We start from the raw sequence: 57,671 nt of genomic DNA, 5'->3' as shown, positions 1-57,671 counted from the left end.
GCCCGGCGCGTGTGTGGCCAGCAGGTCGCGGCGGATCAGCTCGGGGGAGGACTGGCGGGCGACGGCCAGTTCGTCTTCGAAGGCCGGGGCGAAGTGTGTGGGGCGCGGGGTCAGGAAGTCGGGAAGTATGTGGCGCTTTCCGATCAGGGACATCAGCAGTTCGGTGTCGAGCGCGCCGAGTCTGGGGAGTACGGACCTGCGCCACGGCAGATGCAGGGCGGACTGGCCCGGATCACGTAGCACCCGCAGGCTGAGCACGGTCTCCTGCAAGGGTGAGACGGCAAACCGGGTGTCGGCAAGGTCCTCGACACCGAGCACGAAGCTGATCATTAAGCTCTACGCTACATCGTTTGCCCAAGTTCGCGGCTCTGCCGTGGACTTCACCGCATGACACACGAAGCCCAGGGGCAGCACACGGCGACCGTCACGGGCGCGGCACGCGGCATCGATGCCGTGACGACGGTTGATCGACCGGTCCTTCCGCCCGGCATGCGGGCCCAGCTCGATTCGTCCTCGTACATGGGCGTGCCGACCTTCGGCCTGCGGCCCCACCTGACCGAACCGGAACAACTCGACGAGTGGCAGCCCGACGTCGCCGTGATCGGCGCGCCATGGGACGACAACACGACCAACCGCCCTGGCGCTCGTTTCGGGCCCCGCGCGCTGCGCGCCAACGCCTACGACGCGGGCACTTACCACCTCGATCTTCAGATCGAGATCTTCGACCACCTCGCGGTCGTCGACTACGGTGACGCGATCGTCTCACCCGGTATGTGGGACCTGTCGCGCGATGCCATCTACCGTCGGGTCTCCGATGTGGTGAGCCGCGGCATCATCCCCGTGGTGATCGGGGGTGACCACTCGGTGACGTGGCCGAGCGGGATGGCGGTCGGCGCGCATTACGGCCACGGTCGGATCGGGATGATCCATTTTGACGCCCACGCCGACACGGCTGACATTCTGCGCGGCAACCTCGCCAGTCACGGAACACCGATGAGGCGACTGATCGAGTCGGGAGCGATTGCCGGACGAGACTTCATCCAGGTCGGGCTTCGGGGCTACTGGCCACCGGCCGACGTACAGGAGTGGATGCGCGAGCAGGGAATGCGCCATCACACGATGCAGGAGATCTGGGAGCGCGGCATCAAGGATGTGATGGACGATGTCATCGCCGAAGCGATCGACGGCACCGATGGTGTCTACATCTCGATCGACATCGACGTACTGGACCCGGGGTTCGCGCCGGGGACGGGAACACCCGAGCCTGGTGGTTTCGCGCCGGTCGACCTGCTCAGAGCCGTTCGCCGGATCGCTCTGGAGACCAACGTGGTCGCGCTCGACGTCACCGAGGTCTGCCCTCCGTACGACCACGCCGACCTGACGGTCAACAACGCCCATCGGCTGATCTGGGAGACACTTGCCGGCCTGGCCTACAAGCGCGCCCGACGAACCGAGTGACACCGCGCGGCCGATGCTAGGGCGAGCCCTCTGAGGGCGGTGCGCTGCGGTGCGCTGCGGTGCGCTGCGCGTTGGCTGTGCTGCGCTTCGGCTGCGCCTGTGCGCCGTCTCGCGGCATTCGGTTCGGGCGGGTGCGGCTTTCGTCTCGGACCCTCCGGGTCCAAAGCGGCAGCAGCGGGAGGGAAGGGGGCGGCCGACGCGGCGTCCCGGTCCTCGGCCCGGCGGGCGGCTGAGCTCAGGACAGGCTCCGCTGCGCTCCGCCGCAGCTGCTGCCGCGCGGTGGCCAAGCCGGTCAGTCGGCTCTCCACCCACCTGCTCTTAAAAAGATGCTTGCTTTATATCAAGTACTGCATCAAGCGATGATTTAAGAGCAGGTGGGGGGAGGGCCTGAGCGGACCGGCGTCCACCGCTCCGGACGGCCACCCGCCGTTCCGCTGCCCGTCGGCCGGTGACGACCCGTTGGGCTGGACGGTGACGATGCCTCCGGCGCCCCTCCCCTTCCCGCTGTTGGCCGCTGTGCGCCGAAGGCGCGAGACGATACCTGCTCACGGCAACCGGGCCATGTCGTCCAACGGCGAGGCGAGGCGAGCCGACCCGAAACGCGACGCCGTCGCCGTTACGCGCGGTCTGTGGCTGTGCGCCGGGTGAAGTCCATGTGCCAGTTGGTGATCCAGGTCTGCCCGTCGTCGAGGGAAAACGCCTGCTCCCAGTGGGCGCGGTCGGCGGTGATGCCGGACCAGATGAAGCGCGCCCGGACCTTGCGGCCGTCGTGCTCGTCGTCGCCGTGGAAGACGCCGGTGCCGTCCGCGCCGAAGCTGCCGGTGACGGGTGGGAAGAGGGTGCCGGTGCGCTTGCTGGCCCAGTACAGCGACCACTGTGCGGTCGCCGGGTTGAACAGCCGCAGCGTCAGCCCGGAGAAGCCCTTCGTCGGGAACTCGATCTCGTCGAAGCTGGCGGAGCCGTCGAAATGGGCGGAGGCGCGGGTGGTGCCGGGGAACTCCTCCCAGCGGTCGTCGCCCTCGGTGGGGTCCAGGAAGTCCTTGCGCCAGCGGTTGGCGACGTCGTAGGTGCCGGTGAAGAACGCGAAGTCGTTGTTCGTCATGCCGCAGACGCTAGGACCGGTCCCCTGACATCCTTTGTCAGGGGACCGGCGTAGGTTTGCGGCCATGCGTGCCAGCCGACTCCTCTCGCTTCTGCTCCTGCTGCAAAACCGTGGCCGGATGACCGCTGACGAGCTGGCGGCGGAGCTTGAGGTGTCCGTGCGCACGGTGTACCGGGATGTGCAGGCGCTGATCGCGGCGGGCGTGCCGCTCTACGGCGAGGCGGGCCACGCGGGCGGCTATGCCCTGCTGGATGGCTACCGCACGCGGTTGACCGGGCTGACCGCGGACGAGGCGCAGACGCTGTTCCTGGCTGGTCTCCCGGGGCCGGCGGCCGAGCTGGGGCTGGGCTCGGTGCTGGCGGCCGCCGAGCTGAAGTTGGAGGCGGCTTTGCCGGCCCAGTTGCGGGATCAGGGCCGGCGGATCCGTGAGTGCTTCCACCTCGACGCCCCGGGCTGGTACCGGGAGGCGGACGAGGTGCCGCATCTGCCGGCGGTGGCGGCCGCGGTGTGGCAGCGCCGTGCCATCTGGGTGCGCTATCGCCGCTGGTATGCCCCGCAGGTGGTGGAGCGGCGTCTGGAGCCGTGCGGGATCGTGCTCAAGGCCGGACGCTGGTACACCGTCGCTCGTGCCGATGAGGAACTGCGCACCTACCGGATCGGGCAGATCCTCGCCCTGGAGCAACTGGACGAGGCGTTCGATCCGCCGGCCGGTTTCGAGCTGGCTCGTCACTGGCAGGCCCATTCGGCGGGGCTGCAGGAGCGGCTGTGGCAGGGCGAAGCGGAGATACGCATTTCACCGGTCGGCATCGCCCGGCTGCAGGACTTCGCGGCGCAGGCGGTGATCGACGGTGCGAACCGAGGAGAGCCGGAGGCCGACGGCTGGCGCCGAAGCGTCATCCCCGTCGAGAGCCTCGCACACGCGGAGTCGGAGCTGTTGCGGCTGGGCCCGGAGGTGGAAGTGCTCGCGCCGACCGAGCTTCGGGAGCACATCGCGGCATCGGCACGAGCCATGGCGGCGCTCTACGGCTGAAGTCACGATCTCGGGCTTCCACTTCCAGCCACGCCGGCCGCGACCGCTCACGCTCGGTCTCGCCGACTCAAGCGGTCATCCGCCAGGTCGGTGCGAACTTGTCAGCGGAGGTCGACCATGTAGAAGACCTTGTCGTAGCGGCGTTCGCCGACGGCGACGAAGTCGGGCAGCCGGCCGTATTCGCTGAAGCCCAGTGACCGGTAGAGGTCCAGGGCGTTGGCGTTGTCGCCACGGGCGTCCAGGGTGAGGACCTCGATACCGGCCTGGCGGGCGTCGGCGATCAAGGCGGCGGTCAGCGCCCGGCCGATGCCACGCCCATGGGCGGTGGCAGCCACCGCGATCTTCTCCAGGTCGGCGTGCGGCCTGTGGGTCGGCCGGGCGTAGCGGAGCCAGTACCCCAACCCGACCAGCCGACGGTCGAGATAAGCGGCGCGCAGGGCGCCATCCCCGGCCCGCACCGCGGCGACGACCTGGCCGAGGAGTTCCGCCACCTCTGGGCGTGAGGGCGGTTCGACCCAGCCGAGCGCGGCACCTCCGCGGACCAGGTCCGCCAGGATCCGGTGGGCCGACTCCGCGAAGCGGGCTGCCAGCTCCGGATCGGACATCAGCTCCATCGCGCTCAGGATGACCGGGTCAGCGGCCCCGTCGCTGGTCATGGCCGTATTCATGGCCGAGAGACTATCCAGCCGCCCATGGCCCGGCCGAGACTGCCCTTCCCGGGGGAACTGCTGGAACCATCGTCCAGCGACAGCAGATGACGACAGGCACAGAAGGGCATCGCATGACCAGCCGCGACCTCGACACTGAAAGCGAAGTCTGGGACCCCTTGGGCACCTTGCACCAGGCGTTATGGATCTGCGGGGGCCAGTGGGCCGGAAAATCGACCGTCTCCAGAATCCTGGCGGCACGGTATGGCGTCACCGTCTATCACTACGACTACCACGACGCCCGCGCTCACAACGATCGCCGCATCGCACGTCGCATCAGCCTCGGCGAGCCCGTCGCCGATCCTGACCTGGACGAGGTGTGGGTCAACACCACCCCCGAAGCGATGGCCGCCCAGACCCTGGCCGATTTCCCGGTCCGCTTCGAATGGACGCTTGACGACCTGCGTGCGTTGGTTTCCGGGAGGCCGATCATCGCCGAGGGCTGGGGGCTCCGCCCCGAGCTCGTAGCCCCCATCATCGACTCACCGCGTCGGATGATCGTCATGGTGCCCACACCCGAGTTCCGCCAACATCAAGTTCGCGTGCTGCCCCGGGCCGCCGCGCTCGATCACCCCGTCAGCGACCCGGCCAGAGCGCAGGCCAATCGCCTCGTCCGTGACCGTCTCATCGCCGAGGAGGCTGTGCGCGCCGCCCGTGGGCTGGGTATCCGCGTGCTCGAAGTCGATGGCTCCCGCGACGCCATGGCCATCGCCGATGACGTCGCGGACCACTTCAGCCCCTACCTCGGGCCACGGCAGGACCAAGAAGACTAGTCACCCATGCGGTCACGGATGCGCGCGGCCATGGCGGAGGCTCCCTCGGGCTCCATGGCCAGCACGCCGTTCTCGGTCATCAGCGCCGCGAACTGCTGTTGTTCGTAGGGGGTGTCCGGCGGCAACCCGGCGATATGCCAGTGCAGATGTGCGTTTCCTTGCTGGCTGCCCAGGGAGTAGAGGTACGTTCGCTCGGCGCCCACGCAGTCCTCCACCGCGAGGGTGACCTCCCGCACCACCAGCATGAGCCGCGTGTAGGACTCCGGGTCGAGATCACGAACGACGTGCTCGATGTGTCGCTTCGGGGCGACCAGTACTTTGCCGGGGAGGGTGGGCCACCGGTCGAGGAGGGCGATGTGGTCGTCGTCCTCGTAGACGGTGTGATGTGCGAAGTCGGGGTGTCCGGATACGAAGGCGCAGACGAAGCATGGCCCGCGCTGCGCTCTGGCCGTGTACGCCTTCAGGTCCATCGGCTGCCGTTCCGGTGGCATGGGCGGGCTCTTTCCTTGGAGGTCCGGTCAGAGTTGGACCGGGGACGTGGCCAGGTCGAGTTCGACCCAGACTTCCTTGCCCACGGTTCGCTCCCGTACACCCCAGCGGGTCGCCAGCGCGCGCACGATCAGGAGCCCGCGCCCGAACTTGTCGTCGGGGGTAGGGCGGCGCGGCTGGGGGAGGCGTTCGCCCTTGGCGTCGCAGACGGCGATGCGCAGGAGTGTTTTGGTGAGGGTGAGTTGAACGTGGAAGTTGCGCCCCGGGACGCCGCCGTGGAGGACGGCGTTGGCGCCCAGTTCGGAGACGATGAGCGCAGCGTCGTCCGCGAGGGCGGGGTGGCCCCAGTGAGCAACCATCTTGGCGGTGTAGCGGCGCGCGAAGGTCACGCTTTTGGGGAACGGCGAGTAGTCGACGCGATCGTGATGGACGACGGGGTCGTGGGAGTTGTTGGGGTCGGGGCTCCGTGGGTCTTGCGGCGCGAATGCCATCACGCACCTCCAGCAGGCGGCGGGAATTGGCCCGAGCGCGCGAGGGCATGGCGGGTCGCGGCCCGCCGACTCGCCTCGCTGCGCGAGCGGTTCATCACGGACCGTAGCGCCTCCCGGGAGATCGTTTCAATCAAGCCCGGGAAATTCGTAACCGATCTTGCGTGCGGACTGTGCTGGAGTCCACACTGTGCGTGAATCAGGGAGGTCGCCACATGACAGAGGCCGTGCAGGAGAATCGCGTCTCAACCGTCTTGGGACGCAAGCTCGGTGGGGAGCTCCTGCGGCTGCGGACCATGGCAGGTCTGACGCAGGGGCAAGCCGCGAAGGCCATCACCGCGTCCACCGGGAAGATCGCCAAGATGGAGAGCGGCTGGGTTCCCATGCGCGAGCCGGATATCCGGGCGCTGTGCGAGTTGTACGGCGTGTCCGAGCCGGAGGCGGTCGGCGCGCTCCTGGAGTTGGCCCGTATCGACCGCGAGCGCCGTAAGGCCAAGGGGTGGTGGAACAACGTCCCGCTCTCCAAGAACATGAGGGAGTACGTGCCTCTGGAGAACGCCGCCACCTCGATCAAGACATGGCAGGTGTCCTTCATCCCGGGCCTGCTCCAGACCGTGGCCTACGCCCGGTCGTTGCGGCGCGTGACGGTCCCGGACGAGCACCCCGATCAGGCCGAGGAGTTCGTGGCCTCCAGAGCCGCGCGTCAGCAGAGGTTGTCCGGGGAAGATCCGCTCTCCCTCTGGGCGGTCATCCCGGAGGCCGCGCTGCGCATCGCCGGTGCAGAACCCGATGTGTCCCGGGAGCAGCTGACTAGCCTTCTCGACTGGGGCGAGCGGCCCAACGTCACCATCCAGGTTCTCCCGTTCAGCGCCGGGCTCGCCCCAGGGCTCGCGGGCTCCTTCAACGTCATCTCGTTTGCCGAGCCGGGCTCGATGGATGTGGTCTATGCGGAGGTGGCGTTGTCCACGGCATGGGTCGAGGGTGGCGACAGCGCCGCGCAACACGTAACACTGTTCGAGGAGACCGCCCGGCGCGCTCTCCCCGAGGCTGAGTCTCGAGCCTTCATCTCGACTCTCGTTAAGGAACTATGAGCCGTGACAACCTTCACCTTCCGCAAGTCGAGCTACAGCAACGGAACAGAAGAGTGCGTCGAGGTGGCCACCAACCACCCCGACACCGTCGCGATACGCGACTCCAAGCGACCCGAGGGCCCGATACTGCGCGTGGGACCCGCCGCGTGGGCCGCCTTCCAGGAGGCCGTCGTTCAGACCTCCTCGCGCATCAGCCGCAGGTAGACGAGCGAGAACAGCGCACCCACCAGCAGCAACAGCAGCGCCACCGCCGTGCCGTAGCCGATCAGCGACTTGTTGAACGCCTGGTCGTACATAAAGACCGGCAGCGTCTGGCTGCGGTTGCCGGGGCCGCCTCGGGTCATGGCCCAGATGAGGCCGAAGACGGACAGCGTCTGGAGCGTGTTGAGCATCAGGTTCGTGCCGATGGAGCGGCGGATCATCGGCAGGGTGATGTGCCAGAAGCGGCGCGGCCCACTCGCGCCGTCGACCTCCGCGGCCTCGGTGATCTCCTTGGGGATCTCGGAGAGCGCGGCGGAGTACACGAGCATCGAGAAGGCCGTGCCGCGCCAGACGTTGGCGAAGGAGACGGCGAGGATGGGGAGGGTGTAGAGCCAGTTCTGGGACGGCAGGTGGAGCCAGTCCAGGATGGCGTTGAGCGTGCCCTCGCGGCGGAAGAAGGCGTACAGCAGAAAGCCCGCGACGATTTCGGGCACCACCCACGCCGCGATGACGATCGAGCCGGTGATGGTCCGTACCGGCTTGGAGGCGCGCTGCATGGCCATCGCTAGGGCAAGCCCCAGTGTGTTCTGGCCGATGAAGGAGGACAGCAGGGTGAAGACGAGGGTGAGGATGACCGCGTTGCGGAAGTTGTCGTCCTCGAAGGCGCGTTGGAAGTTGTCGAGGCCGACGAAGTCCGTGGTGGCGGCGCCGGTCAGCTGCATGTTGGTGAAGGCGATGTAGACGCAGTAGCCGATCGGCCCGCCGAGGAAGAGCAGCAGGAGCACCGTCGCCGGGGCGAGGGGGAGCCAGCGCAGGGGGCGGCGTCTCGGGCGGGCCGGGGCCGCCGGAGCCGCCGCCACCTTGGTTGCGGTTGCCATCAGTCCTTGGCCACCGTGGCGCCGTCGGCGATCGTCTTGAGTTGGTCGCCGTACGACTTGGCCGCCTTGGCGGGGGAGGTGTCACTCGTGGTCACCGACTCCATGGCCTCGCCGATCGCGGAGGAGACCTGGGGGTAGACGGGGAGCGCCGGCCGGTAGTGGGTGTACTTCACCAGGTTGGTGAAGAAGGTGATGCCCGGCATGGCCGACAGATAGCGCGGGTCCTTCGCCACATCCTTGCGGACCGCGATCTGCGCGTCGACGACGCACCATTCCACCGCGTTCTTCTTGGTCTGCATCTGCTCGATGAACTTCCAGGCCAGGTCGGGGTTCTTGGACTTGGCGGTGATCGCCCAGGTCCAGCCGCCGGACATGCTGACCTTGCCGGGCGCCTGGCCGTTCTGGGTGGGCATGGCGGCCTGGCCGAGGGTCTTGGACCATTCGGGCCATGGCTTGCCGCCGGTCTTGAGCCAGTTCTGGCCGAGCCAGGAGCCGTCGAGGTCGATGGCGAGTTTGCCCTCGGGCAGCCATTCGCTGAAGACGGTGGTGCCGACGTTGGGGTCGAGGGCGTCGGAGACGTCGGGGCCCAGCTTCTCGCCGTAGACGGTCTTGATGAAGCCGAGGGCGTCCTCGAACCCCTTGCCGCCGGTGACCCACTTCTTCGCCTTCGGGTCGTACAGCGGGTTCTCGCCCGTGCCGTACACCAGCATCTCGAAGCCCTGCATCACGGCGGCCTCGCCGGGGGCCTTGCCGGTGTAGACGTTGAGCGGGGTGACGTCGGGGACCTTCTTCTTGATCGTGCGGGCCGCGGCGAGGATGTCGTCCCAGCTCTTCGGCTGCCAGTCGGCCGGCAGCCCGGCCTGGGCGAAGATCTCCTTGTTGAACCACAGGCCGCGGGTGTCGGTGCCGTCCGGGATACCGTACGTCTTGCCGTCCTCGGCCTTGGCCGCCGCCTTCGCGGTGTCGACGAACTGGTCCCAGGTCTGCCACTTGGCCAGATAGTCGTCGAGGGGGCGCAGATAGCCCGCCGTGATGTCGGAGTTGATCCGGAAGGTGTCCTCGTAGACCAGGTCGGGCGCGGTCTTGGGGGACCGCATCATCTGCTGGACCTTGGTGGCGTAGTCGTTGTCCTGGGCCTGGATCGGGATCAGCTTGACCTTCTTGCCGGGGTTCGCCTTCTCGAACTCTTTTTTCACTCCGGCCAGGAAGTTGTCCTTGAATCTGATCTTGTTGTCGGTGCTGCGGTTGTAGGCGATCTTGACCGTGTCCGGGTCGCTTCCCGAGCCGCCGCCGCAGGCGGTGAGTCCTGCGGCGGCGACGAGGGTGGCGGCTGTGAGGATCAGTGGGGCGGTGGGGCGCACTGGCACGACCTCCTTGCTGGCCTCTGGGCTGCGGCCCGACCGTACGGTCGGGCCCGAGTCAAGGTCAATCCCCTTGACCAGGAACGCCCTTGATCGAACGTCAGCCCTAAGTGCCGAAGGGGCGGTCGTCAGCCCGTGTAGCCCGCCAGCACCTTGGTGAAGTCGTACGTTCCCTGGTCGATGCCGCTGCACGCGTCCGCGTCCCCGCCGGAGCCGCACTTGCGGTCGCGGTTGAGCGACCAGAAGCTGACCCGGGCCAGGTGGTGGCTCTTGGCGTACGAGACCACGGACTTGAAGTTGTCGAGGGTGACCGTCTCACCCGCGACATCGGTCTTGCCGTTCATGGAGGAGAAGCCGACCTTGCGGTACGCGTCGTCGGAGGACAGGCCGTACGCGCTGGCGACCGTGTTCTTCAGCCCGTCGACCGCCGACTTGGTGGCCGCCGCCATGTCCACGGAGCCCTGGCCGAAGTCGAACGGCATGACCGCCCAGCCGTCGACGTCGACGCCGGACGCGGCGCCGCGCTTGACGAGGTCCTTGCCGTTGGAGTCGGGGCCGCTGGTGGTCGTGCCGAAGGTGACGTACACCTTGATGCCGCTGTTCTTCTGCTTGACGATCTTCAGCGCGTCGATCACCCGCTGCCGGACCGTCGCGTTCTCGAACTCGCTCGCCTCGATGTCGATGTCGATCGACTTGAGCTTGTAGGCGTCGATCACCTTCTGGTACGCGCCCGCCAGCGCGGAGGCGGAGGAGCACTTCTCGCCAAGCTTGTTACCGCTCCAGCCGCCGAAGGACACCGTGACATCGCCGCCGGCCGAACGTATGGAGTTGATCGTCGACTGGTCGTTGCCGCCGGTGAGCGCGCGGGAGCCGTCCCACTTCGGGTTGCAGCCGCCGTCCGAGAGGATGAAGGCCATCGTGAACTGGGTGGTGCCGGTGGCCGACATCACATCAGTGGCCTTGGGCGGGCTGCCCCAGCCGAGGTAGAGGTACGGGCCGGTCTGGCCGCTGGCGGCGGCGGTCGCTTTCGGGGTGGTCGGGGCGGTCGGGGAGGCCTGGGCGGTGGTGGCGACGAGGGTCGCCGCTCCGCCCGTGGCTATCAGGGCGCAGGTCGCGGTGAGGGCGATCCTGCGGGTGCGCTTGGAGCGCGTGAACGTCTTCATGGCGGTGTGGTCCTCCTGAGGGGGGTTGGGAAGGAGGCGACGTGGGGGGTGCGGCTGTGAACCTAGCGAGCCGTCGTCGCGTCGACAAGATGGTGGATAGGAAAGTTTCCTATCGCCCGGTCGCCCGGCAGTCAGCCGGCGGTCAGCCAGCGGTAGACCAGCTCCGGGCGGCCGACCTGCCCGTACTGCGGCGCCCGCGCCGCGCGCCCCGCGTCGACCAGGTGCTCCAGATAGCGGCGCGCGGTGATCCGCGAGATCCCCACCGCCTCCGCCGTCGCCGCGGCGGAGATGCCGTCCTCGGCGGCGCGCAGGGTGTCGGTCACGGCCTGGAGGGTGGCCGGGGTCAGCCCCTTGGGCAGCTCGGCCGGCTGCGGTGCGCGCAGTGCGGCCAGTGCGCGGTCCACCTCGTCCTGGCCGCTGGCCTCGCCCACGCTCGCGCGGAATTCCGCGTAGCGCAGCAGCCGGTCCCGAAGCGTTGCGAATGTGAACGGCTTGAGGACGTACTGCACCACCCCGAGCGAGACGCCCTCGCGGACCACCGCCAGGTCACGGGCCGAGGTGACCGCGATCACATCCGCGGTGTGACCTGTCGCACGCAGCGCCCGGAGCAGCTGCAGACCATGTCCATCGGGCAAATACAGGTCCAGGAGCAACAGATCGGCGGGGGTGCGCTCCAGCAGGCGCTGCGCGTCGCCGCGCGTCCGCGCCACGCCGACGACCGAGAAGCCGGGGACCCGCTCCACATACATCCGGTGCGCGTCCGCGGCGACCGGGTCGTCCTCGACGACGAGGACCCGTATCGGGGCGGGCCGCGCCGGGTTCGCCTGCGACGGGCTCATCGGGCGGCTTCCTCTTCTTGGGCGGGCGGCTCTTGGGCGGGTTCCTGTGCGGCGGGTTCCTGTGCGGCAGGTTCCTGGGGGGCGGGCTGCTTCGGGATGGCTTTTGTGAGGGCAGTCCCTGGTTCCGCGAGCGCGGCTTCTGTCAGCGGCATCCGGACCGTGAATTCCGCGCCGCCGTCCGGCGTCCGGGACACCTCGACCGTGCCGGAATTGCGCCGCACCGCCTGCTGTACGAGAGCGAGCCCCAGCCCCCGCCCCGCGGACTTGGTGCTCCAGCCGCGCCCGAAGGCCGCCTCGGCCGTCGCCGGGTCGAGCCCGGCGCCCGTATCGCTCACCCGCAGCGTCAGCTCGTCGGTGACGGCGCGCGCGGTGACCGTGACGCGGGCGCTGCGGGCCGCGCCGCGGCCGGCGCCCTCGGCGGCGGCGTCCGTCGCGTTGTCGATGAGGTTGCCGAGGATGGTGACCAGGTCGCGGGCCGGGAGGCCGGGCGGCAGCAGCCCGTCGTCGATACGGGTGTCGGGGGCGAGGACGAGCTCCACGCCGCGCTCATTGGCCTGGGCGGCCTTGCCCAGCAGCAGGGCGGCCAGCACCGGTTCGGCGACGGCCCCCACCACCTGGTCGGTCAGCGCCTGCGCCAGCTCCAGTTCGGCGGTCGCGAAGTCGACAGCCTCCTCGGCCCGCCCCAGCTCGATCAGCGAGACGACGGTGTGCAGCCGGTTGGCGGCCTCGTGCGCCTGGGAGCGCAGGGCCTCGGCGAAGCCTCGTACGGAGTCCAACTCGCCCGACAGCGCCTGGAGTTCGGTGTGGTCGCGCAGGGTGACGACTGTGCCGCGCTGCTCTCCGCTGCTGACCGGGGAGGTGTTGACGACCAGGACCCGCTGGGCGGTCAGATGCAGCTCGTCCACCCGTGGCTCGGCGGCCAGCAGGGCGCCGGTCAGCGACGGGGGCAGACCGAGGTCGGAGACGTAGCGGCCGACCGAGTTCACCGAGTTCTCCGACAGGCCGAGCAGTTCGCGGCCGGCGTCGTTGATCAGCACGATCCGCCGCCGCCCGTCGAGCATCAGCAGCCCTTCGCGTACGGCGTGCAGCGCGGCCTGGTGGTAGTCGTGCATCCGGCTCAGCTCGCCGGCGTTCATACCGTGGGTATGGCGGCGCAGCCGGGCGTTGATCACGTAGGTGCCGATGCCGCCGATCGCCAGCGCGGCGAACGCGACGACGAACAGCGCCAGCATCTGGCGGCGCACCTGCGCGCTGATGGTGTCGACGGTGATGCCCGCGCTGACCAGCGCGGTGATCTTGCCCCCGGCCCGTGCGTCGCGCACCGGGGCCACCACGCGCACGGACGCGCCCAGGGTGCCGGTGTACGTCTCGTCGAAGATCCGGCCGTGCAGCGCGGGCCCGGTGTTGCCGAGGAACTTCTCCCCTATACGGTCCGGGTCGGGGTGGGTCCAGCGGATGCCCCGGGTATTCATGATGGTGACGAAGGCGACACCGGTGTGATGGCGCACCTGCTCCGCGTACGGCTGGAGCCGGGCGGTGGGGTCGTCGGACCGTACGGCCTCGGCGACGGTCGGCGAGTCGGCGACGGCGGTCGCGGCGGCGGTGGCCTGGCGGCGCGCGGACTCCTCCGCCTGGCTCCGGCCGGTGACGTACGAGAAGACCGCGCATCCGGCGACCACGACGGCGACCAGGACCACCTGCATGGCGAAGAGCTGGCCTGCCAGACTCCGGGGACGGGGGACGCGCATGCCACACAGTGTGCACATGGCCGTTTCGTGAACGAAATGAACGGAAGGGTGACCGCCATCACAGGCGGGGTGCATAGTCCTCGGGACCGTCCAGGGCGAAGTGCGAGCCGCACGACGCATCAGCCGGGACAGCTGGGCGGCAGAGCAGAAGGAGGCAGCACCGTGGCTGCGCAGACCTCGCCGCCCGAGTCCGTGGGTACGGATGCCGGGCGGCCGAAGAAGGACCGGATTCATTTCCTCTACCTCGCGGTGATCGCCGCGGTGGCGCTCGGCATCCTGGTGGGCTTCGTCGCCCCCGACACCGCCGTCGAGCTCAAGCCGATCGGCACCGGCTTTGTGAATCTCATCAAGATGATGATCTCGCCGATCATCTTCTGCACGATCGTGCTCGGCGTCGGCTCGGTGCGGAAGGCCGCGAAGGTCGGCAAGGTCGGTGGCCTGGCGCTCGGCTACTTCCTGCTGATGTCGACCGTCGCGCTCGCCATCGGCCTGGTCGTCGGCAACATCATCGAGCCGGGCAGCGGGCTGCACCTGACCAACGAGGTGGCCCAGGCCGGACAGGGCCAGGCCAAGAACGCCGTCAGCGAGTCGCTTCCGGACTTCCTGCTCGGCATCATCCCGACCACGCTCGTCTCCGCCTTCACCGTTCCCGAGGTGCTGCAGACCCTGCTGATCGCGCTGCTGGTCGGCTTCGCGCTGCAGGCCATGGGCAAGAGCGGCGAGCCGATCCTGCGCGGGATCGGCCACATCCAGCGCCTGGTGTTCCGCGTGCTGTCGATGATCATGTGGGCGGCGCCGGTGGGTGCCTTCGGCGCGATCGCGGCGGTGGTCGGCGAGACGGGCGTGGACGCGCTGAAGTCGCTCGCCGTCATCATGATCGGCTTCTACATCACCTGTGCGCTGTTCGTGTTCCTCGTGCTCGGCACGGTCCTGCGGCTGGTCGCCGGCGTGAACATCTTCGCGCTGCTGAAGTACCTGGCGCGCGAGTTCCTGCTGATCGTGTCGACCTCGTCCTCGGAGTCCGCGCTGCCGCGCCTGATCGCCAAGATGGAGCACGCGGGCGTCAGCCAGCCCGTCGTGGGCATCACCGTGCCGACCGGCTACTCCTTCAACCTGGACGGCACCGCGATCTACCTGACCATGTCCTCGCTGTTCATCGCTGAGGCCATGGACAACCCGCTCTCGATCGGCGAGCAGATATCCCTGCTGGCGTTCATGATCATCGCGTCGAAGGGCGCGGCGGGCGTGACCGGCGCGGGCATGGCCACGCTGGCCGGCGGTCTCCAGTCGCACCGGCCCGACCTGGTGGACGGCGTCGGCCTGATCGTCGGCATCGACCGCTTCATGAGCGAGGCGCGCGCGGTCACCAACTTCGCAGGCAACGCGGTCGCCACCGTCCTGGTCGGCACCTGGACCAAGGAGATCGACAAGGAGCGCATGCAGGAAGTGCTCGCCGGTCGGCTGCCGTTCGACGAGACGACGCTCGTCGACGACCACTCGCCGTACGGCGGGGACGACGCGGATGGCGACGCGAGCCCGGCGGTGCCGGAGCAGCGCGACGGCGTGGACACGGCCAAGAAGCACGCGTCCATCTGACCTGACCTGCCCCGCCCGCGCGGCACCTATCGCGCGCGGACATCGCGGCCCTGCCCTCCTGAATCGGGGCAGGGCCGCGCCCGTTCATTCCCGGGTCACTCATCCCCGGGCCATTCATCCCCCGGCCCGTTCATCCCCCGGCCCGTTCAGCCCCCGCCCGAGAACCCCGCGGGCAAGTGCGCCACCCCCGTGGCCGACTCCGCGTGAACTCCTGGGACGAAGGGGAGGAACGGAGCGACCAACAGGGCGACCCCCATGACCGCCGTGGCGATCCGCCCCCAAAGAGGCATGAGCCCCCACCTCTCTTCCTGTTCTTTCGTACGGTCCACTTCACCGGACTGGTGGTTGTTCGGCAGCCCAGTCGGCCCACGAAACAAAGGGAGTAGCGTCTGGGGCCGTACCAGGCCGTCAGGTGGGGGGATGGGGCATGGGCCGCAAGGAGAGCCCGCTGGATCCGAGCGCGGGCCCGGTCCAGCGTTTCGCGTACGAGCTGCGCAAGCTGCGGAGCGAGGCGGGTGGGCCGACCTACCGGGCGATGGCGCAGCGGGTGCCGTACTCGCTCACCACGCTGTCCCGGGCCGCCGCGGGGGACCAACTCCCCTCGCTGCCGGTCACGCTCGCGTATGTGGAGGCGTGCGGCGGCGACCCGGCCGACCGGACCGCCTGGGAGGCGCGCTGGCGCGAGGCGGCGGAGGAGACCACCGGCCTCCCCGCCGAGGACGACGACGCCACCCCGCCCTACCGCGGACTGGCCCGCTTCGAACCGGGCGACCACGAACGGTTCTTCGGGCGGGAACAGCTCGTAGCCGATCTGCTTGAGCTGGTCCGGGAGAGCAGGTTCGCCGCCGTCTTCGGCCCCTCGGGCAGCGGTAAGTCCTCACTGCTGCGAGCCGGTCTGATCCCGGCCCTGCGCGACGGCACGGCGGCGCCGTTACCCCGCCCGTCCGTGATCCGCGTCCTCACCCCCGGCGACCGCCCGCTCCGCACCCACGCCGACGCGCTCGACCCGAAGCTCGGCCCGAACGGGGACGATGGGGACACCTGGCTGGTGATCGACCAGTTCGAGGAGGTCTTCACCCTCTGCCAGGACCCGGCCGAACGCGCCGGATTCATCGAACGCCTGCTGTCCGCCCAGGACGAGGACAGCCGACTGCGCGTGGTCATCGGCGTACGGGCCGACTTCTTCGGCCGCTGCGCCGAACACCGGGAGCTGACAGCCGCGCTGCGCGGCGCCACCCTGCTCGTCGGGACCATGGGGCGGGCGGAGCTGCGGGAGGCGATCGTCAAGCCGGCCGCGGCCGAAGGGCTGATCGTCGAACGGGCGCTGACCGCCAGGATCGTGGAGGAGGTCGTCGACGAACCCGGCGGTCTGCCCCTGATGTCCCACGCCCTGCTGGAGACCTGGCGCCGTCGCCGCAGCCGGGCGCTGACCGTCGAGGCGTACGAGGCGGCGGGCGGTGTGCACGGCGCGATCGCCCTGACCGCGGAGCGGGTGTACGGGGAGCTCAGCGAGCGGCAGGCGGAGGCCGCGCGGCGGATCATGCTCCGGCTGATCACACCGGGGGAGGGGGCTCAGGACACCCGGCGCCCGGTGGACCGGGAGGAGCTTGGGCTGGACGCGGACTCCGCCTCAGGCTCCGGCTCCGGCTCCGGCGATACCGCGCTCGTGCTGGAACGCCTGGTGCGGTCGCGGCTGGTCACCCTCGACGACGGCACGGTCGACCTCGCCCACGAGGCCCTGATCACGGCCTGGCCCCGGCTGCGCGGCTGGATCGACGAGGACCGCCAGCGGCTGCGCACCCACCGCAGGCTGACCGAGGCCGCCCGCACCTGGGAGGAGCTGGGACGCGATCCCGGCGCGCTCTACCGGGGCGCGCGGCTGGGGGAGGCGCGGGAGGCGTTCGACAAGCCGGACGGCTCGGCCGAACTCACCTCCGTGGAGCGCGACTTCGTGGCCGCCAGCCGGGCTGCGGGCACGCGGGAGCGCCGACGGGTGCGTACGTTCGTGGGTGCGGTGGCGGTGCTGGTGGCGCTGGCGCTCGTGGCCGGGGTGGTGGCGTGGCAGCAGAACCGGGCGGGGGAGCAGCGGCGGGCGGAGGCCGTGTCCCGGCGGATCGCGTCCGTCGCGCAGAACATGCGGTACGCGGATCCGGTGACGGCGATGCGGCTGAGCGTGGCGGCGTGGAACATCAGCCACACGGTGGAGGCGAGAGCGGCGCTGCTGGGGGCGATGGCGCAGCGCGAACAGGACACTTTCACCGCCTCGGGAGGCGGCGCGGACGACGACGCGATGCTGAGCGGTGACGGCCGTACGCTCGTGACCTCTGGGATGAACGGCGAGCTGCGCGGCTGGGACGTCCCCACTCATCGCCGGATCAGCTCCGTCAAGCTGAGCAACGAGACGGCGATCGTGTCGGCCGTCTCCCCGGACGGGCGGCAGGTCGTGACGTTCGGGGACGATGGTCTCCGACTGCGGGACCGCGCCTCCGGCCGACCCATCGGCCCGCGCCTCGATACCGAGGACGAGGACGGGGACGCGTACTTCGGGGCGAGCGGACGCACCGTCGTCGTGGTGGACGGGCACTGGCTCCGGCTGTGGGACATCCGGCATCGCCGCATCCTGTTCCAGCGCTCCAGCGAGAGCATGCAGGTGCCGGGGCTCAGCGCGGACGACAGGAGGGTCGCGCTGTGTTCGGACCAGGATGACCTGGAGGTCTGGGATGTCCGCGAGCATCGCCGGATACGTACGCTCCCCGCTGTTGTCTCGCGTCCGGTCTGCGATCCGGACGCCGATGTCGACAGCGAGTTCACACTCACACCGGACGGCCAAAGGCTGCTGATCGCCACCGCGAAAGGGATTCGCGGCTGGGAGCTGGCCTCTGGAAAGGAACTGCCAGGCATCTCCCACTCCGGGCTCTCGGACCTCACCGTCAGCCGTGACGGGCGGTTGCTGGCAGCCACGGATGACCAGGAGATCCTGATGTGGCGGCTCGACAGCCCTGGGAAGCCGGTCTACCGGCATCCCCTGGCCGGTCGGCGGATCTCCGGTCTGAAGCTGGATGCGGACCACGGGGTCATCCGGTACCAGGAGGGGGACATCGTCATGAGCGACGCGGTGCGCACCCTCTACCTGGGCAACGCCACGGCCCCGGGATGGGGGCCGAAGCGGGACGGGGCAGCCCTGTTCAGCCCCGACGCGAACCTGATCGCGGAGGTGCGGACGTCGGGCGAGCGTGAACGGATCGAGCTACGGCCCACCGGCGGAGGAGCCTCGGTTGCCGCCGCCCTGCCCTCGGCCGGCTGCCGGACCACTGCTCAACCGGGGCACAAGGGTCAGTACTGCTTGCCGCTCATGGCGTTCAGCGCGGACGGGCGGACCTTCGCCTATGGGTTCGGCGAGCGCAACGCGGCCGACGGCCGGCCCCGGGCGGAGCGGGTTGCGGTGTGGGACGTGCGCAAGGGCCGTAAAACGGCCGACCTCGTGCTCACCCCGAAGGACGAAGACGGGTCGGGCGCCGACCCGCTCGCGCTGACGGAAGACGGGTCGGGCGCCGACTCGATCGCGCTGACGCCGGACGGGAAGACCGTGCTCGCCTACCGGCACAATCCGGAGACCCTGGAGCTCTGGGGAATCCGCAGCCGCACCAAGGTGACCCGGCGGCCGGACGGGTCGGGGGAGATGGTGAGCAGCGGTAGTGGCAACCTCTGGACGGGGGGGTTCCCGGACTCCTCGGCCCTGGCCGTGCGACCCGACGGCCGGATGGTCACCACGGCGTCCGGGCAGCGCTTCACCCTCCCCTCGGGCCGTCCGCAGCGACCCACCCGTTCCCAGGACCCGGTCTACGCGCTGGCCTACCGCCCTGATGGTGAACAACTGGCCCGCGGCACGGACTCGGGGCAGGTGACGCTGTGGGACGGCAGTGCCGAGCGGCGTCTGGGCGTTGTCGCCGGGACGCTCACCGGCGAGGGGCGCGAGAGCGCCCAGCCCGTGCAGGCCCTGGCCTACTCGCCCGACGGCAAGATCCTGGCCGTGGCGGGGCAGACAGGGACGCTGCGGCTATGGGACACCGCGTCGGGCCTCCCGCTGGGGTCCGCCTTGCTCACCGCGGGCGACAACATCCGGGCCATGTCCTTCAGCGCGGACGGCAGGACCCTGCTGGTCGCGGGCGAACACGTACCGCTCCAGAGGATCGCCGTCGACCCCGGGCGCGTCACCACCGCCGTCTGCGAGCGCGCGGGCGGCGGTCTGCACCGCGCCGACTGGAAGACGTACATCCCCGAAGTCCCGTACCGCAAGATGTGCTGAACGAGACCGTAATGGCGGGCAGTCGAGATCCCGCGCCTCCCCCCGTGGAAGGCGCGGGCGCATAAGGGCGCTGACATCAGCGCACGTATCAGCGGGACATCAGCGGGAGTTAAGCGCTTACTGAAATCCGCGCTGAACCCCGTACGGAAACCCGTACGGAATGCCGCCGCGCAAGCGCGTCAGTGTTCGCCGTCCACCGCGGGCCGCAGCTGTTCCGGGAGCGCGGTCCATTCGGGGCCGTCGTCCTGGGGCTTGATCCAGGCGACGTTTCCGCCGGTGTCGATATAGGCGACGCGGCCGATGGCCTCGCGCTCGATGTCGTACACGAGGTCGCCTATCCGAGGAAGGGTGCGAGTCTGTCCCGTAGCCGTCATGAGCTGCCCTTTCGCCATAGCGCTGCCTGTCGGCGCGGATCTGGCCGCCTCGGCCTTGTAGCCGGCCGCCCCGAGGAATCCAACCGCGAGGAGTCCGGCTGCCAGGGCCCGGTTGTACCGGCCGCTCGGTCTGCGCGGTCCGGCCGGTCCGGCGGTATTCGATACGCGGATCAAGCCCCCCATGTCGCCCCCGCTGTCTGGGTACAGAGGGCTCCCCGTTACCGCGGGCTCCCCGTCCAGCGGGGTATGCGCCGGACGTGAGCGTGGGTGCGCCGCAGCGCCCTCATTGCCCGTAGCGTGCAATGCGGAGCTGATGTCTCGCTGATGCGGCGCTGACCTGTCCCTGTGGGTAGGCTGCGAGATGGCCGCAGGGAATCTCAGGTACCGACGGGGGAAGCGCGTGCACGGGACCGAGTTTCGTCTGCTGGGCCCGGTCGGTATATGGCAGGGCGAGCAGGGACTCGGCCCGACCGCCGCCCAGCAGCGATCCGTCCTGGCGATGCTGTTGCTGGAGCCGGGGCGAGTGGTCTCCGTGGACCGGCTGGTGCTGGCCGTATGGGGAGAGGATCCGCCGGGGTCCGCGCGCAACGCCGTACAGGTCCAGATATCCAAACTGCGCAGGATCCTGGCCGCGCTGGCCGACACCGAGCTGTCCACCTCCGCGCAAGGCTACTGCCTCACCGTCGACCAGGAGCGGGTGGACCTGCACCGTTTCCGGGAGTTGGTGCGCGAGGCGCGGACGGTCGGCGACGGCCCGGCCGGTGAGCTGCTGCACGCGGCGCTCCAGCTGTGGCGCGGCCCCGCGCTCGCGGATGTCGCGGGCGGCTGGCTGCCCGAGACCGTCGGGGCGGGCCTCGAGGAGGAGCGGCGCGCGGTGGTGGAGGAGTGCGCCGCGATCGATCTGCGCTCCGGGCGGCACCAGGAGGCGGCCGCCGTACTGTCCCCTCTGGTGGCGGAGCACCCGCTGCGGGAGCGGTCGGTGGGCCTGCTGATGGAGGCGCTGAGCCGGAGCGGCCGGCGGGCCGACGCGCTCGCGCTCTTCCGTGGTACGCGGCAGCGGTACGTCGACGAGCTGGGCATCGAGCCGGGGGACGACCTGCAGCGGCTGCACCGGAAGGTGCTGGACGCGCAGCCGGCGGGGGCGGACCGGGCGGGTGTGGCTCTGGCGGGCGCGGATTCGGACCCGGCAGCCGCAGACCATACGCCCGCCCCGGCTTCAGCTGCCCCAGCTGCTGCCGCCCCCACGGCGGTCGTGGCTCCAGCCACTGCGGCCCCGGCTACCGCCGCCCCGCCCTCATCCGCCTCGCAGGACACCTCCCCCGAGTCCCCCTCCGAGTCCCCACCGGCCGCCGAGGTCGCCGTACCGCAGCAACTCCCCGCCGATGTCGTCCACTTCACCGGGCGGGAACGGGAACTGGCCGGGCTCGACGCGCTGCTGCGCCCCGCGCCCGGGTCCGGAACTGGAACTGGACCCCCAACCGGGCGGGTGCCCACCGCGGCGGTGATCTCCGTGATCGCGGGCAGTGGCGGCCTCGGCAAGACCACCCTGGCCGTGCACTGGGCCCACCGGGTCCGCGACCGCTTCCCCGACGGTCAGCTGTATGTGAACCTCCGCGGCTTCGGCCCGACCGGCTCGGCGATGACCCCCTCCGAGGCGGTACGGGGCTTTCTGGACGCCTTCCAGGTGCCCGCGCACCGGATACCGGCCACCGTGGAGGCCCAAACCGCGCTCTACCGCAGTCTGTTGGCGGGCCGCCGGGTGCTGATCCTGCTGGACAACGCGCGCGACGCCGACCAGGTCCGCCCCCTGCTGCCCGGGGCGCCCGGCTGTCTGGTGCTGCTGACCAGCCGTAACGAACTCACCGGGCTGGTCGTCGCGGAGCAGGCCCAGCCGCTGCCGCTGGATCTGCTCGACCGGGCCGAGGCGCGCGAACTGCTCGCCCGCAGGCTGGGTGCCGAGCGGGTGGCGGCCGAGCCGGAGGCGGTGGAGGACGTCGTCACGGTGTGCGCGGGGCTGCCCTTGGCGCTGGCCATCGTCGCCGCCCGCGCGGCCACTCACCCCGGCTTCTCCCTCGAAGCCCTCGCCCGCGAGCTGCACGACGCCCGCGGCAGCCTGGACGCGTTCGACGGCGGTGACGCCACGACCGACGTCCGGGCGGTGTTCTCGTGGTCGTACCACACCATGGGCACCGACGCCGCCCGGCTGTTCCGGCTGCTGGGCGTGCACCCCGGCCCGGACATCTCGGCCGCCGCCGTGGCCAGCCTGATGGGGTTGCCCGTACCGCAGGCCCGGCGGCTGCTGCTCCAGCTGACCCGGGCCCATCTGCTCACCGAGCGCAGCCCGGGCCAGTACGCGCTGCACGACCTGCTGCGCGCCTACGCCACCGAGCTGGCCGAGGCGTACGACTCCGAGGACGACCGGCGCGCCGCGCTGCACCGCACCCTCGACCACTATCTGCACACCGCCGTCGCCGCCGGCCGGGTGTTCACCCCGCAGCGCACGCCCCTCACCCTCCCCGCGGCGCAGCCCGGTGTCTGCACCGAGTCGTTCGCCGATTACGCCGAGGTGCTGACCTGGTTCACCGCCGAACACCGTGTCCTGGTCGCCGCGCAACAGCAGGCCGCGAAGAGCGGATTCGAGACCTACGCCTGGCGGCTGGCCTGGTCGCTCGCCGAGTTCCTCGACCAGCTCGGACACTGGCACGACCAGGACGTCGTCCACACCGTGGCCCTCGACGCGGCGCTGCGTACGGACAACCTGGCCGGACAGGCCCACGCTCACCACGGCCTCGGCCTCGCCGATCTGCGGATGGCCCGCTACGACCAGGCCCGAGACCACCTGATGCGCGCCCTCGACCTGCACGGCAGCACCGGCAACCCGGCCGGCCAGGCCCTCATCCACGTCGCGCTCAACCAGGCGGGCGAGCGGCAGGGCCGCCACGAGGAGGGGCTCTACCACGCGCAGCGCACCCTCGAGCTGTACCGCGAGGTCGGCCAGCGCAGCGGGGAGGCGTACGCGCTGAACAACGTCGGCTGGGCGTACGCCATGGTCGGCCAGTACCAGCAGACCCTGGTCCACTGCGAGAAGGCGCTGCGGATGCTCCAGCAGGCGCACGACGGGCGGGGCGCCTCCGCCGCCTGGGACAGCCTCGGCTATGCCCACCACCGCCTCGGCGACCACGAACAGGCCATCACCTGCTACCGCAACGCCGTGGAGCTGCGCCGCGAGCGCGGCCAGCGGGTCAGGGCGGCCGAGACCATGTACCGCCTGGGCAGCGCCCAGCTGGCCGCCGACGATGTCCCCGGCGCCCGGGACACCTGGCGGCAGGCCCTGACCATGTTCGACGCCCTCGGCCACCCGGACGCCGGCCGGGTCCGCGAGGAACTCGGCCGGCTCGGGTGATCTAGCAGCACCTGGAGACCGGGGCGGCGCTCGCCGTCGCCGCCGTGATGCCGGACGCGGCGACGAGACCGCATGCGATGAGCGCGATGGAGAGCGCCCGCAACAGCCGCTGTTTCATGTTGTCCTCCTTCCGCCTTTGCTGGGCCGTACGGAAGCGAGTACAGCGGCGGTGTGATTGTTCGGCGACCCGTTCCACCGCGTGGAACAAAGGCGGAACAAGGACCGAGCGGAACTCAGCCGAGCGGGATTCAGCCGAGCGGGATTCAGCCGAACGGGATCCGGACGTACGACTGGTTGCCCGTCCCCAGCGTGCTGCCGCCGTTGCCGATGGCGTTCCAGACCTCCACCCGCACCTTCCCGTTGCTCAGGTTCCCGAGCGAGCCGGTGGCGGACTTCAGCCCGCGGGCCTGGGTGTAGTGCTCATAGCCCGAGACGGGGTCGGTGGCGAAGTACTGGTAGGTCTCGGTGCGGTCCCAGCTGCCGTCGCCGGTCAGGTCGTAGGAGATACGGACCTGCTGGCCGTTGGCCACGGTGGTGCCCGCGTCCACGAACAGGTCGAACTGCGTGGCGCCGCCGCTGTAGGTGGCGTTCAGCCCGGAGGCGAGGAAGGTCTGCGGCTGGTAGGGCGTGCCGTCGTGGTTGGCGCCGCCCGCCGAGGGCAGCGTCGCGGTGGACGCGGAGGAGGACGCGGCACCGAGGGCCCCGCCGCTGCCCAGGTAGCGGGTGGCGGAGCCGGACGGGGGATCGGTGGGCGGGTCGGTGGTGCCGCCGCCGCGGGTCCAGACGGCGACGTAGTCGACGAGCATGGGGTGGCCGGGTTCGGTGGCCGCGGTGGGGGTGGCCGAGCCGTGGACGCCGTCGGGGAAGGCACCGCCGACCGCGACGTTCAGCAGGATGAAGTAGCCGGCGTGGTCGGTCATGTTCGACCAGGTGGCGGCGTCGACGCTGTTCTGGCTGACGCTGTGGAACTGCTGGTCGTCCACGTACCAGCGCAGCTGGTTGGGCGTGGTGGAGCGGTCCCATTCGAAGCGGTACGTGTGGAAGGCGGACTGGCAGCTCGCGCCGGGGCAGGCGCGGCTGGCGCCGACGCCTGTGGTCTCGTTGCAGGGCCCGCCCGGGTTGACGCCGCAGTGGAGCACTCCCCAGACGGAGTTGATGCCGTTGACGTTCTCCATGATGTCGAACTCGCCTATGCCGGGCCAGTTCCAGTAGTTGCCCCGGTACGGACTGCCGAGCGCCCAGAACGCGGGCCAGTAGCCGAGCGCGGCGTCGCCGGTGACGTTGGGCATCTGGATACGGCTCTCGACGCGCAGCACGCCGCCCGCCGGGGCCTTGAAGTCGGCGCGCTGGGTCTCGATACGGCCCGAGGTCCAGTTGCCCGCGCCGTCGCGGAGCGGGGTGATGCGGAGGTTGCCGCTGCCGTCGAGGCTGAGGTTGCTGGTGGAGTTGGTGTAGTTCTGGATCTCGCCGGTGCCCCAGTTGCCGGGGCCGCCGGGGTAGGAGTGGCCGGTGTCTATCTGCCAGTTGGCGGAGGACGGCAGCGTGTTCGCGGAGCCCTTGAAGTCATCGCTCCACTGCAGGTTCCAGCCGGCGGCGGGCGGTACGTCGCCGCGCGCGGGCGAGGTGCCGAAGAGCGTGGCGAGGGCCGCCAGCGCGAGTGCGGCGGCGGCCAGCGCTGCGGTGAGTGGTGCCCTGGGTCTGGTGCTCGTGCGTGTGCTCACGGGGGACGACCTCCAGGAAGCGGTGGGGGCACGGGCATGAGAGCGCTCTCACGTTTATGTAGGTGCACACGGGGAGGGCGTCAATGGCTCGAGCGCGTCGTTTCCTGAAGCGCGTACGTACCGTCAGGCCGGCCCGAGCCAGATCGTGGCCAGCGGTGGCAGCACCGGCAGGATGCTCGCGGGCCGTCCGTGCCAGGCGGTGGGTTCGGCCTTGAGCGGTTCCGGGTTGCCGACGCCGCTGCCGCCGTAGCGGCCGTCGTCGGTGTTCAGCACCTCGCGCCACAGCGGGATGTGGTCCGGGACGCCGACGCGGTAGTCATGGCGTACGACGGGCGAGAAGTTGCTGATGGCCAGCAGCGGAGAGCCGTCCGCGGCGAAGCGCAGGAAGGCGAAGACGTTGTCCTCGGGCGCGTCGCCCTCGACCCAGGCGAACCCCTCCGGGACGGTGTCCCGCTGCCACAGCGCGGGCGTGGTCAGATAGACCTGGTTCAGCTCGCGGACCAGGTCGCGTACGCCGCGGTGGTCGGGCTCGGCGGAGTACGAGGGGTCGAGCAGCCACCAGTCCGGGCCGTGGCTCTCCGACCACTCGGCGCCCTGGGCGAACTCCTGGCCCATGAAGAGGAGTTGCTTGCCGGGGTGCGCCCACATGAAGCCCAGGTACGCGCGGTGGTCGGCGCGCCGCTGCCACCAGTCGCCCGGCATCTTCGACACCAGCGACCGCTTGCCGTGCACCACCTCGTCATGGGAGATGGGCAGCACGTAGTTCTCGCTGTACGCGTACACCATCGAGAAGGTCATCTCATGGTGGTGGTACTTGCGGTGCACCGGCTCATGGCCGATGTAGCCCAGCGAATCGTGCATCCACCCCATGTTCCACTTCAGCCCGAAGCCGAGGCCGCCGAAGCCGCTGGGGCCCACATGGTGGGTGGCGCGGGTGACGCCGTCCCAGGCGGTGGACTCCTCGGCGATGGTCAGCGCGCCGGGGCAGCGGCGGTAGACGGTCGCGTTCATCTCCTGCAGAAACGCGACGGCGTCCAGGTTCTCCCGGCCGCCGTGGACATTGGGCGTCCACTGGCCCGGCTCGCGGGAGTAGTCGAGGTAGAGCATGGAGGCCACGGCGTCCACCCGCAGGCCGTCCACATGGAACTCCTCGCACCAGTAGACGGCGTTCGCCACCAGGAAGTTGCGCACCTCCGTGCGGCCGTAGTCGAACTCCAGCGTGCCCCAGTCCGGATGCGCGGCCCGGGCCGGGTCGGCGGGTTCGTACAGCGGCCTGCCGTCGAACTCGGCCAGCGCCCACTCGTCCCGCGGGAAGTGCGCGGGCACCCAGTCCACCAGCACCCCGATGCCCGCCTGGTGCAGGGCGTCGACCAGATACTTGAGGTCGTCGGGGGTGCCGAGGCGGGCGGTGGGCGCGTAGAAGCCGGTGACCTGGTAGCCCCATGAGCCGCCGAAGGGGTGCTCGGCCACCGGCATCAGCTCGACATGGGTGAAGCCGAGGTCCTTGACGTACGCGGGAAGCTGCTCGGCCAGCTGGCGGTAGGTCAGGCCGGGGCGCCACGAGGGCAGATGCACCTCGTACACCGAGAACGGCGACTCGTGCACGCGCTGCCCCGCCCGGCGCGCCAGCCACGCCTCGTCGCGCCACTCGTGGTGGGAGGTGTGCACGATCGAGGCGGTGGCGGGCGGACACTCGGTGCGGCGCGCCATCGGGTCGGCCCGCAGGGTGTGACTCCCGTCCGGGCGGGTGATGTCGAACTTGTACACCGCGCCCTCGCCCACGCCGGGCAGGAACAGCTCCCATACGCCGCTGCCGCCCAGCGAGCGCATCGGGCAGGCCGTACCGTCCCAGTAGTTGAAGTCCCCGGCCACGCGTACGCCACGCGCGTCCGGCGCCCACACCGTGAACCGCGTCCCGGCCACGCCCTGGTGCGTCATCGGATGCGCGCCGAGCGCGCGCCACAGCTCCTCGTGGCGGCCCTCGCCGATCAGGTGCAGATCCAGTTCGCCGAGGGCGGGGAGGAAGCGGTACGGGTCGTGCTGCGGGGCCGCGCCGCTGCCGTACCCCCCGTTCTGGTACTCCCCGTTCTCGTACTCGACCAGCAGCCGGTAGTCGGGGATCTCCCGGAGCGGGAGCACCCCGGAGAACAGCCCGTCCCCCTCGGGGCGCAACTGCGCGCGCAGCCCGGTGGCGGTCACGGCCACGGAACGGGCGTACGGGCGCAGCGTGCGGAAGAGGATTCCGCCGCGCACGGGGTGGGCGCCGAGGAGGGCGTGCGGGTCGTGGTGGGAGCCGGAGAGCAGCCGCTCCCGGTCGGTGTCCCCGAGCGGCGCCGCGGCGAGCACACCCCCGCCGCCGGGGGGCGCGGTCTCGGGGTGGGGGGTGGCCTCGGCGCGCGGTGGGTCGGTGGGGGCGGGGTTCGGGCCGGCGCTCGGGCTGTGGCTCGGCCTGGGGGCCCGCGGGGTGGGCGGTGCGGTGTACGAGGAGCGGGACATGGGGCCGTCTCCGGGGCCGTGCGCGGCGGCGCGGTGGGCGACGGGCCGGTGGGGGTCCGGGCGGAAGGTGGCGGGGACGGACGAGGGAGGGTCGGACGGAGGCAGGTCGGGCGAGGGCGGCCCGGACGGCGGCGGGTCATGAGGATTCAGGTTGTGCGGCTCCGTGCCACGCGGAGGCCGGCCGGACGGCGGCGGGTCATGTGGAGGCTGGCCATGCGGCTCCGGGTCGTGCGGGGGCCGGGCGGATGAGGCCGGGGCGTGCGGCGGCAGGTCGTGCGGCTCCGGGTCGGACGGCGGCAGGCCGTGTGGCGGCGAGTCATGCGGAGGCCGGTCGGACGGCGGGCGTGCGGTCACGGGGGTGTCCTCCCAGGGGGCTGGGTGCGTCGTATCAGGTGCGGGTCGCGGCCAGGCGGCGGATGGCCGACATCGGGACGGGCAGCCACTCGGGGCGGTGGCGGGCCTCGTAGAGCACCTCGTACACCGCCTTGTCGGTCTCGTGGGCCCGCAGCAGCTCCGGATCGTCGCGCGGGTCGCTCCCGGACGCCTCCGCGTAGCCCGCGCAGTACGCGGCACGGGAGCGGTCGGCCCAGTCCTGCGGGCTGTCGTGGCCGCCCACGGCCGCCGCGTAGTCGAACGAGCGGAGCATGCCCGCGATATCGCGCACCGCCGGCTGCGGGCGGCGGCGCTCGTCGAGCGGGCGCGAGGGCTCGCCCTCGAAGTCGATGAGGGACCAGTGCGCCCCGCCCTCGACCGTCGTTCGCCGCAGCACCTGGCCCAGGTGCAGATCGCCGTGGATGCGCTGGGCCGTCCAGGTGCGCCCGGCGCGGCCGAGCGCGGCCAGGTCCTCGTACGCGGAGTGCAGCGCGGCGCGGTACGGGTGGAGGGCGGGTACGGCCGCGGCGGCCGAGTCCAGGCGCTCGGACATGGTGGCGGCGAGGTGCTCGATCTGCGGGCGGCGCAGATGGGAGGTGGGCAGCGCGCGGGCCATCGCCAGATGGACCTCGGCGGTGGCCTGGCCGAGGGCGTGGGCGGCGGCGGTGAAGTCGCCCCGGGCGGCGACCGCGTCGAGCGCGAGCTGCCAGCCGTCGGTGGAGCCGGCGAGGTAGGGCTGGAGTACGCCGAGGGTGAAGGGGTCGGCGCGCGGGCCCGCGCCCGCGCTCTCGCCGAGCGGGGCGGCCTCGAACCAGGCGGCCGGGGCGGGCACCCGGGCGCAGCCCGTGCGGGCGAGGGCCAGGGGCAGTTCGAGGTCGGGGTTGGTGCCGGGGCTCACTCGGCGGAAGAGCTTGAGGATAAACGTATCTCCATAGATCACCGAGGAGTTGGACTGCTCGACGTTCACCAGCCGGGGAGCGAGCCCCGAGGGGATGTCCGCGGACGGTTCGCGCAGGAAGCGCAGCGGGCCGAGGGTGCCGGGCATCCGTAGCCGTTCGAGGAGGAGCGTGGCGAGGCGGGGGTCGAGCAGTGCCTCGTAGACGGTCCGGCCGTGCAGCGGCCCGCCGCTGGGGTGGCCGATGAGGGCGGGGGCGAGATGGGGCGGGAGGGTGGCGCACACGCCGAGGAGGATCTGGTAGCAGTCGCTGGCCGCCGCGCCGCGCCGGTGTCCGCAGCCGGAGCCGTGCCGGTGGCCGGGCGGCTCGGGCTGCTGGGCGCGGACGAGCAGATGGAGCAGGCCCGGCGTGCTGCCGCCGGCCGCGCACGGCAGCAGCTCGGTCGCGCAGACCAGGGCGAAGCCGGTGACCGGACGGCCCTTGCCCGCGAACCAGCGCTGCCGGGGCAGCCATTCCGAGAGCAGCGGGGCGAGGGAGGCGAGCAGCCCGGCGGGGCCCGCGGCCGCGGCGGGGCGGATGGCGGACGGCGGGGCGTCGGCCCGCGGTACGGCGGTCGGCGGCTGCTGTGCCCCCGGGGAGGCCCCCCGGGAGAATGAAGCTTCCGGCATGGCGTCGCGTCCTTTCCCCGGGCACACGACATATCAGGGCAAAGTGTCCCGGATTGCGGCGTTGACTGTGCGACGGTGCGGGACGTGTCGGGCGAGGATCGTCCGTACGGCGAGTACGCGATCTGCTCCGCCCGCGCGGTAGTAGGGAGGCTGCCCATGATGGGGGGCCGAAAACGCCCGTACGCGCCCGAGGCGGACGCGTACGGACGAGAACGGCAGGCGTGCCGGTCGGCCCGTCAACCCGTCCAGTGGCCCGCCGCGTCGCCCGCCCGCAGCCGGAACCAGTAGAAGCCGTGGCCCGCGAGCGTCAGCAGATACGGGAGTTCGCCGATGGCGGGGAACCGGACGCCGCCGATCAGTTCGACCGGGTGGCGGCCGCTGAAGGCCTGTAGATCGAGCTCGGTGGGCTGGGCGAAGCGCGAGAAGTTGTGCACGCACAGCACGAGGTCGTCGCCGCCGTCCTCCGTCGGCGGGGCCTCGCGCAGAAAGGCGAGGACGGCCGGGTTGGAGGAGGACAGCTCGGTGAAGGAACCAAGCCCGAAGGCCGGGTTCTGCTTACGGATCTCGATCATCCGCCGGGTCCAGTGGAGCAGCGAGGACGGGCTGCTCATGGCCGCTTCGACGTTGGTGACCTGGTAGCCGTAGACCGGGTCCATGATCGTGGGCAGGAACAGCCGCCCGGGGTCGCAGGAGGAGAAGCCCGCGTTGCGGTCGGGGGTCCACTGCATGGGGGTGCGTACGGCGTCGCGGTCGCCGAGCCAGATGTTGTCGCCCATGCCGATCTCGTCGCCGTAGTAGAGGATCGGCGAGCCGGGCAGGGACAGCAGCAGCGCGGTGAACAGCTCGATCTGGTTGCGGTCGTTGTCCAGCAGGGGCGCCAGTCGTCTGCGGATGCCGATGTTGGCGCGCATTCTGGGATCCTTGGCGTACTCCGCGTACATGTAGTCGCGCTCTTCGTCGGTGACCATCTCCAGCGTCAGCTCATCGTGATTGCGCAGGAAGATGCCCCACTGGCAGCCGGAGGGGATGGCGGGGGTCTTGGCGAGGATTTCCGAGACCGGGTAGCGGGATTCGCGCCGTACGGCCATGAAGATGCGCGGCATGACCGGGAAGTGGAAGGCCATGTGGCATTCGTCGCCGCCCTTGGTGAAGTCGCCGAAGTAGTCGACGACGTCCTCCGGCCACTGGTTGGCCTCGGCGAGCAGCACGGTGTCCGGGTAGTGTCGGTCGATCTCGGCGCGGACCCGCCTCAGCATGTCGTGGGTGCGGGGCAGGTTCTCGCAGTCCGTGCCCTCCTCCGCGTACAGATACGGTACGGCGTCCAGCCGGAAACCGTCGATGCCCAGGTCCAGCCAGAAGCGCAGGGCGGCCAGTACCTCCTCCTGGACGGCGGGGTTCTCGAAGTTGAGGTCCGGCTGGTGCGAGAAGAAGCGGTGCCAGTAGTACTGCTTGCGTACCGGGTCAAAGGTCCAGTTGGACGTCTCGGTGTCGATGAAGATGATCCGGGCGTCCTGGAATTGCTTATCGTCGTCGGCCCACATGTAGTAGTCGCCGTACGGACCCTCCGGGTCGGTACGGGACTCCTGGAACCACGGGTGCTGATCGCTGGTGTGGTTCATGACAAAGTCGATGATCACCCGCATACCGCGCTGATGGGCGGCGTCCACGAACTCGACGAAGTCGGCGAGGTCCCCGAACTCCGGCAGTACGGCGGTGTAGTCGGACACGTCGTAGCCGCCGTCGCGCAGCGGGGAGGCGAAGAAGGGCGGCAGCCACAGGCAGTCCACGCCCAGCCACTGCAGATAGTCGAGTTTGGCGGTGAGTCCCTTGAGGTCGCCGACGCCGTCGCCGTTGCTGTCCTGGAAGGAGCGCACCAGCACCTCGTAGAAGACGGCGCGCTTGAACCAGTCGGGATCGCGGTCCTTGGCCGGAGTGTCCTCGAACTTATCCGGGACGGGCTCGTTGAAGATCATGATGTGGGTGACCCTCCGATCGGTGAGGACGGTCGCAGGGACAGCACATGCGCGGGAGCCATCGGGTGGCCCGGCTCCAGGCGCACATAGTTGTCCCTGCCCCAGTGATAGGTCTCGCCGGTGAGCTCGTCGCGCACCGGGGCGGACTCATGCCAGTCGAGGCCGAGTTCCGGCATGTTCAACGAGACCGTCGCCTCCTGGGTGTGGTGGGGGTCCAGGTTGACGACCGTGAGCACACACGAATCGCCCGTTCGCTTCGAGTAGGCGATGACAGAGTCGTTGTCGGCGTGGTGGAATCGCAGATTGCGCAGTTGCCGCAGCGCGGGGTGGCGGCGGCGCAGCCGGTTCAGACAGCTGAGCAGCGGTGTGATGGTACGTCCCGCGCGCTCGGCGGCCTCCCAGTCGCGCGGCCGCAGCTGGTACTTCTCGGAGTCCAGGTACTCCTCGCTGCCGGGCCGCAGCGGGGCGTTCTCGCACAGCTCGTAGCCCGCGTAGACGCCCCAGGTGGGGGACAGCGTGGCGGCCAGCACGGCCCGCGCCGCGAAGGCGGGGCGACCGCCGTCCTGGAGGTGGGCGTGCAGGATGTCCGGGGTGTTCACGAACAGGTTGGGCCGCATGTATCCGGCCGCGTCCCCGGAGAGCTCGGTGAGGTAGTCGGTCAGCTCCTGTTTGGTGTTCCGCCAGGTGAAGTACGTGTACGACTGCTGGAAGCCGATGGCGCCGAGGGTGTGCATCATGGCCGGCCGGGTGAAGGCCTCGGCGAGGAAGATGACATCGGGGTCGGTCCGGTTGATGTCGCCGATCACCTTCTCCCAGAAGACCACCGGCTTGGTGTGCGGATTGTCCACCCGGAAGATCCGCACCCCGTGGGACATCCAGAAGCGCAGCACCCGCTCGGTCTCCCGGACCAGCCCGGTGAAGTCGGTGTCGAACGCGATCGGGTAGATGTCCTGGTACTTCTTGGGCGGGTTCTCGGCGTACGCGATGGTGCCGTCGGCGCGCCGGTGGAACCACTCCGGGTGCCCCGCCACCCAGGGGTGGTCGGGCGAGCACTGCAGGGCGAAGTCGAGCGCGACCTCCATGCGCAGCTCGCGGGCGCGCTCCACGAAGTGGCCGAAGTCGTCGAGGGTGCCGAGGTCGGGGTGGATCGCGTCGTGGCCGCCGGCGGCGGAGCCGATCGCCCAGGGGGAGCCGACGTCGTACGGGCCCGCCGAGAGCGCGTTGTTGGGGCCTTTGCGGTACGAGGTGCCGATGGGGTGGATCGGCGGGAGGTAGACCACGTCGAACCCCGCGGCGGCGATGGCGGGCAGCCGCTCGGCGGCGGTGCGCAGCGTACCGCTCAGCGGCCGCCGGTCCTCGGCGACCCTGGCGCCCTCCGAGCGCGGGAACAGCTCGTACCAGGACCCGAACAGCGCGCGCTCCCGCTCGACCAGGAGAGGCATCGGGCGGGAGGCGGTGACCAGTTCGCGCAGCGGATGGCGGCCGAGGACGTCCGTCACATCGGGGGCGAGGGCGGCGGCGAGCCGGTCGGCGACCGGGCGCCGCTCGTCGCGCAGCCCGTCGACGGCCTGCAACACCGCCTCCCGGCCGTCGTTCTTGGGCACACCCGCCGCCGCTCTCTCATGCAGCCGCGCGCCCTCCTCCAGGACCAGATCGGTGTCGATCCCCGCGGGGATCTTGATGGTGGCGTGGTGCCGCCAGGTGGTGATCGGGTCGCTCCACGCCTCGATCGTGTACGACCAGCGGCCCTGTGCGCTCGGGGTGACCTCGGCGCCCCAGCGGTCGCTGCCCGGGGCGAGTTCGTGCATCGGTGTCCAGGGTCCCGAGCGGCCTGCCGGGTCGCGCAGGACCACATTGGCCCTGACCGCGTCGTGGCCCTCCCGGAACACGGTGGCGCTCACTTCGAAACTCTCGCCCACCACCGCCTTCGCGGGGCGACGGCCGCAGTCGATGAGCGGGCGGATGTCCAGGACGGGGATGCGACCGATCATAGGATCACCTGACGGCGTTGCGGGCGTATATTCTTTGGTGGCTTTTGTCCTTTGTATCGGTTGTGCCGCCTTGCGGCGGGTTGCGGGCATGACAGCTCCTGTCCGCGTTCACTCTGGTGGGCGGATGGGGTCGGCCATGGGGGGCGTGTTCGGAAAGCCTTCCCCCGCGGCGCGGGGGGACAATCCGGGTTCCCGTTAACTTCCCGTGCGTAACGCGCCCGGCCCCGTACGGTCCGTGAAACACGAACCGTACGGGGCCGATGGTTTGCCTTCGTCAGTTGTCCACTTGTAACAGGCGGTTCGGTGAACCCGTCCCCGCGTTCCGCACCTTGCCCTTGACTGCGTGGGCCGTGAGCGCCGCACTCACCTGGGCCGGGGTCGCCCGTGGATGGTCCGCGAGATACAGCGCGGCGGCACCGGCCGCGTGCGGGGCGGCCATCGAGGTGCCCGACATGACCTTCGACCCCGTGTCGCTCGTGTTCGACGCCGAGACGATCCGCTCCCCGGGCGCGAACAGGTCAACCGCCGGGCCCCAGTTGGAGAAGGCGGAGCGGCGGTCGTCCGGGCCCGTCGAGCCGACCGTGATGGCGCCCGCCACCCGGCCGGGGGAGTACGAGCCCGCCGAGCTGTTCTGATTGCCCGCCGCCACCGTGAAGGTGAGGCCGGACGCGATGCCGGACCGTACCGCCTCGTCCCACTCGGGGATGGGGGCGTCCTGCGTGGCGCCCAGGCTCAGATTGACCACGGCGGGCCTGTGGGCGTGTTTCATCACCCAGTCGAGACCGGCCAGCACCTGGGCGCTGGTGCCCTGGCCCGTATCGTCCAGCACCTTGACCGCGACGATGTCCGCCCGCTTCGCCACCCCGTACGCCGATCCGGCTGCGGTGGCCGCGATATGCGTGCCATGGCCGTTGCCGTCCTCGGCGACCGCGTCGTTGTTCACGAAGTCCCAGCCCGAGCGGGCCCGGCCGGCGAAGTCCCGGTGTGTGGTGCGCACACCGGTGTCCAGGATGTAGATCGTCGTGCCCCGGCCGGCGCTGCGCGGTGAGGTGTACGACGCGTCGAGCGTGCGGTCCGGCTGATCGATCCGGTCCAGGCCCCATGACCGGGGGTGCTGCTGGCTGTTCTGTTGCCGGGTGCGCAGTGAGACCCGGGTGTCCGGTGCGACTGAGGCGATCTGCGGGTCGGCCGCCAGCCGCTCGGCCTGTGTCTCGTTCGCGCGCACCGCGTAGCCGTTCAGCGCCGTGCTGTACGTACGGCTGATTCTCGCCCCGTAGCGCGCGGCCAGCTCCCGGCCCCCCTCGGAGTCCGCGCGGAGGCCCTGCGCCCCCTCCTTCAGCGTGACGATGTAGCTGCCGTCCGCCGTGGCCGCCGCGTCCGCTCTGGCGGTCGCGTCCCCCCTGGCGGCCGCGGCCGACGGCATCGCGGCCGTCAGGACCGCCGCGGCGATGCCCGCGACGACGGCCCAGGCCCGGCGCCGGCGGCCGGCGCTCGTATGCGGCATGGATCGATCCCCTCCCCGTCCCTCCCCAATGCGACGGCGTCAGCCTCTCGTGGGGAGGACGATCGGGACAAGACTGCCTTGGGTGGTTTAGGTGGTTAAATCGGCCAGATCGGTCAGGGGGTGGGAGCCGCCGGCGCCCCAGCCGCTGCCGCCGATGCCCCGGTCGCCGCCGCCGACGACGACGGTGACGTCACGCCCGACGCCAGCAGGCGCAGGGCCGCCTCCGACGAGGAGCCCGGCTCCGCGCCGTACATCATCAGGCACTGGCCCGAGGAGTCCGGCAGCCGCGTCATCTCGAAGGTCAGCTCCATCGGCCCGACCAGCGGGTGGTGGAAGGACTTGACGCCGAAGGCGCATTTGCGCACCGGGTGGCGCGACCACAGCGCCGCGAACTCCGCGCTTTTCATGGACAGCTCGCCGATCAGCTCCGCGAGCCGCCGGTCGTCGGGGTACTCGCCCGCCGCCAGCCGCAGCGCGGACACCGCGCGCGGCGCCTCGTCCTCCCAGTCGGGGTAGAGCTCGCGGGTGTGCGGGTCCAGGAAGAGCAGCCGCTGGGTGTTGGGGCGGTCCGCGGGGCGCCGCGGGCTGTCGGCGGCCAGATGTCCGGCGAGCAGCGCATGCCCCAGCGGGTTCCAGGCCAGTACGTCGAACCGGGCCGTCAGCACGAGCGCGGGCACCCCGGCCATGGCCTCGACCAGCAGCCGGGTGCTCGGCCGGGCGGTCTCGGTGCGCGGCGCCGGACGGCGCCCGGCCCGCGCCGGGCGGGCCAGATTGCGCAGATGCGCGTGTTCGTCGGGGCTCAGCCGCAGCGCCCGGGCGATCGCGTCGAGCACACCGTCCGACGCGCCCGTCGACTGGCCCTGCTCAAGACGCGTGTAGTACGCGACGCTCACCCCGGCCAGCTGCGCCAGCTCCTCGCGGCGCAGCCCCGGCACCCGGCGGCGGGTCCCGTACGAGACCAGCCCGACGTCCTCGGGCCGCAGACGGGCGCGGCGGGTGCGCAGAAAGTCCCCCAGCTCGGCAGGTGGTGTGTCTGTGTTCACGGGTCTCAGTGTGCGGCAACCGGGACCCGGCGTGCCTGCCCCTGTCGGGGTCAGGCACGCCGGGCCTGGGCCAGCGTTACTTGTAGGTGATGTCCGAGGTGGAGTACTTGCAGTACGTGCCGTCGGGGCCGCTGCCGTTCTTCGACGGCTCGGCGCCCGTGTTGTTCCCGATGTACTTCTGGCACGGGACGATCTTCTTGCTGCTGTCGCCGACGATGGTGATCGAGCGCAGCGTGAGGGAGTCACCGTAGTTGGTGTTGATCCCGCCGCCGACCTTGCCGGGCGCGGTGAGCTCCGTGTTGCTCACGTTGATGGTGCGCTTGTACTGCGTCGAGCAGTTGCCGCAGGAGCGGACGAAGGTTCCGAAGTCCTGGCCGGCGAAGTTGGAGATGTTCAGCGTGCCGCCGCCGTTGAACTGGAAGATCTTGTCCGCGGCCTTGCGCGCGCCGCCGCCGATGACGTTGAACGTCTTGCCGCTGCCCCGGAAGGTGGCGGCGTCCTCGCCGACGTCCTCCCACCACACGTTCTGCAGGGTGCAGCTGCCCTCACAGTGGACGCCGTCCGCGGCCGGGGCGCCGAGGATGACGTTCTTGAGGGTGGCCCCGTCGGAGAGCTTGAAGAGCGGGTCCTGGTCCTCGTTCTGGCCACCGGAGCCCAGGTCGCCGGAGCCGTAGTAGCGCTTCATCCCGCCGTCCATGGACCCGCTGACCGGGATGGTCTTGGTGACCGCCTGGGGGGTGCCGCTGGGCGTGGGCCAGGTGGCGGCGGAGGCGGCGGGAAGGGTCAGACCGGTGGTGACGGCGCCCGTGGTGAGGGCGACGGCGCCCAGGAGGCCGGCCATCGCCCGCTTCCTGCTCAGATGCTTGGTGCGCGGTGCCGGTACTGCCATGTCACTCTCCTCGTTTCCGATGATCCGTGGGGGGTGCGGATGGAGCTGACTGGTGCTGGTCGTGCCGGTGGTGCGGTGGAGCTGTGCGGGGGACGGTCGTTCAGGGGGTGGCGATCTTCGGCCGCGGCGGGGTCGCCATCTTGTTGCCGATGAAGAAGCTGGGGTGCGGCGGCTGGTTGTACGCGGTGTTCTGCCAGGCCAGGGCCTCCCGGTACTGGCGGTCGTGCAGCAGCGTGGTGATCTTCCGGTCGGTCTCGTACGGCGTGGAGTAGATCCGCAGCGCCTTGTTGTCCGAGGTCGGCCAGATCACCTCCTCGCGCCAGTCGCCGAGGATGTCGCCGGACAGCGACGGAGTGGCCTTGGTGCCGTTGTTGGAGTGCACCCCGGAGCCGGTCAGCAGCCGGGTGTCGGCGGAGGTGCCGTACTTGTCGATATGCGTGCCGTCCAGCAGCTCGCGCACCGGGTCGCCGTCCCACCACGACAGGAAGTTGATCGACGACGGCTTACGGCCCTTGGCGCCGCCGCCCTCGTCGCGGATCTGGTCGTCCTTCGCGGACCACATCTCGGCGCCGTCGTTGCCCGCCCAGATGTCGCCCGCCACGCCGCGCCCGTTGTCGCCGTTGGCCCCGGTGGACCACAGCACCTGGCCGGTCCTGGCGTCCGCGAAGTACGAGGACGGCTTGGAGGAGTCCTCGTCGACCTTGAAGTACTCCAGGCCCGGCCGGGACGGGTCGAGGTCGCCGAGGTGGGCCGCGTCGCCGTGGCCGTTCTTGTTGGTCCACAGGGCGTTGCCGTTGTCGTCCACGGCCATCGAGCCGTAGACGATCTCGTCCCTGCCGTCGGAGTCCACATCGCCGATCGCCAGGGCGTGGTTGCCCTGCCCGTCGTAGCCCTTGCCGGTGTTGGTGGAGCTGTTGGTGTCGAACGTCCACTTGCGGGTGAGCTGTCCGCCGCTGTAGTTCCAGGCGCTGATGACCGTACGGGTGTAGTAGCCGCGCGCCTCGATCAGCGAGGGCTTCGAACCGTCCAGATAGGCCGTGCCGGCCAGGAAGCGGTCCACGCGGTTGCCGTACGAGTCGCCCCACGAGGACACCGTGCCGCGCGGCGGGACGTAGTCGACGGTGGAGGCCGCCGCGCCCGTCTGCCCGTTGAACATGGTCAGGAACTCGGGGCCGTCCAGCACATAGCCGCTGGAGTTGCGGTGGTCGGCGGAGGCGCTGCCGATGGTCCTGCCGGTGCCGTCGACCGTGCCGTCCGCGGTCTTCATCGCGACCTCGGCCTTGCCGTCGCCGTCGTAGTCGTACACCTGGAACTGGGTGTAGTGCGCGCCGGAGCGGATGTTGCGGCCCAGGTCGATCCGCCACAGCCGCTGCCCCTGGAGCGTGTAGCCGTCGACGATGGTGTTGCCGGTGACGCCGGACTGCGAGTTGTCCTTGGCGTTCGTCGGCTGCCACTTGAGGACGATGTCGAGGTCGCCGTCGCCGTCCAGATCGCCCACCGAGGCGTCATTGGCCTCGTAGGTGTAGTCCGAGCCGCCGGACGGGGGCGAGATCGGCACGTCGTAGTAGCCGGAGCGGAACTGCACGGCGCTCGGCGAGGCGGGCTGCTCCGTACCGCCCACGATCGCGCGGACGGTGTAGTCGGCGCTGTTGGGGGCGTCCTTGTGGAGGTAGTTGGTGGTGGTGATGGGGGTGGAGTTGACCTTGACGCTGCCCCGGTAGAGGTTGAACGTGACATCGTCCGGGTCGGTGGCCAGCCAGCGCCAGCTGACCAGGTTGTCGTTGCCGGTGTGCACGCTGACCAGCCCGCGGTCCAGCTTCTCCAACTGGGCGGCCTGGACGGCGGCCTTGGGGGTGCCGTTCTCCACGGGGCCGGCGGGGGCGGCGTGCGACAGGGCGGCCGGTCCGGTGGTCAGCAGCGCCCCGACGGCGGCCAGGGCGAGCGCGACGCGTCTGGCCCGTCTTGTCCGGGGGCGGGCGGAGGGGGCGGGCGAACCGTGCGGGGGTGCCACGGGACCTCCTGGGGGTGGGGGTGGCGGTGGGGGAGAGCGGGGGGTGGGTGTGGGGGGGTGTCGGGGTGTGGTCGCCGCTCTGGCCGGAAAGGTTGCCGCCCCTTTCCGTGGAATTCCCGCGCCGGATTCCTGGACGCAGGGCGCGGCGGGGGCAAGCGCTCTCACTGCCGCCCTCTTCCGCCGGCCGCTGCCCCTCCGCCCCTACTGCCGACTGGTGACCACGTCTTTGGCGACCAGCCGCCCGTCCGAGAAGCACAGCCGATACGCGGACCGCCCGTCGTACCGGCGCACCCCGTAGTAAGCGCAGTCCCAGCCGTGGGGCGGTGCGGCGATGCCGTCCGGGGGCCCGTCCATCGTGTACGGGGGCATCCGCGACTCGACGTCGGCACGCGGCTCGCCGATCTCCAGCCGGTCGTAGGTGCGCCGGTCCAGCACCGAGTGGTACTGCGTATAGAAGGAGAACCCGCCCCACAGGACCGCCAGTCCGGCGGTCACGGCCAGCGGCACCGTGATCGACTGCACCAGCCTGCGCCGCACCCGCTCCCGGGCGCGGGCCAGCTCCCGCGCCGACGTGGACGCCGGGGCCGCCGCCCCCTCGGCGACGAGCGCGACCCCGGCCGTGAGCGGCAGCCGCGCCGACACCGCGAAGCCGCCGTCGGGCGAGGGCTCGTGGGCCAGCACCCCGCCGGCCAGCCGTACGCGCTCGTCCAGGCCCACCAGACCGTTGCCGCCCGAGGCCAGATCCGGCGGGGAACCGTCCGCCGGGCGCGGCCCGTTGACGACGGACACCGCGATCTCGCCCGCCGCCGGGTCCCGGACCAGCTGGACGCGGACCGCCGCGCCCGGGGCGTGCTTGGCGGCGTTGGTCAGCGCCTCCTGGACGACGCGGTAGACGGCCCGGTCAGCCATGGGCGGCAGACCAGGCCCCTTCGCGCCGTCTGCGCCGACCGCGCCGTCTGCGCCGACCGCGCCGTCTGGGTCGGCCGCGCCGTCGCTGTGCCGTCCGTCCTGTGGCCCGCCTTCCGCCCCGTACTCCAGCTCGACGGCCAGCCCGGAGGACCGCGCGCGCTCCACCAGCGCGCCGACGTCCTCGTCGGCGGGGGCCGTCGGGGCGGGGTCGTCGGCGGTCCGCAGCACACCGATGATGTCCCGCAGCTGGCTGGTGGCCGTCGAGGCCGCCTCGCGCAGCTCGGCGGCCGCCGCCCGGTGGCGGTCGCTCAGCTCCGGGTCGATCTGGAGAGCGGCGGCGCGCAGCGCGATCAGGGCCAGGTCGTGGCCGAGCGAGTCATGCATGTCCCCGGCGATCCGGGACCGCTCGCGCAGCCGCGCCTGATCGGCGACGGCCCGCTGCTCCCGCTCCATCCGGTCGGCCAGCTCCCAGCCGGCGTGGACCAGATGGTCGTACTGGTGGCGGTAGCGGCCGAGCAGCCACGGCACCACGACGTTGAGCAGCAGCGTGGTCAGCGCGGTGAACCAGGTCCAGACCCCGGCGTCCGTCACCCAGGTGAGCAGCGCGCCCGCCACCGTGAAGGCCGCGAAGAACCACAGCGCGGGCCGCGCGCCCGCCGTCCACCGCCCGGCCAGATAGCCCCACAGCGCCAGCGCAGCCCAGTACGAGGAGGTGTACAGCTCCAGGTTGAGGGCCAGGCTCAGCCCCACCGCGACCGCCAGCCCCACCAGCGGCCGCGTACGCCCCACCGCGGCCGCGCCCGCCAGCAGCGGAAACCCGGCCAGCAGCACCCACAGCTCGCGCCCGCTCGCCGATGTGGCCTTCAGCAGCACGGGCGCGCAGGCCGTCAGCCACAGGAGCAGGGCCGTCCGCGCGGCGCCACCGTGTCGTATCCACCGGATCATGCGAGCCAGCATCCCCCGCGGCGGGGCTACCGCGCCCCTGACGAAAGTATGAGCTACGCGGGCGTGCTGCCCGCCTGTCCTGTGACCCCTTTGACGATGGTGATGTACGTATCGACCTGCTGACGGTCGTAGCCCTGGCGCACGAGCATGAACTCCGGCCGAGGCTCACCGTGTCCGTGCCGCAGGTTGTGCACGTAGGTGTCGACCTGCTCACGGTCGTATCCTCGCCGCATCAAGTCGAACTGCGGCTGCGGCAGCGCGCGCTCCAGGACTTCCGCGGGGCCGGTGAGCTGGGCGAGCAGCTCGCGGACGTTGGTCAGCTGGGCGTTGATGCTCTCGCGGCGGTTGGTGAGCGCCGCCAGCTCGCGCTCGGACGCGTCGCGGATGTGGTCGGCCTTGGCGTTCACGTCGGCGATGATGTCCTCGGCCTGCCGCTGCGCGGTCTCCACCGTCCGGCGGGCGCGGCGCTCGGCGTCCTTGCGCAGCCTCTCGGACTCCAGGTGCAGCTCCTCCGCCCGTTGCTCGATCTCCGCCAGCCGCTGCTCGGCCTTGGTCTGACGGGCGACCAGGTCGCGCTCGGCCTCCTTGCGGCGCTTGGCGAGGTCGGTCTCGAAGTCGGTGGCGTCCTGGGCGGCCTTGGCGCGGGCTTGTGCGAAGAGCGCGCCGGCGTCCTCGCGCTTCTGCCGGGCGTCCCGCTCGGCCTGGGTGCGCAGCGAGGCCAGCTCGCTCTCCACCGTGGCTTGGCGGGCGACCAGGTTGCGTTCGGTCTGCTCGCGGCGCTTGGCGAGGCTGGTTTCGAAGTCGCGGGTGGCCTGGGCGGCCTTGACGCGGCTCTCCTCGGAGAGGGCGTCCGCCTCCTCGCGCTTCTGCTGGGCCTCCCGCTGCGCCGCCTCCCGTAGTGACGCCGCCTCCTTCTCGGCTCTCTCGACGATCAGCGCGCCCTCGGCGGCTTCTTTCTCCGCCCGCCGCCGGATCTCCCACGCCTTCTCCAGGATCCGCCCGGCCAGGGCGTCGCCCTGCCCCAGGTGAGCGCTGTCCAGGCGACCTTCGGCCGGCAGCTCGGCCGCGTGGTCGAGCAACATCCCGCCCAGCGCGTCGTACACGGCAGCCGCGTCGGCCGGGCGATCCTCGGGACGCTTGGCCAACAGGCTCAGGATGAGGTCGTTCAGCGCCTCGGGGATGTCGGGGGCGAGGGTGTTGGGCGCGGCCGGCGTGTTCTGGACCTGCTTGAGGAGTACGGCGAGGTCGTTGGTGCCGACGAAGGGCGCGCGCCCCGTGACCGCATGGTAGAGAAGGCAGCCGAGCGAGTAGAGGTCGCTGCGGTGGTCCACCTCGCGGTCGCCCTGGGCCTGTTCCGGGGACATGTACGGCGCGGAGCCGAGCGCGCGACCGGTGGCGGTGAGCTCGTTGACCCGCATCGTGTCACCCATGAACTTGGCGACGCCGAAGTCGAGAACCTTCACGGTGCCGTCGGGAGCCAGCAGGACATTGGCGGGCTTGATGTCCCGGTGGACCACATTGGCGCGGTGCGCGGCCTGCAGCCCCTGGGCGATCTGCCCGGCCCATCCGGCGGCAAGCGTCCAGTGCGGGACGGATTCCTTGAGCCGCCGGCGGAGCGAGACCCCGGAGACGAGCTCCATCACCAGGTAGAGGGTTTCGCGTCCGCCGATCGTCACCTCGCCCCAGTCGTGGACCGTGACGATGTTCCGGTGGGAGAGACGTCCTGCCAGCTGCACCTCACGCCGGAATCTGATCTGTGTTTCCACCTCGCCCATGGACGGCAGCGCTTGGACGAGCTTGACCGCCACCTCGCGCTGCATCCGTTCGTCCAGCGCGGACCAGACTTCGCCCATAGCGCCGGAGCCCACCCGGCTCACGATCCGGAACCGTCCGGCGAGCAGTGTGTCCTGCACCCGTGTCCTCCCCCGTCAACGGACCGCGGCCGTGGCGTGGCCCGTAACCCACTGTCATTATCCCTTCACACGCCGGTCAGACTCCGGCCGAGTTGCCCGAACTCCCGTAGGACCCGCCTGCCAGCCTCCGCAGCCGGCGGGCCTCGTCCTCGATCCGGTGCGCGACGCCCCCGGCCCCCGGGGTGTCGTCGAGGCCGGTTGCGCGCAGCTGGGCGGCGAGCGCGATGAAGTAGTGGGCGGCGGCGAGGACATGGTCCTCGGGGTCGACCGGCCTGCTGCCGTTCACGGGGTCGGCGTCGTTGCGGACCCGGCCGATCTGCTGGGTGATCTCGTCCTGGGCACCCTGCGTCAGCCCGACCGCGCGGCCGACCTGAGCGAGGATCGAGTCGCAGGAGCGCGCCAGCTCCCCCAGCAGCCGGTAGTCGCGGCTGACGACCGTCGCCCCCTGTATGCCGGGGCCGACGTTGCCCGATGCGATGCGGTCGCCGGCCACCACCGGCTCATAGCGGCGGAGGTCGATCGCGCTGGTGGCGCCCAGTGCCTCCCGGAAACACGGATGGACGTGGAACTCCGGCTCATGGGGCTGTACGGGAAGCTCACCGCCGCCCGCGAACACCACGTCGCTGCCACGTCGCACACCGAGGAAGCCCACTCCGTACAGGATGTCGATGACACCGGACAGCGTCAGCGCCTCGGCATACGCGGGGAACAGCCGGTGCAGCGTCTCCGCGGCCTGCTCGAAGCGGCTGCGGAGCGCGGTGCGTGTCACCACATACCCGGTGTTCTGGAACAGCGGGAAGAGCCGTTCGAGGAAGGGATGGGCGACCAGATACTCCAGGGCCAGGTCCTTCAGCTTCCAGGTGGAGAACTGCAGGCTCGCCTGAAGGACGTCGGCCTCGGTGATCCGGTCACGGCCGTGGGTCAGCCAGGCGGTCTCCTGGCAGAGATTGAGGAACTGGATGACGTCGCGAGGCCGCGGCAGACAGCGGCTGAACAGATACGCCGGGGTCTCCTCACCCCGTACGGTCTCCGGGAAGATCTCCCGCCACAGCCGGTCCGCCGAGATCCCGGCTCCGGCCGAGGCCCGTGCGCGGGCCAGGACGAGCTCCTTCAGGGCCTGGTCCACCCACGCGATCCGCAGCTCGTCTCCATGGAACTTGTCCCCTTCTCCGAACGACAGCGAGTCGTAGATGTCCGAGCGCAGGAACAGCAGGCAGCGCACCGCCCGCCCGTACAGCCCCGCGGCGTGCTTGGCCGCCAGCAGCAGCCCGATCACCATCGAATTGCTGTCCGGCTCCGCGGACCACACCTGCTCCAGCTGATCGACCAGGAGCAGCAGCGGCCCGTGCGCCCCCGAGCAGCCGAGGTCGGCGAACGCCTGCGCCACCCCCTGTTCGACGACCTCCAGCTGCCGTGCCGCCCGCGCCCCCTCCGACGGCGAGTGCGCCAGCTCCACCCCCGCCTTGAAGCCGAACGCCTCCAGCGACAGCGCCGTCTGCAACCCCCGGGCCCCCTGCGCCAGCCGGTCGCCCAACCGGTCGCCCAGCCGGTTGCCGGGCAGCTCGTCGTTCTGCTTCAGGAAGCGGTGGAGTGCCTTCACCGAGTCGGGCTTCCGCCCGTGTCCGTCCTTGGCGTGCCCCACCAGATGCCGCGCGGCATGGACGGCGAACACATACCGCCAGATCAGCGCCTTCGCCGAATCCGCGGGCAGCCCCTGCAGCTCGAACCGCCGGATCTCGTCCCCGGCCGCGTCGTCCGGCGTGATCAGAACTTTTCCGCCGTCGTGCACCCCGTCCACCATCAGATGCATACAGATGGCGCTCTTGCCACTGCCCTTGCGCCCGATGATCAGCATCTTCCGCCCGGACATCGCCGCCCGCGAGGCCGCCGTCGCCAGAAACCCGCCTCGCAGCAGCAGTCCTTCGGTCACATCCCGCTCTGCGTCCTCCCGCCCGAAGTGCAGGTTCGCCAGTACGGATTGCTCAGCCATCCCGTCCCCCAAGTTGGCGTGCTCCCTGGGTAGTTGTATCCCGCCGGCCGGGAAAACATCCCGCCCGTCGGCCCTCTGGGACCGGCCCGGGACTGCTTCGGTACCGGATTGATACGTCACGGTATGGCCGGAGAACAGCCGTTCGAGTCGGGAGCCCCCTGGCCCGGCCGCGGAAAAGTGCTACGAGAGTGGCCGGTGTCCGTGTTTGTATGTGCTCCATGGTGTCCACCGACCGTCTCCTCGCCTTCGCGGCCATGTCGTTCCTGCTGATCGTGATCCCCGGCCCCAGCGTGCTGTTCGTGATCGGCCGGGCCCTGGCCCAGGGCCGCCGGGCCGCGCTGACCACGGTGATGGGGAACACGGTCGGCGCGTATGTGCTCGTGGTGGCCGTGGCGCTGGGGGTCGGCACCATCGTGGAGCGCTCGGTCCTCGTCTTCACGGCGCTGAAGCTGGTGGGCGCCGCGTATCTGGTCTACCTGGGGGTCAAGGCGGTGCGGCAGCGGGGCTCGCTGCGGGCCGCGTTCAGCGGGGACGGCCCGGCCGAGCAGGGCGCCCTGCGCACGTTCTGGGAGGGGTTCGCGGTCGGTGTGGCCAACCCCAAGACCATCGTGTTCTTCGCCGCCGTACTGCCCCAGTTCGTCGACCGCGAGCAGGGGCATGTCGCGCTTCAGATGCTGCTGCTCGGCCTCGTCTTCAACATCATCGCCATCACCTTCGACAGCATCTGGGGCCTCGTCGCCGCCACCGCACGCGGGTGGTTCGCCCGCTCACCGCAGCGGCTGGCCATGGTGGGCGGGGTCGGCGGGCTCGCCATGATCGGTCTCGGCGTCACCGTCGCCGCGACCGGCCGCAAGGAGTAATTCCCGGACCGAAGGGTGAGGAAAAAGGTGCACTACCGCGAACTGGGCCGCAGTGAACTGACCGTGTCCGAGATCGGCTACGGCGCCTGGGGCATCGGGGAGTCCAACTGGGTGGGCGCCACCGAGGACGAATCCGTGCGCGCCCTGCACCGCGCCATCGACCTCGGCGTGAACTTCATCGACACCGCCCGGGGCTACGGCGAGAGCGAGCGGATCGTCGGCCAGGTCGTCCGCGAGCGGGCCGGAACCGGCGACGACGTGCTCGTCGCGACCAAAGTCCCCCCGAAGAACCGCGTCTGGCCGGCCCCCGACGGCCTGGACCCGGCCGAGACGTTCCCCGGCGCGCATATCCGCGAAAGCGTGGAGACCAGTCTGCGCGTCAGCGGCCTGGACCACTTCGACGTCCTCCAGTTCCATGTCTGGAGCGACGAGTGGGTCGGCCGCGGCGACTGGCTGGAGACGATCGCCGAGCTGAAGCGGGAGGGCAAGATCCGCCTGTTCGGCGTCTCCATCAACGACCACGAGCCCGACAACGCCCTCGCACTCGTCACGAGCGGCGCCGTCGACAGCGTGCAGGTCATCTACAACATCTTCGACCAGTCGCCCGCCGAAGCGCTGCTGCCGGCCTGTGCGGAGCACGGCGTCGGCGTCATCGTACGGGTGGCCCTCGACGAGGGCGGGCTCACCGGCCGTATCACCGCCGGCGCCACGTTCCCCGAGGGCGACTTCCGCAACCGCTACTTCCGCGGCGACCGCCCGGCCCAGGTCGAACAGCGGGTGTCCGCGATCGTCGCCGACCTCGGCATCACCCCCGACGAGATGGCCGAGACCGCGCTGCGGTTCGTGCTCAGCTCCCCGGCGGTGTCCACGGTCATCCCCGGTATGCGCACCGTACGCAACGTCGAACGCAACACGGCGTTGAGCGACGGGCGCCCGCTGACCGCCGACCGGCTGGCCGCCCTCGCCAACCACCGCTGGCAGCGCAACTTCTACAGCTGAGCCGTCCCCTTAGCCGCCGGCCTGGGCCAGTGCTTCGACGAGACGTTTGCGGACGGTGTCCAGCGCGGAGATCTTCTCCTCCACGTCGGCGAGCCTCCGGGCGATGACCCGCGCGCTCGCGGGACAGACGGGGCTGTCGGCGATGTCCTGACCGAGACAGGGCAGAAAGGCACGGATGTCATTGGCGGTGAGGCCGAGCGAGAGCAACAGCTTGATGTTGCCCACCTGCCCGACAGCCGTCTCGTCGTACTCCCGGTAGCCGTTCGGCGCTCGCTCGGGGTGGAGCAGACCCTGCTGTTCGTAATAGCGCAGTGCCCGAACAGTGGTGCCGACCTCGTTCGCCAGTTCTCCGATCAGCATCGTTCCATCATCATCCAGCCGCGCTCAGCCCGCCGTCGACACGAATGATCGTACCGGTGAGGTAAGCGGCCTCGGGGCGCGTCGCGTTCACGATCCACCAGGCGATCTCCTGGGGCTGAGCGATCCGCCCGAGCGGGATTCGGGCCCGAAGCTCCTTGCCCGCCGAGGCGATCTGCTCGTCCGAGAAACCGGCATGGCTCAGCACCGGTGTCGCCGTTATCCCGGGGGCCACGGAAAGAACGCGAATGCCGCGCGGCGCCAGCTCGACAGCCCATGTGTGGGTCAGAAAGTCCAGAGCCACCTTCGTGGCCCCGTAGATCGAGTTGTCGGCCCAGCCGTAGTGGGGCGGGTTGGACGTCACGTTGACGACGGCGCCACCGGCCTCCAGATGCGGCAGAGCATGCTGGGTGAGGAACACCGGGGCGAGCAGGTTCGTGGCGAGCTGTTCCCCGGCGACCTTCCGGTCGATCGCACCGAGCGGGGCCGGACGAGTGATCGCGGCATTGTTGACCAGAACATCGATGCGGCTGCGGCCGAACGCCTCCACCGCGGCGGCGACGATATCCGCGGGGGCGTCCGGCTCGGCGATGTCGGCCACGAACGTCCGGATGCGCGAGTGTTCTTCGGCCGTCTCGGCCAGGCTTTCGGCAGTCCTCCCGACGATGAGAACCTCGGCGCCCGAGGCGGCGAACTGCTGGGCCGCCGCACGACCGATCCCGGTGCCTCCTCCGGTGATGAGCACTGCCCGGCCGTGAAGGGTGTTTGTCTCGTCCATATTCGCGACGCTAAGCCTTGACCCCGGCGTCAGGGTCAAGGACGGGCGCGGCCGCGCGCCGGTTACCAGGGCTGACCTGTGGTGGGGTTCAGCCCTGCGTCGCGGCGGCGCTCCCGCTCGCGCCAGTTGGCGAACGACCCCTCGCTCGGCAGCGTCACGCTGATGGTCTCCTCCTGGAACCCGGCATCGCCGAGGAGCCGCCGAAGGAACTCGGCCATCCCGAAGGGGTGCACCTGGAAGGACGGACTGGTATGCCGCCCGCACACCAGCACCGGCCACCGGTCCGGGTCCTCGTCCGTGGTCAGCCAGCAGTAGATGTCCGCGCCCGAGGTGACACCCCACGCCACGATGGACTCGGGATCCACATCGAAGTCGAACCGGCAGCAGAATCACCACCTCCTCGCTGACCAGCCCCGCCCCGTACACCTCCATGAAGCGGACAGATCCCCTCGACCTCGCTCCAGTCGACCCGCTCGTCCACGCCGCCCGCCACCGGTATGAGCGGCGCAAGCGCCGCTACCGAGTCGTTTCCGCCCACTGGCCTGCTCCTTCTTCTCTCCGAGTAGCCCAAACCTACGCGAACCGTGCTCAGCGCCGGCAAGGGCGGCCATGGGCGGGGTGAGCCACACCAGCGGTAACCACCGCTGGCAGCCAACTTTCGCGGCTGATGCGGGCACATCGCCGCCTAGGGGACGAGGGCTTTCAGGCACAGTGTCTCGACCGCTTCGATCACGCTGCCGACGGTGCGTCCTGGCGGCGGGTCGAGCAGCGCTCCGTGGAGCTGCGCCTCCACCCCCTGTACCAGCAGGATCGCGGTGAGGCCCAGGTCGGGGCCGCCCACGCCCAGCCGATGCAGATGGAACTCGACCTCGGCCGCGATGCTCCGCTGCACTTCGCGAAGCCCGGCGGCCGTCTCGGCCGGGCGCGGGGCCAGGTCGTACATCAGCTGGTGCATCCGGGGGCGGGCCAGGTGAAGGCCGGCGAGCGCCCGTACCATCGCGCGAACACAGTCGGCGAGGGGCGGCTGGTCGCGGCGTAGTGCCTCGGTCACGTCCGCGAGTTCGGCCAGGGTGTGGTGTACGTGCTGCTCGCCGATGGCGTACAGCAGGGCGTCCTTGTTCGGGAAGTACTGGTAGAGGGAGCCGACGGACACGCCCGCGCGCTCGGCGATGCGGTTCGTGGTCGCCTTTGCGTATCCATCCCGTTCGAAAAGCTGAGCAGCGGCCTCCACGATGGCGTCATAGGTCTCCTGGGATCGCTCTTGACGTGGCCTTTTGCGGGGCGTGGAGGATGCGGTCACGGCTTGTCCAAGGCGAGTTGTCAGGTACTGAGTTTTGCTCACATCCTAGAGCGGTGTTCAGCTTCGACATCGCTCCCGCCGAGCTCTTCGAAGAGCGCGGCCGGCAGTTCACCGCCTGGGGCATTCCCGCCCGGACAGTCGCCCGGGCCCGCGACGCGATCACCGATATGTGGGGCATGGGCCCGCGCGGCTGGGTACCGGTCTGGGCGAGGCTCGCCGAGGAGGCGGAGCGAGCCGGGCAGTGGTCGCGCGCGGCGCAACTGTGGGGCGCTGCCCGCTTCCCGGCGCTCGCCACACCCGAGCGGCACGAGGCGTACGCGCGGCAGCGTGCCGCCTATGCGCGAGCGACCGCCGACAGCCGCCGTCTGCCGGTCCGCTTCGCGCGCGGGAACGCACAGCTCCCGGCGGAGGGCGGGGGTACGGCCCCGTACCCCGTACACCTCATGGCCCGCCACAGGTGGCGCCGCCCCGGCGTGCTGGTGCTCTCGGGCGGGGTCGACACCTGGAAGATCGAGCTGCACCGCATGGCCGCGGCCACGGCGCTGGCGACGGGGCTGCTGGTCGTCTCCGTCGACATGCCCGGCACCGGCGAGGCACCGGGCCCGCTGACCTGGGACAGCGACCGCCTGCTGTCCGCACTCGTCGACGAGATACGCAGGTGGCGCCCGGACGAGCCCGTGGCCTACCTGGGCCTGAGCTTCGGCGGACACTGGGCGGTCAAGCTGGCCGTGCGCGGCGTGGTCGATGCGGCGGTGAACATCGGCGGGCCGACCGGCGCCGCCGAGCCCGAGAACCCGATCGACGTGCTCGCCCTCCCGTACGGCATGCCGGGCATCCTGGGCAATGCCCTGGGCCTGGACCGGCTACCGGACGACCCCGCGGAGGTTGGCGACATCCTGGCCTCGTTTTCACTGCGCCGCCAGGGTCTGCTGGGCCCGACCGCACCCGGCGCGGCCGGCGGCGTACCGCTGCTGGCCGCGAACGGCGCATACGACCACTTCATTCCGCGCGGCGACACCTCACGGTTGGCCAACCGTCCGAACACCACGGTGTGGATCGTGCCCGGCGCCACTCACTGCGCGGCGGAGCACCTCCGCCCGCTGCTGGCGGCCAGCTGGACCTGGCTCCTGACCCGCCCCGCGTTCCGCGACCACCCACGGCCGCCGGTGAATTTGCGGTGAGTTTGGGACAGCGACACGCACCAGCGGTGCGCTGGATCGGGGCGCGGGAGCGCGACGGATGGGCGAGCACCGGCAGCCAGGACCGCCTCTCCACCCACCTGCTCTCAGAAAACCACTTGATGCGGTACTTGATACAGAGCAAGCATCTTTTTAAGAGCAGGCGGGTGGAGAGCCCCCGACTGGTGAGGGCCCACGGGGCAGGACGGCGACGATGCCTCGGCACCCCCTCCCCGTTCCCGCTGTTGGCCGCTGTGCGCCGAAGGCGCGAGACGATGCGCGCACGCGGCGTCCGGACCATGCCGTCCAGCGATCGCCGGCCCGTTCGTCGCACTCGCGCGCCCCCAGCCGAGCGCACCGCTGGGCTGACCGGCTCGCCACCGCGCGGCAGCAGCTGCGGCGGAGCGCAGCGGAGCCTGTCGTAAGCTCAGCCGCCCGCCGGGCCGAGGGACCGGGACACCGAGTCAGCCGCCCCCTTTCCTCCTCCTGCCGGCGTTTTGGACCCGGAGGGTCCGAGACGAAACCCGCGCTCGCGTGAGCCGAATGCCGCGAGACGGCGCATAGGCGCAGGCGAAGCGAAGCGCACCCCCACCCGCGAGGCCGACGACGAGTCAAGCCGCGTGCACCGTGCGCTGGACCGGTGGCCTGCCGTTCTGGACGGCGGCACGATCATGGAGATCCTCGGGATCGGCCCCGGTCCGGCGGTCGGGGAGGCAACCAGGCATCTCAAGGAGCTGGCTTTGGAACATGGCGCACTGACCCGCGAGGAGCCATGGCAGGGCCGCGTGACCTGATCAAGCGGGCTAGGGAAACGTCCTGTTGGCCCGGCGACCGACGCCCGCCGCCGGAAGAGGAAAAGACGGTGGGCTTGAGTCTCCTGTAAGGGGAGACGCGAAGGTAGGGGCATGGACGGCGGCGCGCTTTACTCGATCGGGCAGTTGGCCCGGCGGACCGGGCTCACGGTGAAGACCATTCGGTTCTACTCCGATCGCGGCATCGTCGCGCCGACGGATCGCAGCCCGGCCGGATACCGGCTGTACGGCATCGACGCCGTCGCCCGCCTGGAGCTGGTGCGGACCTTGCGTGAGCTGGGGCTGGATCTGGCGACGGCTCGGAAGGTCGTGGACCGGGAGCTGTCGCTGGCGGAGGTCGCGGCGGCGCATGCGGAGGCGCTGGCGGTGCAGATCCGGACGTTGCGGCTGCGGCGGGCGGTGTTGACGGCGGTGGCGGAGCGTGGGGCGAGCCCGGAGGAGATGGAGATCATGCATACATTGGCCAGGTTGTCCGAGGACGAGCGGCGGCGTCTGATCGGCGAATTTCTGGACGCCGTGTTCGGCGGTCTGGACGGGAATCCGGAATTCGCGGCGGCCAGGCGCTCGATGACGCCCGAGCTGCCCGAGAGCCCGGAGGCCGAGCAGGTACGGGCGTGGGTGGAGTTGGCGGAACTGGCGGGGGATCCGGGGTTCCGGGCCGGGGTGCGGCGGGTGGCCGTGGAGCATGTGGCGGAGAAGAATTCTGTGGGGCCGGGGCGGGACATTGTCGCGGTGGTGCGGGAGCGGGTCGGACCGGCTCTGGTGGCCGGGGTGGAGCCGGGGGCGCGGGAGGCCGAGCCGGTCGTGGCGGGGGTTGTGGCGCATTACGCGCGGGTCGTCGGTCAGTCGGACGGCGGCGCGCTGCGGCATCGGTTGCTGGCTCGGCTGGAGAACGCCCACGATCCTCGCCGGGAGCGGTACGTGGAACTGCTCGCGGTGATCAACGGCTGGCCGGCACCGGAGAGGCTGACGCCGGTGCTCGACTGGGCCATGGCGGCCCTGCGGGCCCGGATGCCCGATGCCGTCTGATCCCGGGCGCCCGGGTGGTCTCGCGCTACCGGGGTCATGAGCCGCCGCTCCTTCATCCACGGGACCTGGGCCGAGCCAAAGGAGGCAGCCGAGTGCTTCGGGCACCAGGCCCGTGCCCGCGCGGCGTCGGCGAGGGCTGTGGCGCTAGTCTTCTGTGCATGTCGGGGGCGGATCAGGCAGGGGTTCCACGGGTGTCCGTCGATGTGCCGGACGTCGTCGTGGTGGACGGTCGGGCGCAGTCCTACAGCGGCAATGTCCATGAAGAGCTCAAGCTCGTGCTCGTGACCGGCTCCGGCTTCACCGTACGCAGGCGCGGCACGACCTTCCGGGCCGCGCCTGGCCAATTGGTCGTTCTGCACCCGGACGACGCGCATTCCGGGGCGCCGGACGATCCCGGCTCGGCGCGCTGGCTCATCATGTGTGTGTCACCGTCCCTGATCGCCGAGGTCGCCGCGCCTGAGGCCGTGCGGTACGGGGATCCGGTGATCCGGGACGGCGGGCTGGCGGACCGCTTCCGGTCCGTACACGGCGCCCTCCACCAGCCTTCGGAACCACCCGGTTCGGCGCTGAGGCGGGAGACGGGGGTGCTGGAGTTCATCTCCGTGCTGGCGCGGCACTCGTACGGCGCCGAGGGCGGGAGGGACACGGGGCGGCGCGTGCCCGAGGTCGTGCGTGAGTACCTGCGGGCGAATCTGGCCCGCAACGTGACACTGGACGAGCTCAGTGTGGTGTCGGACCTGAGCAAGTACCGGCTCGCACGCGCCTGCACGGCGTGGTTCGGTCTGCCGCCGCACAAGCTGCATCTGCGTCTCCGGCTCGACCGGGCCAGGGAACTGCTCCGGCGTGGCACAGGGATCGCCGAGGTCGCGTACGAGACGGGATTCCACGATCAATCCCATCTGACCCGTGTGTTCGCCGGGGCCTACGGGGTGACACCCGCCAGGTACCAGTCGACGTATCGGGGTACGGAGTGGGCCGGCTGGGCCGTGCGCTGACCCGGGAGGGGCAAGAACGTGCAATACGGCGGGTGACCATGGCAGTTAGTTTCCTTCGCGACGCCAAATTGGCACGAGCGTGGGGATTGGTGATTGTGATGCGTTACCGACTTCTTGGCCGCACCGGGCTGCGGGTGTCCGAAGCGTTCCTGGGCACGATGACCTTCGGCGAGGAGTGGGGGTGGGGCGCCTCCGTCGAGGAGTGTCGCAAGATGTTCACCGCCTACACGGAGGCGGGCGGGAACGTGATCGACACCGCCAACCGGTACACCGAGGGCAGCAGTGAGCGGATCGTCGGGGAGCTGATCGGTTCCGACCGCGACCGCTTCGTGGTGTCCACGAAGTACACGCTGACGATGGACGGCACCGATCCCAACGCCGGCGGCAACCACCGCAAGAATCTGGTCCGTTCGGTGGAGGCCAGCCTGCGGCGGCTGGGCACCGAGTACATCGATCTGCTGTGGGTGCACATCTGGGACCCCAACACCCCGATCGAGGAGACGATGCGGGCTCTCGACGATCTCGTGCGGGCGGGCAAGGTGCTGTATGTCGGGATCTCCGACGCGCCCGCGTGGCTGGTCTCGCGCGCCAACACCATCGCCGAGTTCCGCGGGTGGGCGCCCTTCGCCGGACTGCAGCTGCCTTACAGCCTGGTCAAGCGCGACATCGAGCGGGAGCTGCTGCCGATGGCCTCGGCTCTGGAACTGTCGGTGGCCGCGTGGTCGCCGCTGGCCGCCGGCGTGCTGTCGGGCAAGTTCACCCGCTCCGGCGCCGATGGTCCCTCCCGGGTCGACCGCTCCGCCGTCTCCGAACGCGAGCTGACCATCGCACGTACGGTGGACGCCGTGGCCGACGAGCTCGGCGTGTCCTCCTCGCAGGTCGCCATCGCGTGGACACGAGCGCACCGACCCTGGATCCACCCCATCCTCGGCGCCCGCACCGTGGATCAGCTGACGGACAACCTCGCCGCGATCGACCTGGAACTGCCCGAAGAGGCGGTCAGCCGGCTGGACAAGGCCAGTGCGATCGAACTGGGCTTCCCCATGGAATTCATCCTGGACACCACGACCGACTTCGTCTACGGAACCAGCGGAAAGCAGGTTGACGGCCGACGCGCCGGATGAGCCGCGGTTGGGGTCCTTCTTCCACGGAGATTCGTCAGAAGGGCCCTACGCGTCCGATGCCGCGTCGTCGGCCGCATCCCGCCTGACCGCGGAGAGCTTGTCCGGGTTGGTGACGAGGTAGACGCTCGAGATCTGGTCGCCCTCCGGGGTCAGGTCCATGACCATCACGGCGTACGGGGCCTCGCCCGCGAAAATCACCGCCGAGGGGTCGCCGTTGACACTCCGGTACTGGATGTCCAGACCTTGAGCCGGGGGGCGGGAGGAGTAGCCGGTCAGCGTGCGGGCGACCTTCTCCCGGCCGTGGATCGGCCGCAGGGCCGACCGCGCCTTGCCTCCGCCGTCGGTCCACAAGGTCACCTCCGGTGCCAGGACCTCCATGAGAGCACCGAGGTCGCCGCCGAGCGCCGCGGAGACGAATCGTTCGGTCGCCTGGCGCTGGACGCGTGGGTGGGCCTGGTAGCGGGGGCGGCGGGCGTGCACGTGCTCCCGGGCGCGGTGCGCGAGCTGGCGGACGGCGGACGGGCTGCGGTCCAGAATGTCCGCGATCTCGGGGTGGGCGTAGCCGAAGACCTCGTGGAGGACGAACACCGCCCGTTCCAAGGGGGTCAGGGTCTCCAGGACCACCAGCAGCGCCATCGACACGGTTTCGGTGCGCAGTGTCCGGTCGGCCGTGTCGACGGTGTCCGCCGGGGGGTCGGTGGCGTTGTCGGTGACCAGGGGCTCGGGCAGCCACGGTCCGATGTAGGTCTCGCGTCGGCGATTGATGCCAGCCCGTCGGGCGAGCGCGTGGTTCACCGCTATCCGCACCAGATAGGCGCGCGGATTGTCGATCTCCGCCATCGGCGAGTGGCGGCTTCTGCCGGCCCAGGACAGCCAGGTCTCCTGGAGTACGTCCTCGGTGTCGGCGACGCTGCCGAGCATGTTGTAGACGACGGAGAACAGCAGTTCTCGGTAGCTGACGAACACCCGGGTCGCGGTGTCCGCCGGGCTCTGTGCCGGGCTGTCGGACATGTCATGCCTCCTGTGCGCGCTCCCTGCTGAGAGGCGCCGCGCTGCCCGGAGTGTGACATCCGCCCGGGGCAATGTGGCCCAGGTCATACCGGAGTCCGGATGTCACACTCGCCGCCGCCGGTGCCCTCTCGGGTGGCAAGAGCATTGTCCGTGAGAGGGAGAAACAGATGAAGCTCGTCATATTCGGGGCGAACGGACCGACTGGGCGGCAGGCCACCGAGCAGGCGATGGCCGAGGGCCACACGGTCACCGCCGTCACACGCCGGCCCGAGGCGTTCCCGCTGAGCGATCCGCGGCTGCGGGTGGTCGGTGCGGATGTGCTGGACCCCGTCGCGGTCGAGCGCGTCGTGGCCGGGCAGGACGCGGTGATCTCGACGCTCGGGGTTCCCTACGGCCGGAGCCCGGTCACGGTGTACTCCGAGGGCATGACCCACATCACCCGGGCGATGACGGAACACGGCGTCCGCCGTCTGGTCTGCGTGAGTTCGACGGTCCTCTTCGAGACGGCGGCGCCCGGCGAGGGTTTCTTCTTCCGGAAGGTGCTCGAGCCGTTCATCGTGCGCTTCGTCGGGCGCACCGTGTACGACGACATGCGGCGGATGGAGGAGGTCGTGAGCGAAAGCGGGCACGAGTGGACGGTCGTCCGCCCCGCGGGTCTCTTCGATACGAATGCTGTCAGCGACTACCAGGTGGCCACCTCACGCCTTCCCGGCCGGTTCACCTCGCGTGCCGATCTCGGAAACGCGCTGCTGCGCCAGGCGGTCGACGACCGCCATCTGCGCGCCTTCATCGATGTGCGCACCACGGAAGGTGTGCCGAGCCTTCTCGACGTCATCCGGAAGGAGGCGTTCGGCGGAGGGGAGAAGAAGACGAGGGGATGAGGGCCGGGCGGACGGTGTGCCCGCCCGGCCCCACCAGCTCAGGTCTCAGTGCGTCACCGCACGTCGATCAGCGCACGTTGATGCCGCCCCAGGCGTTGTTGACCGCCTTGTACTCCGCGCTGGTCCCGCCGTACAGGGCCTTCGCCGCCTTGAGCGTCGCGGTGCGCGCCTTGGCGTAGTTGGTGGTGGAGGTCATGTACGTGGTGAGCGCCTTGTACCAGATCTTCTCGGCCTTGGCGCGGCCGATGCCCGTGACGGTGCGGCCGTCCTTGGTCGGGCTGTTGTAGGTCACGCCGTTGATGACCTTGCGGCCGCTGCCCTCGGAGAGCAGGTAGAAGAAGTGGTTCGCGGGCCCGGAGGTGAAGTGCGGGTCGTCCTGGGCGATGCTGCTCGACCAGTAGTCGTAGGACATACCGTCCTTGCTGGGCTTGTCCATGTAGCGCAGCGGGGTGCCGTCCCCGTTGATGTCGATCTTCTCGCCCATGAGGTAGTCGCCGGGGTCCTTCGGGTTCTTGGCGTAGAACTCGACGGCCGTGCCGAAGATGTCGGAGGTGGCCTCGTTGAGGCCGCCCGCCTCGCCGCTGTACTCGAGCTTCGCGGTGGCGGCGGTCAGGCCGTGGCTCATCTCGTGGCCGGCGACGTCGAGCTGGGTGAGCGGCTTCTTGTCGCCTTCGCCGTCGCCGTACGTCATGCAGAAGCAGTCGTCGTCCCAGAAGGCGTTGACGTACTCGTTGCCGAAGTGGACGCGCGAGTAGGCGGCCTTGCCGTTGTTCTGGATGCCGTTGCGGCCCAGGACCTTCTTGTAGTAGTCCCAGGTCTTGGCCGCGCCGTAGTGGGCGTCGACGGCGGCGGTCTGCGCGATGGTCGGCTTGCCGTTGCCCCAGACGTCGTCGGCGTCCAGGAACTTCGACCCCTTGCCCTCTTCCTTGTGCTTGAGGTTGTAGGTCATATGGCCGCCGCGCGCGGTGTCCTTGAGCAGGTACTGGGTGCCGCTCTTGGTGGTGCCGAGGGTGACCTTGCCGTTGTGCTGGCCGGTGCCGGTGCCGTTCTGGACGGCCTGGAACTGGTACAGCTTCTTGCCGGTGTCGGCGTCCGTGATGACGTGCAGCTTGCTGGGCGTACCGTCGTCCTGGAAGCCGCCGACCACGGTCTCGTACGCGAGGACGGGCTTGCCACTGGCGGCCCAGATGACCTTCCGGGGGGTGGCGGAGGCGTCGGCCTTGTCGCCGGCCTCGGTCTTCGCCACCCCTACGGCGGTCCGCTCGGCAGCGGCCGGGGCAACGGCCGCCGTGGTGTCGGCCACCTTGATCTTGGCGTCGGTGGCCTTGGTGACCTCCTCGGTCTCGCCGTCGGCGGACTTGTGGACGATCAGATCGCCGCCGAGGACGGGCAGTCCGTCGTAGGTGCGCTCGTACCGGGTGTGGACCGTGCCGTCTGCGTCCTTGATGACGTCCCGTACGACCAGCTTCTCCTTGGCGCCGAGCCCGATGGACCGGGCGGTGCCCGCCGTGACGGCGTCGGCCTCGCGCAGCAGCTCGGCGCGGACGGACGGGGAGAGGGCGAGGGACTGGGCGCCCGCCGCGGAGGGCGGGGGCGGCGGGGTGGCCGCGCCCGCGATGCCGGCCGTGGCGCCGGCCGCGATGAGGGCTCCGGCGAGCGTCGCCGCCCCCGCGGCGACGACGGTACGGGAGCGCTTGAACGTGGTGGCGCGGGATATGCCGGAGGTGCGGGACGAGCCGGATCTGCCGGAGGTCGAGCCTTGCGTCACGTTGTCTCCTGTTGCTGTGGGGTGCCGGGTGCCGAAGGGGCTGCCCGGACGAACAAAGTGCGGAAACATGACGGTGCCCGGGAACGGGACCCGGGCACCGGCTATGTGGTGCACTTCATTTGATGCGTTTTTACGGCTTGACGTTCACTCCGGCCCACGCCGAATTCACGCCCTTGTACTCGGCGCTGTCCGCCCCGTACAGGTCGGTCGCGGCCTTCAGCGTCGCCTCGCGCGCGGCGTGGTAGTCGGTG

45 protein-coding genes and 2 pseudogenes (2 of these 47 only partly in view) are annotated in these 57,671 nt (G+C 70.5%); 16 read left to right on the top strand and 31 right to left on the bottom strand.

What is annotated here, in order from left to right; translation table 11 throughout:
- Window positions 1-330, bottom strand: partial view of a helix-turn-helix domain-containing protein gene (locus ACWDSL_RS00740; RefSeq protein WP_450480259.1) — the beginning only. Its footprint begins 681 nt before the window's first position; the window shows 330 of its 1,011 coding nt (coding positions 1-330); its start codon is at window positions 328-330; its stop codon lies off the left edge, out of view.
- A gap of 189 nt (window positions 331-519) precedes the next feature.
- On the opposite strand from ACWDSL_RS00740, the gene speB reads away from it, so the two are divergent.
- On the top strand, window positions 520-1,458 hold the full coding sequence (gene speB / locus ACWDSL_RS00735) for an agmatinase (RefSeq protein ID WP_450480257.1): 939 nt from the start codon (window positions 520-522) through the stop codon (window positions 1,456-1,458).
- Between the two features lie 616 nt (window positions 1,459-2,074).
- Here speB and ACWDSL_RS00730 read toward each other — a convergent pair.
- Window positions 2,075-2,560: a hypothetical protein gene (locus ACWDSL_RS00730; RefSeq protein ID WP_450480255.1), complete on the bottom strand. Its 486-nt coding sequence runs from the start codon at window positions 2,558-2,560 to the stop codon at window positions 2,075-2,077.
- Window positions 2,561-2,624: 64 nt separating this feature from the next.
- Here ACWDSL_RS00730 and ACWDSL_RS00725 point away from each other — a divergent pair, with 64 nt between their 5' ends.
- The gene (locus tag ACWDSL_RS00725; protein WP_450480253.1) at window positions 2,625-3,590 is read left to right on the top strand and encodes a helix-turn-helix transcriptional regulator; all 966 of its coding nucleotides are present in this window, start codon (window positions 2,625-2,627) and stop codon (window positions 3,588-3,590) included.
- Between the two features lie 101 nt (window positions 3,591-3,691).
- On the opposite strand, the gene ACWDSL_RS00720 is transcribed toward ACWDSL_RS00725, so the two are convergent.
- Window positions 3,692-4,258 (bottom strand): N-acetyltransferase family protein, encoded by a 567-nt coding sequence (locus ACWDSL_RS00720; RefSeq protein ID WP_450480251.1) that lies wholly within the window; start codon window positions 4,256-4,258, stop codon window positions 3,692-3,694.
- 113 nt (window positions 4,259-4,371) lie between these two features.
- On the opposite strand from ACWDSL_RS00720, the gene ACWDSL_RS00715 reads away from it, so the two are divergent.
- Window positions 4,372-5,070, top strand: coding sequence for a hypothetical protein (locus ACWDSL_RS00715; protein WP_450480249.1), 699 nt, complete (start codon window positions 4,372-4,374; stop codon window positions 5,068-5,070).
- On the opposite strand, the gene ACWDSL_RS00710 is transcribed toward ACWDSL_RS00715, so the two are convergent.
- Both ACWDSL_RS00710 and ACWDSL_RS00705 read right to left on the bottom strand, forming a co-directional pair.
- Window positions 5,067-5,561 (bottom strand): HIT family protein, encoded by a 495-nt coding sequence (locus ACWDSL_RS00710; RefSeq protein ID WP_450480247.1) that lies wholly within the window; start codon window positions 5,559-5,561, stop codon window positions 5,067-5,069. The two genes, ACWDSL_RS00715 and ACWDSL_RS00710, sit on opposite strands and share 4 nt — an antisense overlap.
- Window positions 5,562-5,588: 27 nt before the next feature.
- Entirely contained in the window at window positions 5,589-6,050 is a 462-nt protein-coding gene (locus tag ACWDSL_RS00705) for an ATP-binding protein (protein WP_450480245.1), read from the bottom strand.
- 212 nt (window positions 6,051-6,262) lie between these two features.
- On the opposite strand from ACWDSL_RS00705, the gene ACWDSL_RS00700 reads away from it, so the two are divergent.
- Together ACWDSL_RS00700 and ACWDSL_RS00695 are read left to right on the top strand one after the other, a co-directional pair.
- Complete coding sequence (locus tag ACWDSL_RS00700; protein WP_450480243.1) at window positions 6,263-7,138, top strand: helix-turn-helix domain-containing protein; 876 nt, start codon at window positions 6,263-6,265, stop codon at window positions 7,136-7,138.
- A 3-nt stretch (window positions 7,139-7,141) separates the two neighbouring features.
- On the top strand, window positions 7,142-7,342 hold the full coding sequence (locus ACWDSL_RS00695; protein WP_450480242.1) for a DUF397 domain-containing protein: 201 nt from the start codon (window positions 7,142-7,144) through the stop codon (window positions 7,340-7,342).
- Here the strand turns inward: ACWDSL_RS00695 and ACWDSL_RS00690 are convergent.
- The 5 genes from ACWDSL_RS00690 to ACWDSL_RS00670 all read right to left on the bottom strand — a co-directional run bounded on the left by ACWDSL_RS00690 (window position 7,312) and on the right by ACWDSL_RS00670 (window position 13,328).
- On the bottom strand, window positions 7,312-8,217 hold the full coding sequence (locus ACWDSL_RS00690; protein ID WP_450480240.1) for a carbohydrate ABC transporter permease: 906 nt from the start codon (window positions 8,215-8,217) through the stop codon (window positions 7,312-7,314). The genes ACWDSL_RS00695 and ACWDSL_RS00690 overlap by 31 nt on opposite strands.
- The gene (locus ACWDSL_RS00685) at window positions 8,217-9,578 is read right to left on the bottom strand and encodes an extracellular solute-binding protein (protein WP_450480294.1); all 1,362 of its coding nucleotides are present in this window, start codon (window positions 9,576-9,578) and stop codon (window positions 8,217-8,219) included. Before ACWDSL_RS00685 ends, ACWDSL_RS00690 begins: the two co-directional genes overlap by 1 nt.
- A gap of 128 nt (window positions 9,579-9,706) precedes the next feature.
- Window positions 9,707-10,741 carry a chitinase gene (locus ACWDSL_RS00680; RefSeq protein WP_450480238.1) on the bottom strand — a complete coding sequence of 345 codons (1,035 nt, stop codon included), beginning with the start codon at window positions 10,739-10,741 and terminating at the stop codon, window positions 9,707-9,709.
- Window positions 10,742-10,872: 131 nt separating this feature from the next.
- Complete coding sequence (locus tag ACWDSL_RS00675; protein WP_450480236.1) at window positions 10,873-11,580, bottom strand: response regulator; 708 nt, start codon at window positions 11,578-11,580, stop codon at window positions 10,873-10,875.
- Entirely contained in the window at window positions 11,577-13,328 is a 1,752-nt protein-coding gene (locus ACWDSL_RS00670; protein WP_450480234.1) for a sensor histidine kinase, read from the bottom strand. Before ACWDSL_RS00670 ends, ACWDSL_RS00675 begins: the two co-directional genes overlap by 4 nt.
- A 162-nt stretch (window positions 13,329-13,490) precedes the next feature.
- On the opposite strand from ACWDSL_RS00670, the gene ACWDSL_RS00665 reads away from it, so the two are divergent.
- Complete coding sequence (locus ACWDSL_RS00665; protein WP_450480232.1) at window positions 13,491-14,924, top strand: cation:dicarboxylate symporter family transporter; 1,434 nt, start codon at window positions 13,491-13,493, stop codon at window positions 14,922-14,924.
- 427 nt (window positions 14,925-15,351) lie between these two features.
- A complete protein-coding gene (locus ACWDSL_RS00660; protein ID WP_450480230.1) occupies window positions 15,352-19,230 on the top strand; it encodes an nSTAND1 domain-containing NTPase in 3,879 nt (1,292 codons plus the stop codon).
- Between the two features lie 179 nt (window positions 19,231-19,409).
- On the opposite strand, the gene ACWDSL_RS00655 is transcribed toward ACWDSL_RS00660, so the two are convergent.
- On the bottom strand, window positions 19,410-19,604 hold the full coding sequence (locus ACWDSL_RS00655; protein WP_450480228.1) for a hypothetical protein: 195 nt from the start codon (window positions 19,602-19,604) through the stop codon (window positions 19,410-19,412).
- Window positions 19,605-20,004: 400 nt separating this feature from the next.
- Here ACWDSL_RS00655 and ACWDSL_RS00650 point away from each other — a divergent pair, with 400 nt between their 5' ends.
- Complete coding sequence (locus ACWDSL_RS00650; RefSeq protein WP_450480226.1) at window positions 20,005-23,007, top strand: AfsR/SARP family transcriptional regulator; 3,003 nt, start codon at window positions 20,005-20,007, stop codon at window positions 23,005-23,007.
- A 263-nt stretch (window positions 23,008-23,270) separates the two neighbouring features.
- Here ACWDSL_RS00650 and ACWDSL_RS00645 read toward each other — a convergent pair whose 3' ends face one another.
- From ACWDSL_RS00645 to ACWDSL_RS00585, 13 genes and pseudogenes are all read right to left on the bottom strand, one after another.
- Window positions 23,271-24,728, bottom strand: a complete 1,458-nt coding sequence (locus tag ACWDSL_RS00645) for a glycoside hydrolase family 16 protein (protein ID WP_450480224.1) — start codon at window positions 24,726-24,728, stop codon at window positions 23,271-23,273.
- A 123-nt stretch (window positions 24,729-24,851) separates the two neighbouring features.
- On the bottom strand, window positions 24,852-27,224 hold the full coding sequence (gene glgB, locus ACWDSL_RS00640; RefSeq protein WP_450480292.1) for a 1,4-alpha-glucan branching enzyme: 2,373 nt from the start codon (window positions 27,222-27,224) through the stop codon (window positions 24,852-24,854).
- A gap of 388 nt (window positions 27,225-27,612) precedes the next feature.
- The gene (locus ACWDSL_RS00635) at window positions 27,613-29,160 is read right to left on the bottom strand and encodes a maltokinase N-terminal cap-like domain-containing protein (RefSeq protein WP_450480222.1); all 1,548 of its coding nucleotides are present in this window, start codon (window positions 29,158-29,160) and stop codon (window positions 27,613-27,615) included.
- Between the two features lie 236 nt (window positions 29,161-29,396).
- Window positions 29,397-31,133: a maltose alpha-D-glucosyltransferase gene (gene treS / locus ACWDSL_RS00630; protein WP_450480220.1), complete on the bottom strand. Its 1,737-nt coding sequence runs from the start codon at window positions 31,131-31,133 to the stop codon at window positions 29,397-29,399.
- Window positions 31,130-33,124, bottom strand: a complete 1,995-nt coding sequence (locus ACWDSL_RS00625) for an alpha-1,4-glucan--maltose-1-phosphate maltosyltransferase (RefSeq protein WP_450480218.1) — start codon at window positions 33,122-33,124, stop codon at window positions 31,130-31,132. The genes treS and ACWDSL_RS00625 overlap by 4 nt, the downstream gene beginning before the upstream one ends.
- A 274-nt stretch (window positions 33,125-33,398) precedes the next feature.
- Entirely contained in the window at window positions 33,399-34,628 is a 1,230-nt protein-coding gene (locus ACWDSL_RS00620) for a S8 family peptidase (RefSeq protein WP_450480216.1), read from the bottom strand.
- Between the two features lie 113 nt (window positions 34,629-34,741).
- A complete protein-coding gene (locus tag ACWDSL_RS00615; RefSeq protein WP_450480214.1) occupies window positions 34,742-35,671 on the bottom strand; it encodes a helix-turn-helix domain-containing protein in 930 nt (309 codons plus the stop codon).
- A gap of 76 nt (window positions 35,672-35,747) precedes the next feature.
- On the bottom strand, window positions 35,748-36,560 hold the full coding sequence (locus tag ACWDSL_RS00610; protein ID WP_450480213.1) for a pectate lyase: 813 nt from the start codon (window positions 36,558-36,560) through the stop codon (window positions 35,748-35,750).
- 100 nt (window positions 36,561-36,660) lie between these two features.
- A complete protein-coding gene (locus tag ACWDSL_RS00605) occupies window positions 36,661-38,571 on the bottom strand; it encodes a rhamnogalacturonan lyase (RefSeq protein ID WP_450480211.1) in 1,911 nt (636 codons plus the stop codon).
- A gap of 201 nt (window positions 38,572-38,772) precedes the next feature.
- Window positions 38,773-40,425 (bottom strand): sensor histidine kinase, encoded by a 1,653-nt coding sequence (locus ACWDSL_RS00600; protein ID WP_450480209.1) that lies wholly within the window; start codon window positions 40,423-40,425, stop codon window positions 38,773-38,775.
- A 275-nt stretch (window positions 40,426-40,700) separates the two neighbouring features.
- Window positions 40,701-41,138: pseudogene (locus ACWDSL_RS00595) on the bottom strand (cellulose-binding protein); the annotation flags it as partial.
- Window positions 41,139-41,552: 414 nt separating this feature from the next.
- Window positions 41,553-42,302, bottom strand: a pseudogene (locus ACWDSL_RS00590) (serine/threonine-protein kinase); the annotation flags it as partial.
- Between the two features lie 112 nt (window positions 42,303-42,414).
- On the bottom strand, window positions 42,415-44,328 hold the full coding sequence (locus tag ACWDSL_RS00585; protein WP_450480207.1) for a P-loop ATPase, Sll1717 family: 1,914 nt from the start codon (window positions 44,326-44,328) through the stop codon (window positions 42,415-42,417).
- 218 nt (window positions 44,329-44,546) lie between these two features.
- Between ACWDSL_RS00585 and ACWDSL_RS00580 the strand changes: the two genes are divergently transcribed.
- The gene (locus ACWDSL_RS00580) at window positions 44,547-45,188 is read left to right on the top strand and encodes a LysE family translocator (RefSeq protein WP_450480205.1); all 642 of its coding nucleotides are present in this window, start codon (window positions 44,547-44,549) and stop codon (window positions 45,186-45,188) included.
- Window positions 45,189-45,215: 27 nt separating this feature from the next.
- Window positions 45,216-46,187: an aldo/keto reductase gene (locus ACWDSL_RS00575; RefSeq protein WP_450480203.1), complete on the top strand. Its 972-nt coding sequence runs from the start codon at window positions 45,216-45,218 to the stop codon at window positions 46,185-46,187.
- A gap of 9 nt (window positions 46,188-46,196) precedes the next feature.
- Here the strand turns inward: ACWDSL_RS00575 and ACWDSL_RS00570 are convergent, their stop codons facing one another.
- From ACWDSL_RS00570 to ACWDSL_RS00555, 4 genes are all read right to left on the bottom strand, one after another.
- Window positions 46,197-46,547 carry a MerR family transcriptional regulator gene (locus ACWDSL_RS00570; RefSeq protein ID WP_450480201.1) on the bottom strand — a complete coding sequence of 117 codons (351 nt, stop codon included), beginning with the start codon at window positions 46,545-46,547 and terminating at the stop codon, window positions 46,197-46,199.
- Between the two features lie 10 nt (window positions 46,548-46,557).
- Window positions 46,558-47,289 carry an SDR family NAD(P)-dependent oxidoreductase gene (locus ACWDSL_RS00565; protein ID WP_450480199.1) on the bottom strand — a complete coding sequence of 244 codons (732 nt, stop codon included), beginning with the start codon at window positions 47,287-47,289 and terminating at the stop codon, window positions 46,558-46,560.
- 95 nt (window positions 47,290-47,384) lie between these two features.
- A complete protein-coding gene (locus ACWDSL_RS00560) occupies window positions 47,385-47,687 on the bottom strand; it encodes a hypothetical protein (RefSeq protein ID WP_450480197.1) in 303 nt (100 codons plus the stop codon).
- A gap of 320 nt (window positions 47,688-48,007) precedes the next feature.
- Window positions 48,008-48,622 carry a TetR/AcrR family transcriptional regulator gene (locus tag ACWDSL_RS00555; protein WP_450480195.1) on the bottom strand — a complete coding sequence of 205 codons (615 nt, stop codon included), beginning with the start codon at window positions 48,620-48,622 and terminating at the stop codon, window positions 48,008-48,010.
- A gap of 53 nt (window positions 48,623-48,675) precedes the next feature.
- Between ACWDSL_RS00555 and ACWDSL_RS00550 the strand changes: the two genes are divergently transcribed.
- The 5 genes from ACWDSL_RS00550 to ACWDSL_RS00530 all read left to right on the top strand — a co-directional run bounded on the left by ACWDSL_RS00550 (window position 48,676) and on the right by ACWDSL_RS00530 (window position 53,760).
- Window positions 48,676-49,803, top strand: coding sequence for an alpha/beta hydrolase (locus ACWDSL_RS00550; protein ID WP_450480193.1), 1,128 nt, complete (start codon window positions 48,676-48,678; stop codon window positions 49,801-49,803).
- A 617-nt stretch (window positions 49,804-50,420) separates the two neighbouring features.
- On the top strand, window positions 50,421-50,594 hold the full coding sequence (locus ACWDSL_RS00545) for a hypothetical protein (RefSeq protein ID WP_450480191.1): 174 nt from the start codon (window positions 50,421-50,423) through the stop codon (window positions 50,592-50,594).
- Between the two features lie 111 nt (window positions 50,595-50,705).
- Window positions 50,706-51,641 (top strand): MerR family transcriptional regulator, encoded by a 936-nt coding sequence (locus ACWDSL_RS00540; RefSeq protein ID WP_450480189.1) that lies wholly within the window; start codon window positions 50,706-50,708, stop codon window positions 51,639-51,641.
- A gap of 158 nt (window positions 51,642-51,799) precedes the next feature.
- A complete protein-coding gene (locus tag ACWDSL_RS00535) occupies window positions 51,800-52,636 on the top strand; it encodes a helix-turn-helix domain-containing protein (protein ID WP_450480187.1) in 837 nt (278 codons plus the stop codon).
- A gap of 98 nt (window positions 52,637-52,734) precedes the next feature.
- Window positions 52,735-53,760, top strand: a complete 1,026-nt coding sequence (locus ACWDSL_RS00530) for an aldo/keto reductase (RefSeq protein ID WP_450480185.1) — start codon at window positions 52,735-52,737, stop codon at window positions 53,758-53,760.
- A 45-nt stretch (window positions 53,761-53,805) separates the two neighbouring features.
- Here the strand turns inward: ACWDSL_RS00530 and sigJ are convergent, their stop codons facing one another.
- Complete coding sequence (gene sigJ, locus ACWDSL_RS00525; protein WP_450480183.1) at window positions 53,806-54,771, bottom strand: RNA polymerase sigma factor SigJ; 966 nt, start codon at window positions 54,769-54,771, stop codon at window positions 53,806-53,808.
- Between the two features lie 167 nt (window positions 54,772-54,938).
- Here sigJ and ACWDSL_RS00520 point away from each other — a divergent pair, with 167 nt between their 5' ends.
- Entirely contained in the window at window positions 54,939-55,652 is a 714-nt protein-coding gene (locus tag ACWDSL_RS00520) for an NAD(P)-dependent oxidoreductase (protein ID WP_450480181.1), read from the top strand.
- A 67-nt stretch (window positions 55,653-55,719) separates the two neighbouring features.
- Here the strand turns inward: ACWDSL_RS00520 and ACWDSL_RS00515 are convergent, their stop codons facing one another.
- Both ACWDSL_RS00515 and ACWDSL_RS00510 read right to left on the bottom strand, forming a co-directional pair.
- The gene (locus tag ACWDSL_RS00515; protein WP_450480179.1) at window positions 55,720-57,420 is read right to left on the bottom strand and encodes a M4 family metallopeptidase; all 1,701 of its coding nucleotides are present in this window, start codon (window positions 57,418-57,420) and stop codon (window positions 55,720-55,722) included.
- 130 nt (window positions 57,421-57,550) lie between these two features.
- Window positions 57,551-57,671, bottom strand: partial view of a M4 family metallopeptidase gene (locus ACWDSL_RS00510; protein ID WP_450480291.1) — the end only. It continues 1,529 nt past the right edge of the window; 121 of the gene's 1,650 nt are visible here — the last part of the coding sequence; the start codon falls outside the window, past its right edge; it ends in the stop codon at window positions 57,551-57,553.

The organism is Streptomyces sp. NPDC000941 (genome assembly GCF_053599555.1).
Note: the sequence above shows the minus strand (reverse complement) of the source record. Positions and strands in the feature narration are given on the sequence as shown.

Bases quoted from the DNA above. Each gene is read 5' to 3' on its own strand.
- speB (WP_450480257.1), top strand. From the start codon at position 520: ATGGGCGTGCCGACCTTCGGCCTGCGGCCCCACCTGACCGAACCGGAA.
- ACWDSL_RS00730 (WP_450480255.1), bottom strand. From the start codon at position 2,560: ATGACGAACAACGACTTCGCGTTCTTCACCGGCACCTACGACGTCGCC.
- ACWDSL_RS00725 (WP_450480253.1), top strand. From the start codon at position 2,625: ATGCGTGCCAGCCGACTCCTCTCGCTTCTGCTCCTGCTGCAAAACCGT.
- ACWDSL_RS00720 (WP_450480251.1), bottom strand. From the start codon at position 4,258: ATGAATACGGCCATGACCAGCGACGGGGCCGCTGACCCGGTCATCCTG.
- ACWDSL_RS00715 (WP_450480249.1), top strand. From the start codon at position 4,372: ATGACCAGCCGCGACCTCGACACTGAAAGCGAAGTCTGGGACCCCTTG.
- ACWDSL_RS00710 (WP_450480247.1), bottom strand. From the start codon at position 5,561: ATGCCACCGGAACGGCAGCCGATGGACCTGAAGGCGTACACGGCCAGA.
- ACWDSL_RS00705 (WP_450480245.1), bottom strand. From the start codon at position 6,050: ATGGCATTCGCGCCGCAAGACCCACGGAGCCCCGACCCCAACAACTCC.
- ACWDSL_RS00700 (WP_450480243.1), top strand. From the start codon at position 6,263: ATGACAGAGGCCGTGCAGGAGAATCGCGTCTCAACCGTCTTGGGACGC.
- ACWDSL_RS00690 (WP_450480240.1), bottom strand. From the start codon at position 8,217: ATGGCAACCGCAACCAAGGTGGCGGCGGCTCCGGCGGCCCCGGCCCGC.
- ACWDSL_RS00680 (WP_450480238.1), bottom strand. From the start codon at position 10,741: ATGAAGACGTTCACGCGCTCCAAGCGCACCCGCAGGATCGCCCTCACC.
- ACWDSL_RS00675 (WP_450480236.1), bottom strand. From the start codon at position 11,580: ATGAGCCCGTCGCAGGCGAACCCGGCGCGGCCCGCCCCGATACGGGTC.
- ACWDSL_RS00670 (WP_450480234.1), bottom strand. From the start codon at position 13,328: ATGCGCGTCCCCCGTCCCCGGAGTCTGGCAGGCCAGCTCTTCGCCATG.
- ACWDSL_RS00660 (WP_450480230.1), top strand. From the start codon at position 15,352: ATGGGCCGCAAGGAGAGCCCGCTGGATCCGAGCGCGGGCCCGGTCCAG.
- ACWDSL_RS00655 (WP_450480228.1), bottom strand. From the start codon at position 19,604: ATGACGGCTACGGGACAGACTCGCACCCTTCCTCGGATAGGCGACCTC.
- glgB (WP_450480292.1), bottom strand. From the start codon at position 27,224: ATGTCCCGCTCCTCGTACACCGCACCGCCCACCCCGCGGGCCCCCAGG.
- ACWDSL_RS00635 (WP_450480222.1), bottom strand. From the start codon at position 29,160: ATGCCGGAAGCTTCATTCTCCCGGGGGGCCTCCCCGGGGGCACAGCAG.
- treS (WP_450480220.1), bottom strand. From the start codon at position 31,133: ATGATCTTCAACGAGCCCGTCCCGGATAAGTTCGAGGACACTCCGGCC.
- ACWDSL_RS00625 (WP_450480218.1), bottom strand. From the start codon at position 33,124: ATGATCGGTCGCATCCCCGTCCTGGACATCCGCCCGCTCATCGACTGC.
- ACWDSL_RS00620 (WP_450480216.1), bottom strand. From the start codon at position 34,628: ATGCCGCATACGAGCGCCGGCCGCCGGCGCCGGGCCTGGGCCGTCGTC.
- ACWDSL_RS00610 (WP_450480213.1), bottom strand. From the start codon at position 36,560: ATGGCAGTACCGGCACCGCGCACCAAGCATCTGAGCAGGAAGCGGGCG.
- ACWDSL_RS00600 (WP_450480209.1), bottom strand. From the start codon at position 40,425: ATGATCCGGTGGATACGACACGGTGGCGCCGCGCGGACGGCCCTGCTC.
- ACWDSL_RS00585 (WP_450480207.1), bottom strand. From the start codon at position 44,328: ATGGCTGAGCAATCCGTACTGGCGAACCTGCACTTCGGGCGGGAGGAC.
- ACWDSL_RS00580 (WP_450480205.1), top strand. From the start codon at position 44,547: ATGGTGTCCACCGACCGTCTCCTCGCCTTCGCGGCCATGTCGTTCCTG.
- ACWDSL_RS00570 (WP_450480201.1), bottom strand. From the start codon at position 46,547: ATGCTGATCGGAGAACTGGCGAACGAGGTCGGCACCACTGTTCGGGCA.
- ACWDSL_RS00540 (WP_450480189.1), top strand. From the start codon at position 50,706: ATGGACGGCGGCGCGCTTTACTCGATCGGGCAGTTGGCCCGGCGGACC.
- ACWDSL_RS00535 (WP_450480187.1), top strand. From the start codon at position 51,800: ATGTCGGGGGCGGATCAGGCAGGGGTTCCACGGGTGTCCGTCGATGTG.
- ACWDSL_RS00530 (WP_450480185.1), top strand. From the start codon at position 52,735: ATGCGTTACCGACTTCTTGGCCGCACCGGGCTGCGGGTGTCCGAAGCG.
- sigJ (WP_450480183.1), bottom strand. From the start codon at position 54,771: ATGTCCGACAGCCCGGCACAGAGCCCGGCGGACACCGCGACCCGGGTG.
- ACWDSL_RS00520 (WP_450480181.1), top strand. From the start codon at position 54,939: ATGAAGCTCGTCATATTCGGGGCGAACGGACCGACTGGGCGGCAGGCC.